This window comes from Pseudomonas sp. 43mfcvi1.1 (assembly GCF_900115935.1).
GTDB lineage: Bacteria > Pseudomonadota > Gammaproteobacteria > Pseudomonadales > Pseudomonadaceae > Aquipseudomonas > Aquipseudomonas bijieensis.
Map to the genome: position 1 here is coordinate 226,032 of NZ_UETT01000006.1, position 57,671 is coordinate 283,702.

Sequence of the window (57,671 nt, forward strand, 5' to 3'; positions counted from 1 at the left end):
CGCGCTCTGTTCGACAGCCAGTGCCGAAGGAAGCAGCCGCGTCTTTACCGGAACCTTGGGCAAGATGCCGATTGTGCTGGGACTCAACACCGTTCAAGAGGACGAAGTCATCGGTCGCTATTTCTATGAGAAATACCATCGTGACTTGGGGTTGAGCGGTTCGCTGCAAGAAAAGACCCTGACGCTGGTCGAGGGCGGTACCCGTTACGACGACGGCCAATCACTGCCAACCCTGACGTTGCAAAAAACGGCCAACGGCTGGCAGGGTGAATGGAAAAGCCCCAAGGGCAAAGTTCTGCCCGTGCAGGTGACCGAAGCCAGGCTCCCGGCTCCTGGGGCCGATCTTCCCCCCGTTATCGCCGAGCTGCAAAAAAGTGACCCTTATGAGTATCTCCGTCTGCAAGGTTTGAAACTCAAACCGGGCAAGAAAGAATCTTTCATGGGCCATGACTTGCAATGGTGGACGGAGCCACAATCCGGTATTTCCATGTTCAGCGTCGAGTCCGGCTACTCGAAAGATGAGCTGCAGCGGGTCAATCGGCAATTGTTGGGGCGCCTCTGGACCGAAGTCATCAGCTACTACGGTTGTTTGTTGCAGGGGGCCGATAATGCCGAGTTCGACCAAGGCGTCGCGCCCAAATACCTATCGCCCGATGTGATCAGCCTGAACATTTCCACCAGCTATTACTGCGGCGGCGTCCACCCGGATTTTGGCAATTCGCCGCTCACGCTCGACGCGCACACCGGCCACACTCTGTCGCTGGAAGACGTGCTCTGGGTTGGCACAGACAAGCCACCGCTGCACGCCGGCCACGACGACGCGGGTGATGCCCCTTTGACCGATGAAGAGAGCAGGGCGCGATACACTTACCAACGCGAAGTATTCGCGCCATGGCTGATCAGGCAATTCACCACGCTGTACCCCGACGAGATGCTGAAACCAACGGATGAGGACAGCTGCGACTACACCGATGAGGGCGTCTGGGGCTATTCCAATTGGTACTTCACCGAAAAAGGTTTGTACCTGGGACCGTTCTTCGCCCGCGCGCAACGCGTCTGTGATGACCCAGGCTGGTCGGTGCTGCCGTACGCCGTCGTAAAACAACACCCCGGTGCGGTCAAACTTCAATTACCCCAGGATGAGTGACTAGCCCTCAGCCAACCCCGGCGCCTCCCGAATAATGAAGTGGTCCAGGTTCTCGATATTGGCACTGAACACCCCGAATGTCTGTTCGGGGTTTTTCTTGCTCGGCACCTGCTTCAACTCCGGCGTCACGCCATAAAAGAAGCAATACAAATCCCGCTCACTGTCGACGGCATGCTTGATCTCTTCCAGAAACGCTTTGCGCTTGCGGTAGTTGTCGATCAGCTTCTTGCTCAGGTAAACGTTGACTGAGTAAGGCTTTTTCTTCGCTTCATCCGGTTGCTTGAACCAGACCTTGGCTTCGAAGTCGATGCGAAAGCTCTGGGTGTAATCCTTGATCTCCTTGATCTTGCCCCAGTAAATCAACCCCTTGTTGTCCAGCAGGTAATCGATCTTCTTGAAGAACGAGGCATAGGGCGCCGTGTGCTCGCCAATCTTCAGCGGCATGCGCTTGAGCAGGTCCTTGTTATCGAAGTTCGAGACGAAACACTCCACTGGATGGGCGAAGACGCTGGTCTTGTCGGGTGTCGAATCATGGGCGGAACGAGTGTCATCACCGTGGGACGATAGATTGGGCGACGTAGGCTGATTCGCTTCGACGTCCTTCAACTGATTGAGCGGTTTACGCACGTACTGACGCCGAGTCAGCAACAGCTCCGACGGAAAATGTTCCTCACGGTCGTCATCCGATTCCGCTTCGCCACTCTCCGCACCCAACCCCGGCGTTTTCGGACTGACATAAGGGCAGCCCTCGATATGCTGGGTCGTTGGCTGATTCTTGAAATGCGGCGTGCGGATGTAATTGACGTTCTTGGCGTTGAATGTCGTTAGCCGATTGTCCTCATCAAACGCCGCCCGGCAGGCATCGTTGGGGCACTGAAAGCGCTCCTTGGCTGAATCGAAGGCCATGGTCTCGTCGAAATTCAGATCCCGAACGTCATAGATCGAAAGCTTGGCATCGAGGCTGAGGCAGTAGGCGGTGTCGAATTTCATCGGGGCTCGGGTCCGTGAGAGGAAGTGTATTAATACCGAAGGGCGCGGCGGGCTGCACCCCTTGTTTGAATCCACCACAAACCCTGTGGGAGCGAGCCTGCTCGCGATTCCCAATGACACAACACAACCATCAGCCTGGCCCCGACTGGTGGCGAGGGAGCTTGCTCCCGCTGGGCCCTGAGATAACCCACAAGTCACCCATATCGAATAATCTCGACCCAATAAAAAGCCCCGATCGGATCGGGGCTTTTATTTACGTTTCGACGCAGGTAACCATCGTCAAATCGTTATGAGCTCAGGTATCAATCCCAGCTCAAAGCCCCACCCGTCTGATACTCAATCACCCGAGTCTCAAAGAAGTTCTTCTCTTTCTTCAAGTCCATGATCTCGCTCATCCAAGGGAACGGGTTAGTCGTCCCTGGGTACTCTTCCTTCAGACCAATCTGCGACAGGCGACGGTTAGCGATGAACTTCAGATAGTCTTCCATCATCGCCGCGTTCATGCCCAGCACGCCGCGAGGCATGGTGTCGCGGGCGTATTCGATCTCCAGTTGAGTCCCTTGCAGGATCATCTGGGTCGCTTCTTCCTTCATCTCGGCATCCCACAAGTGCGGGTTTTCGATTTTGATCTGGTTGATCACGTCGATGCCGAAGTTCAGGTGCATGGATTCGTCGCGCAGGATGTATTGGAACTGCTCGGCGACGCCGGTCATTTTGTTGCGGCGGCCCATGGACAGGATCTGGGTGAAGCCGCAGTAGAAGAAGATGCCTTCCAGGACGCAGTAGTAGGCGATCAGGTTGCGCAGCAGTTCTTTGTCGGTTTCCGGGGTGCCGGTTTCGAACTTCGGATCGGAGATCGAACGGGTGTATTTCAGGCCCCAGGCGGCTTTTTTCGCGACCGATGGGATCTCGTGGTACATGTTGAAGATCTCGCCTTCATCCATGGCCAGCGATTCGATGCAGTACTGGTAGGCGTGGGTGTGGATCGCCTCTTCGAAAGCCTGGCGCAGGATGTACTGGCGGCATTCCGGGTTGGTGATCAGGCGGTACACGGCCAGGACCAGGTTGTTGGCAACCAGGGAGTCGGCGGTGGAGAAGAAGCCCAGGTTGCGCATCACGATGCGGCGCTCGTCGTCGGTCAGGCCTTCCGGGTTTTTCCAGAGGGCGATGTCGGCGGTCATGTTGACTTCTTGCGGCATCCAGTGGTTTGCGCAGCCGTCCAGGTACTTCTGCCAGGCCCAGTCGTATTTGAACGGCACGAGCTGGTTGAGGTCGGCGCGGCAGTTGATCATGCGTTTTTCATCGACGGCGACACGGGCGGAGGCGCCTTCGAGTTCAGCGAGGCCTTCGGCGACGTCGAGTTTGTCGAGGGCGGCCTTGGCGCGAATGATCGCGGCCGAGTCGCTGGCCGTCACGGCCCGGGCTTCGAGGGCGGCGGCACCGCCGGCGCTGTCGAGGCGGTCCATGTTGGCTTCAGAAGCGTGGCCGGCGTTGGCGCCTTTGACAGCGACTTCGCCGTCTTCTTTGTCGAATTCGTCCCAGCTCAGCATGACGTGTCGTCTCCTGCGTGAGGGCCAGATGCCCGATGAAGGCCTACTGGCCGCGGTGGATCTTGAAAAATCGTTTGTTGCAGCAGCTGACGCAGGCAATAAACAGAAAAATGTACGGGTCATTCTGAAGCGGCGGTGAACGCAAGGAGGTGAATTGGTCCTGGCGTGGGCTTCAGGCTGGCTTGATTCCCTGTAAGGGAATATTGCAGGCCCGTTTGAGGCGGCATTATAAGGACTTTTTTGCCTACGTGCTGCGGCGAAATGGCTCACAGAAGGGACAGCGAAGGGCATACCCGCTTGGGAGCGAGTGTTTACAAGGCTTTGGCCGCCGAAGATTTTTTTTGCATGGATCGGATGGCGGTTTTTTTTGATCAAAAAACGAGCGTTTTTTGCGGTTTTACACTACATGTTGTGTTTGTGGAGGGTTTTCGGCGGTTGCAGACACAACCAGGCCCGATCGAAATCGGGCCATGGAAAATGCCAGTAATGATCAATCGGTATGGGCGGAACCGGTGTGATCGCTGCCATCTGAGGCGACAGTGGTTGGTGTCGTGGTGGTGTAGTCGTCAGTCGCGATGATGGCGGAATCCGCCACGTCGTACCGACTGATCGCGGCGGCTGAACCGGTGCGATCGAACCCGTCGGCAGCGAAGGTGTTGGTGGCCAGTACGGATAGGGTCAAGGCGAGGATCAGTGGGGCTTTCATGGTGGTTGCTCCTGATTCGTTCAAAGATTGATCAGCCGTTGGAGCAACCGTTGCCCATGACGCTGTAGCGCAGGATGTGGCGCTGGCCCTTGGAGTCGTCGTATTCCATTTTCGCCGGGACCACTTCGCAGACATTGGGGATTTCGCTCATGGAGATGACTTTGGCGATGTCCAGGTGGGTGGAGTAGGTGTACTCCTCAATGGCCGGTTTTTGCTGTGCGACGTCGGTCGGGGCCTCGTCTGCCATCGCGGTGGCGCAAAGGCTGCCGAGGACCAGAACCCATAAAGCTTTCATCTAATTCACCTTTCTTGAGGTCGAGTGGGGTCACGCAACCTTTTTGGGGTTGCGTGTGGAGCAAGTTTTGGAAGTTGGATTAACGGCCTTCGTGGGGGCTGTGTTGCGTTAATCGTGTTTGCCGGTTGGCGAGATGGATTTTAGGGGGAGGGGGTGATCGCAAAAAGACCGGGTTTTGATAAACACTGTTGGTTGATCTGGTAATAATCGCTGCAGGTGGCGGGTGTTGTCTGTTGCATCTATGTTGGATTTGCCGCCGCCATCGCGAGCAGGCTCGCTCCCACACAGGAAAACCCCCGCAGGCAGAGCCTTGCACGTTAGTACCGACATTTTGTAGGGACTTGTTACTACCATCGTCGAATGGTTCTATAGGCCCGCCCCGGGCTACAACGGGACCGTACAAAAACAACTATGTCTCCGAGGTAAGAAAGATGAGTGCGGCTTCTGTGTATCCCGTTCGCCCCGAGGTTGCGGCTAATACGCTGACTGACGAGGCGACCTACAAGGCTATGTACCAGCAGTCGGTCGTCAACCCGGACGGCTTCTGGCGTGAGCAGGCCAAGCGCCTCGATTGGATCAAGCCTTTCACCACGGTGAAGCAGACGTCCTTCGATGATCACCATGTCGACATCAAGTGGTTCGCCGACGGCACCTTGAACGTTTCCTACAACTGCCTCGACCGTCATCTGGCCGAGCGCGGTGATCAGGTTGCGATTATCTGGGAGGGCGATGACCCGTCCGAGAGCCGCAACATTACCTATCGCGAGCTGCATGAAGAAGTCTGCAAGTTCGCCAACGCTTTGCGTGGCCAGGACGTGCATCGCGGCGACGTGGTGACGATCTACATGCCGATGATCCCTGAAGCCGTGGTCGCCATGCTGGCCTGTGCCCGGATTGGTGCGATCCACTCGGTGGTGTTCGGCGGTTTCTCGCCTGAAGCGCTGGCCGGCCGGATCATCGACTGCAAATCCAAAGTAGTCATCACTGCCGACGAAGGTATTCGCGCCGGCAAGAAGATTCCACTCAAGGCCAACGTCGATGACGCATTGACCAACCCGGAAACCAGCAGCATCCAGAAAGTCATTGTGTGCAAGCGCACCGCTGGCAACATCAAGTGGAACCAGCACCGCGACATCTGGTACGAAGACCTGATGAAAGTGGCCGGCACCGTTTGCGCGCCGAAGGAAATGGGCGCTGAAGAAGCGCTGTTCATCCTCTACACCTCCGGTTCCACCGGCAAGCCCAAGGGGGTGCAGCACACCACGGCCGGCTATTTGCTGTACGCGGCGCTGACCCATGAGCGAGTGTTCGACTACAAGCCGGGCGAAGTCTACTGGTGCACCGCCGACGTCGGTTGGGTCACCGGCCACAGCTATATCGTCTACGGCCCGCTGGCCAATGGCGCGACCACGCTGCTGTTCGAAGGCGTGCCGAACTACCCGGATATCACTCGGGTGGCCAAGGTCGTCGACAAGCATAAGGTCAGCATCCTCTACACCGCGCCGACCGCCATCCGCGCGATGATGGCCTCGGGCACCGCCGCTGTCGAAGGCGCCGATGGCAGCAGCCTGCGCCTGTTGGGCTCAGTGGGCGAGCCGATCAATCCGGAAGCCTGGGACTGGTACTACAAGAATGTCGGCAAGGAACGTTGCCCGATCGTCGACACCTGGTGGCAGACCGAAACCGGTGGCGTGCTGATCAGCCCACTGCCGGGCGCCACGGCGTTGAAACCAGGCTCGGCCACGCGTCCGTTCTTCGGTGTGGTGCCGGCGCTGGTGGACAACCTCGGCAACCTGATCGAAGGCCCTGCCGAAGGCAACCTGGTCATCCTCGATTCGTGGCCAGGCCAGGCACGTACGCTGTACGGCGACCACGACCGTTTTGTCGACACCTACTTCAAGACCTTCAGCGGCATGTACTTTACCGGTGACGGTGCGCGTCGCGACGAGGACGGCTACTACTGGATCACCGGGCGGGTGGATGACGTGCTCAACGTGTCCGGTCACCGCATGGGTACCGCCGAGATCGAAAGCGCCATGGTCGCCCACCCGAAAGTCGCCGAAGCGGCGGTGGTGGGTGTGCCGCACGACATCAAGGGGCAGGGGATCTATGTCTACGTGACCCTCAATGCTGGCGAGGAAACCAGCGAAGCCCTGCGCCTGGAACTGAAGAACTGGGTGCGCAAGGAGATCGGTCCGATTGCTTCGCCGGACGTTATCCAGTGGGCCCCGGGGCTGCCGAAAACCCGTTCCGGCAAGATCATGCGCCGCATCCTGCGCAAGATCGCCACGGCGGAGTACGACGGCTTGGGTGATATTTCCACCCTGGCCGATCCGGGCGTGGTGGCGCATCTGATCGAGACGCACAAGACCATGAACGTGGCCTGACGGTCGCCAGTAACACCGAAAAGCCCCGCCCGGTATTTGCCGGGTGGGGCTTTTTTATGGTCGCTAGCGCTAGGAGGGCTTGAAGTGTGGTGCCTTTGTGGCGAGGGAGCTTGCTCCCGCTCGGCTGCGCAGCAGTCGTAAACCGGCCAACGCGGTATGACTGAACGACCGCGCTGCCTGGCTTTGGGGCTGCTTCGAAGCCCAGCGGGAGCAAGCTCCCTCGCCACGGGGTCGGAGGATGAATAAATATCGGCGTTTAAAGTAAGAGCTGTCTGAACGTTACCGGTGTTTCGAAATGTGTAACCAAAGGCGCCACAACGGGGCGATGTGAAACGTGAAGCCCCGTTACAGGGCGGTTCCAGGTGCCTCGGAAAATAAGCCGACACGCTGTGCTTGCCGGATTAGAAGGGTTTGCGAATAATGGGCCCGCTATTTGCAGCATAGATCGGTTTCCCTTCTTTTGCTCTTGCATGAATTTGCGAGGCTGTCAATGAGCTTGAACCGCTTTCTCGGTGCTTCTGTAATTTGTTGTCGCATTGAAGAAATATCGGCTTCGGGCCTGTCGTTAGAATGCCGATCACTCGCTCGTCGTGGCTCGCGTTGAATAAAACGTGAGCTTCCTAGGACGCAGCACCAAAGTTCGTTCCACCATTCGCATATTGGGCTGTTGCTCACTCTGCCGTTTTCGCCCTTTACCGATGGAGTTCCAAGATGAAGAAACTTGTGCTGCTTGGCGCCCTGGCACTGTCCGTGCTGTCCCTGCCTACCTTCGCTGATGAGAAGCCCCTGAAGATTGGTATCGAAGCGGCTTACCCTCCGTTCGCCTCGAAAGCTCCGGATGGCAGTATCGTCGGTTTCGACTACGACATCGGCAACGCGCTGTGCGAAGAGATGAAGGTCAAGTGCGTGTGGGTCGAGCAAGAGTTCGACGGTCTGATCCCGGCGCTCAAGGTGCGCAAGATCGATGCGATCCTGTCGTCCATGTCGATTACTGAAGACCGCAAGAAGTCCGTTGATTTCACCAACAAGTACTACAACACCCCGGCCCGTCTGGTGATGAAGGCTGGCACCCAGGTCGGCGACAACCTGGCCGAGCTCAAGGGCAAGAACATTGGCGTACAGCGCGGTTCGATCCACGAGCGTTTCGCCCGTGAAGTCCTGGCCCCGCTGGGTGCCGAGATCAAGCCGTACGGTTCGCAGAACGAGATCTACCTGGATGTGGCTGCCGGCCGTCTCGACGGTACCGTGGCAGATGCCACGCTGTTGGATGACGGTTTCCTGAAAACCGACGCCGGCAAAGGCTTTGCGTTCGTCGGCCCGGCCTTCACCGATGAGAAATACTTCGGCGACGGTATTGGAATCGCGGTTCGCAAGGGCGATGCGCTGAAAGACAAGATCAATGGCGCGATCACCGCCATCCGCGAGAACGGCAAATACAAGCAAATCCAGGACAAGTACTTCGCTTTCGACATCTACGGCAAGTAACGACGTCCCGCCACTCGTGCGAAATGGCGCAAGCAACAGGATTTCTGCGGTTTGCGCCATTTTTTCATCCCACTTTCGAGGACCTGAATCATGTTGAAAGGCTACGGGGCTGTCATCCTCGATGGCGCATGGTTGACGCTTCAGCTCGCCTTGTCGTCCATGGCCCTGGCCATTGTCCTGGGGCTGATCGGGGTCGCATTGCGCCTCTCTCCGGTGCGCTGGCTGGCGTGGCTGGGCGACCTGTATGCCACGGTCATTCGCGGTATTCCTGACCTGGTGCTGATCCTGCTGATTTTCTACGGTGGTCAGGACTTGCTCAATCGCTTGGCGCCGATGCTCGGCTATGACGACTACATCGACCTGAACCCGCTGGCGGCCGGTATCGGCACCCTGGGCTTCATCTTCGGTGCCTACCTGTCGGAAACCTTTCGCGGTGCATTCATGGCGATCCCCAAGGGCCAGGCCGAGGCGGGCATGGCGTACGGCATGAACGGGTTCCAGGTGTTCTTCCGGGTGCTGGTGCCGCAGATGATTCGCCTGGCGATCCCGGGCTTCACCAACAACTGGTTGGTATTGACCAAGGCCACCGCGCTGATTTCCGTGGTGGGCCTGCAAGACATGATGTTCAAGGCCAAGCAGGCGGCGGATGCCACTCGCGAGCCTTTCACCTTCTTCCTCGCAGTGGCGGCGATGTACCTGGTGATTACCAGTGTCTCGTTGCTGGCATTGCGTCACCTCGAGAAGCGCTACTCGGTAGGCGTAAGGGCGGCTGATCTATGATCTTCGACTACAACGTCATCTATGAAGCCTTGCCGCTGTACTTCAGTGGCCTGCTGACCACCTTGAAGCTGTTGGCGCTGTCGCTGTTCTTCGGTCTGTTGGCGGCGCTGCCCCTGGGGCTGATGCGCGTCTCGAAGCAGCCGCTCGTCAACATGACGGCGTGGCTCTACACCTACGTGATTCGCGGCACGCCGATGCTGGTGCAGCTGTTCCTGATCTATTACGGGTTGGCGCAGTTCGCGATCGTGCGTGAAAGCTTCCTCTGGCCGTGGCTGTCCAGCGCGACCTTCTGTGCGTGCCTGGCCTTTGCCATCAACACCAGCGCCTACACCGCCGAAATCATCGCCGGCAGCCTGCGGGCCACGCCTAACGGTGAGATCGAAGCGGCCAAGGCCATGGGCATGTCGCGCTACAAGCTGTATCGCCGGATCCTGCTGCCGTCGGCCTTGCGTCGGGCGCTGCCGCAATACAGCAACGAAGTGATCATGATGTTGCAGACCACCAGCCTGGCGTCCATCGTGACCCTGATCGACATCACCGGTGCCGCGCGCACGGTGAATGCGCAGTACTACTTGCCGTTCGAGGCTTACATCACGGCCGGCGTTTTCTACCTGTGCCTGACCTTCATCCTGGTGCGCCTGTTCAAACTGGCCGAACGCCGCTGGCTGGGTTACCTGGCCCCGCGCAAGCACTGATAACGCATCGATCCGATCGACTGCTCAACGACTGACGTTTTGTGAGAACCGACCGCATGTACAAGCTTGAAGTCCAAGACCTGCATAAACGCTATGGCAGTCACGAAGTGCTCAAGGGCGTGTCCCTGAAAGCCGCCGCCGGCGATGTGATCAGCATCATCGGTTCCAGTGGTTCCGGCAAAAGTACCTTCCTGCGCTGTATCAACCTGCTTGAGCAACCCCACGCCGGCAAGATTCTGCTCAACAACGAAGAGCTGAAGCTGGTGGCCGGCAAGGACGGCGCCTTGAAGGCTGCGGACGCCAAGCAGTTGCAGCGCATGCGTTCGCGACTATCGATGGTGTTCCAGCATTTCAACCTGTGGTCCCACATGACCGCGCTGGAAAACATCATGGAAGCGCCGGTGCATGTGTTGGGCGTGGCCAAGGCCGAGGCTCGCGAAAAAGCTGAGTATTACCTGAACAAGGTTGGCGTGGCGCATCGCAAGGACGCTTATCCGGGCCATATGTCCGGCGGCGAACAGCAGCGCGTGGCGATTGCCCGTGCGCTGGCGGTGGAGCCAGAGGTGATGCTGTTCGACGAGCCGACCTCGGCCCTCGACCCGGAACTGGTGGGCGACGTGCTCAAAGTGATGCAGGCCCTGGCCCTGGAAGGCCGGACCATGGTGGTGGTGACCCACGAAATGGGTTTTGCCCGTGAAGTGTCGAACCAGTTGGTATTCCTGCACAAAGGTCTCGTCGAAGAAAGCGGCAACCCGCGCGAAGTGCTGGTCAATCCGCAATCGGAGCGCTTGCAACAATTTCTTTCGGGCAGCCTCAAGTAATCGCTCCCGTTACGCACCTGATTTGGGTCATGCTGCGCACCGCGCGCCAGATGGTCTAATTTGGTTGCAGCCGCTTTTGGCTTTAACACTGTTTTCGCTTCGGATTGCCCGCCATGACTGCCCATCGAATAGGTTTCCTGATTTGGCCCAGCACTAAAGCCTTGACGCTGGCGCTGGCCGAGGAGGCCTTGCGTGTCGCGCAGCGGGTGCATCCGGACGTGGTCTACGAATTGTCGTTCTTGCAGGCCGAGCCGCCGGTCGACGGCGCCTGGCAACTGCCGGGCGAGCCCTGGGCCGGCAAGCTCGAGGGTTTCCAGAAGCTGTTCCTGCTGGCCGATGAGCCGCCGACCGCGCTGGCCTCGCCCCTGAGCAGTGCCCTCAAGCAACTGGTGCGCGCCGGTTGTGTGATCGGTGGTTTGTCCGCGGGTGTCTATCCCTTGGCTCAGTTGGGTTTGCTCGACGGTTACCGTGCCGCCGTGCACTGGCGCTGGCAGGATGACTTCTCCGAGCGCTTCCCCAAGGTCATTGCCACCAGTCATCTGTTCGACTGGGACCGCGATCGTCTGAGCGCTTGCGGCGGCATGTCGGTGCTGGACCTGTTGCTGGCGGTGTTGGCTCGCGATCATGGCGCGGAACTGGCCGGCGCGGTGTCCGAAGAGTTGGTGGTCGAGCGCATCCGCGAGGGCGGCGAGCGCCAGCGCATCCCGCTACAGAATCGTCTCGGCTCCAGCCATCCGAAGCTCACCCAGGCCGTGTTGCTGATGGAAGCCAACATCGAAGAGCCGCTGACCACCGACGAAATCGCCCAGCATGTGTGCGTGTCCCGTCGACAACTGGAGCGGATCTTCAAGCAATACCTCAACCGCGTGCCAAGCCAGTACTACCTGGAGCTGCGCCTGAACAAGGCCCGGCAGATGCTGATGCAGACCAGCAAGTCCATCATCCAGATCGGCCTGTCCTGCGGGTTCTCTTCAGGGCCGCATTTCTCCAGCGCCTACCGCAACTTCTTCGGCGCCACGCCCCGGGAAGATCGGAACCAGCGGCGCAGCAGCAGCCCGTTCGAACTGTCGTCGGTGCCGTCCGAGCGGGGCTAGGGTTGACACAGCCGCCTTGTGGTGAGTGGGTCTGTGGGAGCAAGGCTTGCCCGCGATGCAGGCGCCACGTTTGTGCAGGCTAACCGAGTTATCGTTCATCGCGAGCAAGCTTTGCTCCCACAGATAAATCCCCTCGCCACAAGTGTTGTGCCTGGCAAGGGGGAAGCGTCTGAATCAAATCTCGAGGCGGGCGCCTCAAATCCGCTGCCAACGTTTAAACTGCGCCTTTGCGACGCTATTTGTCGCATTGCCGTAAACCCGCGAAAAACGTGGGTTGGCGCTATAAGAAGTTGTCGCTTGGCGGCAAGGCCGGGCTGAAAACTGTCCTTACAATCCTTACCAAGCCCGCCAGTTCCAGGCGGGTGTTCCTCATCAGGAGACTCCGATGTCCGTTGAGCAAGCCGCGGTACAACGCGCCGATTTCGACCAGGTTATGGTTCCCAACTATGCACCTGCTGCCTTCATACCTGTGCGTGGTGCCGGTTCCCGCGTATGGGATCAGTCCGGTCGCGAGTTGATCGACTTTGCTGGCGGTATCGCAGTCAACGTACTGGGCCATGCCCACCCGGCACTGGTCGGCGCACTGACCGAACAGGCCAACAAGCTGTGGCACGTGTCCAATGTCTTCACCAATGAGCCGGCCCTGCGCCTGGCCCATAAACTGGTCGACGCAACCTTTGCCGAGCGCGCGTTCTTCTGCAACTCCGGCGCCGAAGCCAACGAGGCCGCCTTCAAGCTGGCCCGTCGTGTCGCGTTCGATCGTTTCGGCAGCGAGAAGTACGAAATCATCGCCGCGCTCAACAGCTTCCACGGTCGGACCCTGTTTACCGTCAACGTCGGCGGACAGTCGAAGTACTCCGACGGTTTCGGTCCTAAAATTACTGGCATCACCCACGTTCCTTACAACGACCTGGCCGCTTTGAAAGCGGCTGTTTCGGACAAGACCTGCGCCGTGGTTCTGGAACCGATCCAGGGCGAGGGCGGTGTGCTGCCGGCTGAACTGGCTTATCTGCAAGGTGCTCGTGACCTGTGCGATGCGCACGACGCGCTGCTGGTCTTCGACGAAGTGCAGACCGGCATGGGCCGCACTGGCGAGCTGTTCGCCTACATGCACTACGGCGTGATCCCGGACATCCTCACCAGTGCCAAGAGCCTGGGCGGTGGTTTCCCGATCGCGGCGATGCTCACCACCGAAGCACTGGCCAAGCACTTGGTCGTCGGCACTCACGGCACGACGTATGGCGGCAACCCGCTGGCCTGCGCGGTAGCCGAAGCGGTGATCGATGTGGTCAATACCCCTGAAGTGCTCGCCGGCGTCAAGGCCAAGCACGACAAGTTCAAGACGCGCCTGGAGCAGATCGGCGCGAAATACGGCCTGTTCACCCAAGTGCGTGGCCTGGGCCTGTTGATCGGCTGCGTGTTGAACGATGCCTGGAAGGGCAAGGCCAAGGACATTTTCAACGCCGCCGAACAGGAAGGCCTGATGATCCTGCAAGCCGGCCCGGACGTGATTCGCTTCGCCCCGAGCCTGGTGGTGGAAGACGCCGATATCGATGCTGGTCTGGACCGTTTCGAGCGGGCTGCGGCGAAGCTGACGCAAGCCTGATTGTTTACAGACTGTACCGGCTCCAATGTGGAGCCGGGCTTTTGTGAGAGCAAAGCTTGCTCGCGACGGATCGCCTCGGCCTTGCAGGTAGAACTCATTGCCTGCATCGCGAGCAAGCTTTGCTCCCACAAACCTGCTCCCACTTTTGAGTCAATAGGGAGGCAGGTCCGGTATTTTTTCTCTTTGTCGACCCAACGGTCGAACCCTTTATTTCAAGTTAAGGAGTGACACCATGCTGGTGATGCGCCCCGCGCAAATGGCTGATCTGGGCGAGGTACAGCGTCTGGCTGCGGACAGTCCGATCGGTGTCACTTCCTTGCCGGATGACGTGGAACGCCTGAGCGACAAGATCGCCGCAAGCGAAGCCTCGTTTGCCGCCGAAGTCAGCTTCAACGGCGAAGAGAGCTATTTCTTTGTGCTTGAAGACACCGCGACCGGCAAGCTGGCGGGCTGTTCGGCTATCGTTGCTTCGGCCGGTTATTCCGAACCGTTCTACAGCTTTCGCAACGAGACCTTCGTCCACGCCTCCCGTGAGCTGAAGATCCACAACAAGATCCACGTGCTCTCCCAGTGCCACGACCTGACCGGTAACAGCCTGCTGACCAGCTTCTATGTGGTGCCGGAGTTGGTCGGTTCGCCATGGTCGGAACTCAACTCCCGCGGGCGCCTGCTGTTCGTCGCCAGTCATCCGGAACGGTTTGCCGATTCGGTGGTGACCGAGATCGTCGGCTACAGCGATGAGAATGGCGACTCGCCGTTCTGGGACGCCATCGGTCGCAACTTCTTCGACCTGAACTATGCCGCCGCCGAGCGTTTGTGCGGGCTGAAAAGCCGCACCTTCCTTGCCGAGCTGATGCCCCATTACCCGATCTACGTGCCGCTGTTGCCGGACGCGGCCCAGGAAGCCATGGGCCAGGTCCATCCGCGGGCGCAGATCACCTTCGACATCCTGATGCGCGAGGGTTTCGAAACCGATCACTACATCGACATCTTCGACGGTGGCCCGACCCTGCATGCCCGTGTCTCGGGGATCCGCTCGATTGCCCAGAGCCGCGTGGTGCCGGTCAAGCTCGGTGAGCCGGTCAAGGGGGCGGGCCGGCAATACCTGGTGGCCAACGCCCAGTTGCAGGATTACCGCGCCGTATTACTGGAGCTCGACTACGCGCCGGGCAAGCCGGTGACCCTGGACATGGAAGCGGCCGAAGCCCTGGGCGTTGGCGAGGGTGCCAGCGTGCGCCTGGTAGCGGTTTAACGCCTTACGGCTGAGTTTCGCGGGTGGCGTGAGCGACCCGTTTGAGGAGATAGCATGATCGTTCGTCCCGTACGCAGCAGCGATTTACCCGCTCTGATCGCCCTGGCCCGCAGCACTGGCACCGGCCTGACCACCTTGCCGGCCAATGAAGAACGCCTGGCCCATCGGGTCGGCTGGGCCGAGAAGACCTTTCGCGGCGAAGCCGGGCGCGGTGACGCGGACTACCTGTTCGTGCTCGAAGACGATGACGGTCGCGTGGTCGGTATTTCCGCCATCGCCGGTGCCGTGGGGCTGCGTGAGCCCTGGTACAACTTCAGGGTAGGCCTGACGGTCAGCGCGTCCCAGGAATTGAACATCTATCGGGAAATCCCGACCCTGTTCCTGGCCAACGACCTGACTGGCAATTCCGAGCTGTGCTCGTTGTTCCTCCATGCCGATTTCCGCAGTGGCCTCAATGGTCGGATGCTGGCCAAGGCGCGGCTGCTGTTCATTGCTGAGTTCCCACAACTGTTCGGCAACAAGATCATCGCCGAGATGCGTGGCATGTCCGACGACAACGGTCGTTCGCCGTTCTGGGAAAGCCTGGGCCGGCACTTCTTCAAGATGGAATTCAGCCAGGCCGATTACCTGACCGGTGTGGGCAACAAGGCGTTCATCGCCGAGCTGATGCCCAAGTTCCCGCTGTACACCTGTTTCTTGTCCGAAGATGCCCGGGCCGTGATCGGCCAGGTTCACCCTGACACCGAGCCTGCGCTGTCGATGCTCAAGAGCGAAGGTTTCAGTTACCAGGGGTACGTCGACATCTTCGACGCCGGCCCAGCGGTGGAGTGTGAAACCGGCAAGATCCGCGCGATTCGCGACAGCCAGGCGCTGGTCCTGGCCATCGGCACGCCGGGCGATGACGCCACGCCGTTCCTCATCCATAACCGCAAGCGCGAAGACTGCCGCATCACCGCCGCACCGGCGCGCTTGGCCGCTGGTACGCTGGTGGTCGATCCGCTGACCGCCAAACGTCTTCAACTCAACGCCGGCGATCAGGTGCGTGCCGTCGCGTTGTCCGCTGCACGGGAGTCGAAATGATGAAGTCGCTGTATATCGCAGGAAGCTGGCTGGAAGGTCAGGGCGACCTCTTTGAGTCGTTGAACCCGGTGACTCAACAGGTGTTGTGGTCGGGCAACGGCGCCACGGCGGCGCAAGTGGAGTCGGCGGTGCAGGCCGCGCGCCAGGCGTTCCCGGACTGGGCACGACGTACTTTGGACGAGCGCATCCAGGTGCTGGAAGCCTTTGCCGCGAGCCTGAAAAAACACGCTGACGAACTGGCCCATTGCATCGGTGAAGAAACTGGCAAACCGTTGTGGGAAGCGGCGACCGAAGTGACCAGCATGGTCAACAAAGTCGCCATTTCGGTGCAAAGCTACCGTGAGCGGACTGGCGAGAAGAGCGGCCCGCTGGGCGACGCCACCGCCGTGTTGCGCCACAAGCCTCACGGCGTGGTAGCGGTGTTCGGCCCCTACAACTTCCCCGGCCATTTGCCCAACGGCCACATCGTGCCAGCCCTGCTGGCCGGCAACAGCGTATTGTTCAAGCCGAGCGAGCTGACGCCGAAAGTCGCCGAGCTGACGGTCAAGTGCTGGGTCGAGGCCGGGCTGCCGGCGGGCGTGCTGAACCTGCTGCAAGGCGCCCGGGAAACCGGCATCGCCCTGGCGGCCAATCCGGGCATCGATGGGCTGTTTTTCACCGGCTCCAGCCGTACCGGCAATCTGTTGCACCAACAGTTTTCCGGGCGCCCGGACAAGATCCTCGCGCTGGAAATGGGCGGTAACAATCCACTGGTGGTGGATGAGGTGGCGGACGTCGATGCGGCGGTCTACACCATTATCCAGTCCGCTTTCATTTCCGCCGGGCAGCGTTGCACCTGTGCGCGCCGCCTGCTGGTGCCGGAAGGCGCCTGGGGCGATGCCTTGCTGGCGCGCCTGGTGGCGGTCAGCTCGACCATCGAAGTGGGGGCCTTTGACCAGCAGCCAGCGCCGTTCATGGGCTCGGTGATTTCCCTGGGCGCGGCGAAGGCGCTGATGGATGCGCAAAACCATTTGCTGGGCAAGGGCGCCGTGCCCCTGTTGAGCATGACCCAGCCGCAGGCCCAGGCTGCATTGCTGACGCCGGGTATCCTGGACGTGACGGCAGTGGCCGAGCGACCTGATGAAGAACTGTTCGGGCCGTTGTTGCAAGTGATCCGCTACAAGGATTTCGCCGCGGCAATCACCGAGGCCAACAATACGCAATATGGCTTGGCCGCCGGCTTGCTGTCCGATTCCCAGGAGCGTTACCAGCAGTTCTGGCTGCAAAGCCGTGCCGGTATCGTCAACTGGAACAAACAGCTGACGGGTGCGGCCAGTAGCGCACCGTTCGGCGGTGTCGGCGCTTCGGGCAACCATCGCGCCAGCGCTTACTACGCAGCCGATTATTGCGCCTACCCGGTGGCGTCCCTGGAAACCCCGAGCCTTGCCATGCCGGCTGCCCTGACCCCCGGCGTGCGCATGTCTTGAGACCGCCATCGCGGGCAAGCCTTGCTCCCACAGGAGTTATGAAAACCAGTGGGAGTAGAGCTTGCTCCCACAGGAGCTATGCAAAACCTGTGGGAGCAAGGCTTGCCCGCGATAGCCGCGACTCGGTTGTTATTGATGCCTATAAAAAACAGATTCTCGTGGAGCCTCGCTGATGAAATCCTATGAAGTCAACTTTGACGGTCTAGTGGGGCCGACCCATAACTACGGCGGGCTCTCGTACGGCAACGTCGCGTCCCAGAGCAACAGCCAGCAGTCCTCCAACCCCAAGGAAGCGGCGTTGCAGGGCCTGGCGAAAATGAAAGCGCTGATGGACATGGGTTTCCAGCAAGGTGTGCTGGCGCCGCAGGAGCGCCCGGACGTGGCGGCCTTGCGCCGCTTGGGCTTTGCCGGCAGCGATGCCCAGGTCATCCAGCAGGCCGCGAAAGAAGCGATGCCGCTGCTGGTTGCCAGTTGCTCGGCCTCCAGCATGTGGGTGGCCAACGCCGCCACGGTCAGCCCGAGCGCCGACACCGCTGACGGTCGTGTGCATTTCACCGCCGCCAACTTGAACTGCAAGTACCACCGCAGCATCGAACACCCGACCACCAGTCGCGTGCTGGGGGCGATGTTTGCCAATCAGCAGCACTTCGCCCATCACGCCGCGTTGCCGGCGGTGGCGCAGTTCGGTGACGAAGGCGCGGCCAACCACACCCGTTTCTGCCGCGCCTACGGCGAGGCCGGTGTCGAATTCTTCGTGTTCGGTCGCAGTGCCTTTGATACCCGCTATCCCGCGCCGCAGAAATACCCGGCGCGCCAGACCCTGGAAGCTTCCCAGGCCGTTGCCCGCCTGCACGGGCTGAGGGAGGAGGGCGTGGTGTACGCCCAACAGAATCCATCGGTGATCGACCAGGGTGTATTCCACAACGACGTGATCGCGGTGGGCAATGGCGAAGTTCTGTTCTATCACGAGGACGCGTTTCTCGAGACCGACAAGATGCTGGCCGAATTGAGCAGCAAACTCGCCAAGGTCGGTGGGAAATTTCAGTCGGTGTGTGTACCGCGTTCAGCGGTGACGGTCGATGACGCCGTGCGTTCCTACCTGTTCAATAGCCAGTTGCTGTCGCGTCCCGACGGTTCGATGCTGTTGATCGTGCCGGAAGAATGCCGCAGCAACGAACGCGTCTGGCAGTATCTGCAAGGCCTGACGGGCACTGGCGGGGTGATTCGCGAGGTGAAAGTCTTCGATCTCAAGCAAAGCATGCAGAACGGCGGCGGCCCAGCCTGCCTGCGGTTGCGCGTGGCCCTCAATGAAACCGAGCTGGCAGCCGTCAACCCAGGGGTTATCATGACCGCGCCGTTGTACGATTCGCTGACCCAATGGGTCGAGCGGCACTACCGCGACCGCATGACCGAAAACGACCTGGCAGACCCGCAGTTGCTGCTCGAATGCCGTGCGGCGCTGGATGAACTGACACAAATCCTTAAACTTGGCGCGGTTTATCCTTTCCAGATCAATTGAAAGCGCGCGTGACCTGACTACAGTCAAAGCAGGGCGCGTTGCCTTATCCCCAGACGAGAACGTAAAGACATGAGCGATACCCTGCAGCTGATCCTTGAAGACACCGACGGCACCCAACTGGAAACCTCCTGCACCCGCGTCGCGGTAATGTGGCAAGGCAAGGAGTTGTGGATCCAGCAGGACGGTCGCGGCCAGTTGCTGATCGGCGTGGACGTCGAGGAGGGGGACGAGGAATACGCCAACCTGTTGTTGCGTCCATTGGCGACCAACCTGGTCAGCCTGCAACTGGAAATGGAACCGGCGGACGTCGGCGACGATGACCATGTCCATGGCCCGGATTGCGGCCACGACCATTAAGGAAACCGCGCTATGCTCGCCCTCGGCAAACTGCTTGAACTGACCCTCGCCGGCCGTGAACCGGCGGAGAAGACTCAACTGACTGTCGAAGGCGTACGGATGCGCTGGTTGAGCGAGGGCGCGCTGGAGGTCAAGCCGCCCGAAGCCCGGGATAACGGCCTGGACCTGCTGCTGTCGGCCGGTATCCACGGCAACGAAACCGCGCCGATCGAATTGCTCGACCGCTTGCTGCATGACATTGCTCGTGGCGACCTGAAGCCACGGGCACGCATTCTGTTCCTGTTCGGCAACCCCGAGGCCATCCGGCGCGGTGAGCGCTTTGTCGAACAAGACGTCAACCGATTGTTCAATGGTCGCCATGAGCTGAGCGGTGGACCTGAAGCGCTACGGGCTTGTGAGCTGGAGCGGCTGGCTGCGAGTTTCTTCAGTCGGCCAGAACGCAGTCGCCTGCACTACGACCTGCATACGGCCATTCGCGGTTCGAAGATCGAGCAGTTCGCCTTGTACCCGTGGAAGGACGGTCGCCAGCACTCACGCCGTGAATTGGCTCGCCTGCGTGCCGCGGGCATGGAGGCGGTGTTGCTGCAGAACAAGCCGTCCATCGTGTTCAGTGCCTACACCTACGATCAGCTCGGCGCCGAGTCTTTTACCCTGGAACTGGGCAAGGCCCGGCCATTCGGGCAAAACGACGGCGTCAACGTCAGCCTGTTGGAAACCCGCCTGCAACAGATCATCGAGGGCAACGAGCCGGAGCTGGATGAAGGGCTCGATGGCTTGCAGCTGTTCAGCGTGGCCCGGGAAATCATCAAGCACAGCGACAGTTTCCGCCTGAACCTGCCGGCGGACATCGAGAACTTTTCGGAACTGGGCAAAGGCTATGTGCTAGCCGAGGACATCGCCCAGACGCGCTGGGTGATCGAAGAAGAGGGCGCGCGGATCATCTTCCCCAACCCCAAGGTCAAGAATGGCTTGCGGGCGGGAATCCTGATTGTGCCGGCGACAGATGAAAACCTGGCCTGACTCAGTTTCAAACTGACCCAAGACCCCTGTGGGAGCGAGCCTGCTCGCGATAGCGGTATATCAGCCGACATCTATAGCGACTGACACTCCGTCATCGCGAGCAGGCCCGCTCCCACATTTGGATCTGCGTCCAGCCTTAGACCGCTACCGCCCGCTGTTCACTGCGCCGCAACACCCGGGTCTTGTGCAACGTATCGGCACAGGTCTTTGCTGCTTCCTGGCCCTTGTGCACGAAATGCTCGAAGAAGAATTTCTGATGCTCTTCCCCAGCATGGAAGTGATGCGGCGTAAGCACGACCGAGAATACCGGCACTTCGGTTTCCAGCTGGACCTGCATCAGGCCGCTGATCACCGATTGGGCGACGAACTCGTGGCGGTAGATGCCGCCATCCACCACCAGGCCGGCGGCGACGATGCCTGCGTAACGGCCTGACTTGGCCAGCAGCTTGGCGTGCAGCGGGATCTCGAAGGCGCCGCCGACTTCGAAGAAGTCGATATCGCTTTCCTGATAACCCTGGTTGATCATTTCAGCGACGAAGCCTTTACGGCTCTGGTCGACGATTTCCTTGTGCCAGCAGGCCTGGATGAACGCGACGCGCTCACCTGGATGACTTTTGCTTTTGCTATCGATTGCAGTGGGTTGCATGTTCTGGTTCCTGTTTGTGTGAAAAACAGGGCGTCATGAATCGAAGGGGATTCGAGGGTACGCCGCGTACAAGACAGTCGCAGTCGGCCCTTGGGTGCCAATCCCGTTCTCTCTTCATCCGGACTATGACCGTCGGCCCCGGAATCACACCGGGTCTGCTGACCTTGTCGCTACACCGTAAAACCGTGTATCGCCAAGCGCTCGCGGGCTATGCACGTTGCGTGCAATTACCGCCGGTGGGGAATTGCACCCCGCCCTGAGAACGTTTTGCCGCCATGGTTTGTGGCAGCGGAGGATTTTTAACACATAACCCCTTGTGGGAGCGAGCCGTGGGAGCAAAGCTTGCTCGCGATGGCGTCGGGTCAGGCAGTATTGATATCGACTGACCCACCGCTATCGCGAGCAAGCTTTGCTCCCACGGCTCGCACACAAGGAGGTTGTTGCCCTTTCCGTCGACCAGACTTGATTATTCCTCGCCATGCCCGCAGTAATTGCCCTTCGAAAGGGAATTCCCCCACCAGCAACCGAGGCCAGATTCATGAGTGTTATTGATCTTCGCAGCGACACGGTCACCCAACCTACCGCCGGCATGCTCGATGCCATGGCCAGTGCGCCGACCGGCGACGATGTGTATGGCGAAGACCCGACCGTCAATCGCCTCGAAGCCGAACTGGCCGCGCGCCTGGGGTTCGCCGCCGCGCTGTTCGTGCCTACGGGCACCATGAGCAACCTGTTGGGGTTGATGGCCCACTGCGAACGAGGCGATGAATACATCGTCGGCCAGCAGGCCCACACCTACAAATATGAAGGCGGCGGGGCGGCGGTGCTTGGTTCGATCCAGCCCCAGCCCCTCGAGGTGCAGGCAGACGGTTCCCTGGACCTGGCGCAGGTCGCGGCGGCGATCAAGCCTGATGACTTCCACTTTGCCCGCACCCGTCTGTTGGCCCTGGAAAACACCATGCAGGGCAAGGTCCTGCCGCTGGAATACCTGGCCCGGGCCCGGCAGTTCACCCGGGAGCATGGCCTGGCCCTGCACCTGGACGGCGCGCGGCTGTACAACGCGGCGGTCAAGTTGAATGTCGATGCCCGGCAGATCACGCAGTACTTCGATTCAGTATCGGTGTGCCTGTCCAAAGGCCTCGGCGCGCCAGTGGGCTCGGTCCTGTGCGGCAGCGTCGAGTTGATCGGCAAGGCGCGCCGTCTGCGCAAAATGGTGGGCGGCGGTATGCGCCAGGCCGGGATTCTCGCGGCGGCGGGGCTGTATGCCCTGGAGCATCAGGTCCAGCGTCTGGCCGATGACCACGCCAGTGCCCAGCGGCTCGCCGAGGGCTTGCGGGCGGCGGGTTACCAGGTCGAGCCGGTGCAGACCAACATGGTCTACGTGCAAATGGGCGAGCGGGCCGAGGCGATCAAGGCATTTGCCGATGAACGGGGCGTCAAGCTCAGTGCCGCACCACGCTTGCGAATGGTGACGCACATGGACGTGAGCGCGGCGCAAATCGACCAGGTGGTCGCCACTTTCGTCGAATTTTCCCGCCACTGACCCGTCAACCGGGCCAATTGACAGTTTCTATCGCATAAACACGCTGTACCCCACGCGCAGGGCCGATATAATGCGGCCCTTTGCCGTTGCTTCGTCTGTTGACGTTTTGCACAGGCCTTTGGCCGCAGCCTCCGTGGAAGAACCTAATGAAAAGCGCAGAAATCCGTGAAGCCTTCCTTCGCTTCTTCGAAGAGCAAGGCCACACCCGAGTAGCCTCCAGCTCTTTGATCCCGGGCAACGACCCGACCCTGCTGTTCACCAACGCGGGGATGAACCAGTTCAAGGACTGCTTCCTGGGCCAGGAAAAACGTGCCTATACCCGTGCGGTAAGCAGCCAGAAATGCGTGCGTGCCGGCGGCAAGCACAACGACCTGGAAAACGTCGGCTATACCGCACGTCACCACACTTTCTTCGAAATGCTGGGTAACTTCAGCTTCGGTGACTATTTCAAGCGCGACGCCATCACCTTCGCCTGGACCTTCCTGACCTCCGACAAATGGCTGAACCTGCCCAAGGAGAAGCTCTGGGTAACGGTCTACGCCACCGACGACGAAGCTTATGACATCTGGACCAAAGAGGTCGGTGTCCCGGCTGAGCGCATGGTGCGCATTGGCGATAACAAGGGCGCGCCGTACGCCTCCGACAACTTCTGGACCATGGGCGACACTGGCCCATGCGGCCCTTGCACGGAGATTTTCTACGATCACGGTGCCGGCATCTGGGGCGGCCCGCCCGGCTCGCCGGAAGAAGATGGCGACCGCTACATCGAGATCTGGAACAACGTGTTCATGCAGTTCAACCGCACCGCCGATGGCGTGTTGCATCCGCTGCCAGCGCCGTCGGTCGACACCGGCATGGGCCTGGAGCGGATCAGTGCGGTGTTGCAGCACGTTCATTCCAACTATGAAATCGACCTGTTCCAGAGCCTGCTGAGCGCGTCGGCCAAGGCCATCGGTTGCACCAACGACAACCAGGCTTCGCTGAAAGTGGTGGCCGACCACATCCGTTCCTGCGGTTTCCTGATTGCCGACGGTGTTCTGCCGTCCAACGAAGGTCGCGGCTATGTGCTGCGCCGGATCATCCGTCGCGCCTGCCGTCACGGCAACAAACTGGGCGCCAAGGGCAGCTTCTTCTATCAGATCGTTGCGGCACTGGCGGCCGAGATGGGCGACGCCTTCCCCGAGCTCAAGTCCCAGCAGGCGCACATCGAGCGCGTACTCAAGGCTGAAGAAGAACAATTCGCCAAGACCCTGGAGCAAGGCCTGAAGATCCTCGAGCAGGACCTGGCCGAACTCAAGGGCAACGTGGTTCCGGGCGATGTGGTGTTCAAGCTGTACGACACCTACGGTTTCCCGATGGACCTGACCGGTGACATCGCCCGCGAACGCAACCTGACCCTCGACGAGGAAGGCTTCGAACGCGAGATGGAAGCCCAGCGGGTCCGCGCGCGTTCCGCCAGCTCTTTCGGCATGGACTACAACAGCCTGGTCAAGGTTGACGTGGCCACCGAGTTCACCGGTTATGCCGGTACCACCGGCTCGGCCAAGATCGTTGCCATCTATAAGGACGGGCAGTCGGTCGATATCCTGAGCGAAGGCCAGGAAGGCGTGATCGTGCTGGACAAGACCCCGTTCTACGCCGAGTCCGGCGGCCAGATCGGCGACAGCGGTTACTTGCAGGCCGGCAGCTCGCGTTTCGACGTGCGTGATACCACCAAGACCGGCGGCGCCTTCCTGCACCACGGCGTGCTGGCTTCCGGCAGCCTGATGATCGCGGCCCCGGTGGCCGCTCATGTCGATGCCGAAGTTCGTCACGCCACGTCGCTGAACCACTCCGCCACGCACTTGCTGCACGCAGCGTTGCGCCAGGTGCTGGGCGAGCATGTCCAGCAGAAGGGTTCGTTGGTGGACAGTCAGCGCCTGCGCTTTGACTTCAGCCATTTCGAAGCCATCAAGCCTGAGCAACTCAAGGCGCTGGAAGACATCGTCAACGCCGAGATTCGCAAGAACTCTCCGGTGGAAACCGAAGAAACCGACATCGAGACCGCCAAGCGCAAGGGCGCCATGGCATTGTTCGGCGAGAAGTACGGCGACAGCGTGCGTGTGCTGAGCATGGGCGACTTCTCGGTCGAGCTGTGCGGCGGCATCCACGCCAACCGGACCGGCGACATCGGCCTGATGAAAATCATCAGCGAAGGTGGCGTGGCCTCCGGCGTGCGCCGGATCGAGGCGGTTACCGGCGCTGCGGCCCTGGCGTACCTCAACGCGGCCGAAGAACAACTCAAGGAAGCGGCAACCCTGATCAAGGGCAGTCGTGACAACCTGATCGACAAGCTGTCGGCCGTGCTGGAGCGCAACCGCTTGCTGGAAAAGCAACTCGAGCAGTTGCAGGCCAAGGCTGCCAGCGCCGCGGGCGACGATCTGTCGGCCCAGGCCGTGGACGTCAAGGGCGTGAAAGTACTGGCCGTGCGTCTGGATGGCCAGGATGGCAAGGCGCTGTTGGCGCTGGTCGATCAGCTGAAAAACAAACTCGGCCGCGCAGTGATCCTGCTCGGCAGTGTCCATGAGGAAAAGGTCGTTCTCGTCGCAGGCGTGACCAAAGACCTGACTGGCCAACTCAAAGCCGGTGATTTGATGAAGCAAGCCGCTGCGGCAGTGGGCGGTAAGGGCGGCGGTCGCCCGGACATGGCGCAAGGCGGTGGTACCGACGTCGGCGCACTGGACGCGGCACTGGCCCAGACCGTTGCATTCGTAGAGCAGGGTATTTAAGGCAGCGCCGCGGGCTCGTGGTCTAGTCACGAGCCCGATCGCTGTTGAGTGATTATTGGGCGCCCTTCATGGGCAGAGGCGGCTTTGAAATGGCTTTGATCGTACAGAAATTTGGAGGCACCTCGGTCGGCAGTGTCGAGAGAATCGAACAGGTCGCCGACAAGGTTAAGAAATTCCGTGATGCGGGCGATGACCTGGTGGTTGTGCTGTCGGCAATGAGCGGCGAGACCAACCGTCTGATCGATCTGGCCAAGCAAATCAGCGGCGACCAGCAACCGGTCCCGCGTGAGCTGGACGTGATCGTTTCCACCGGCGAGCAGGTGACCATCGCCTTGCTGGCCATGGCGCTGATCAAGCGTGGCGTGCCGGCGGTGTCCTACACCGGCAACCAGGTGCGTATCCTGACGGACAGCGCGCACAACAAAGCGCGTATTCTGCAGATCGACGACCAGAAGATTCGCAGCGACCTGAAGGCTGGCCGTGTAGTGGTCGTCGCCGGTTTCCAGGGCGTGGACGAGCACGGCAACATCACCACCCTTGGCCGTGGCGGTTCCGATACCACTGGCGTGGCACTGGCGGCGGCCCTCAAGGCCGACGAATGCCAGATCTACACCGATGTGGATGGTGTCTACACCACTGACCCGCGGGTAGTGCCTGTGGCTCAGCGCCTGGACAAGATCACCTTCGAAGAGATGCTGGAAATGGCCAGTCTCGGTTCCAAGGTGCTGCAGATCCGGGCGGTCGAATTCGCTGGCAAGTACAACGTTCCGCTGCGCGTTCTGCACAGCTTCAAAGAGGGGCCGGGCACCCTCATTACTATCGATGAAGAGGAATCCATGGAACAGCCGATCATTTCCGGCATCGCTTTCAACCGCGATGAAGCCAAGCTGACCATCCGTGGCGTGCCAGACACCCCCGGCGTGGCGTTCAAGATTCTCGGCCCGATCAGTGCCGCGAACATCGAAGTCGACATGATCGTGCAGAACGTCGCGCACGATAACACCACTGACTTTACCTTCACCGTGCACCGCAACGACTACCAGTCTGCCGAAGCGATCCTGAAAAAAACCGCTGGCGAGATCGGTGCCCGGGAAGTGGTGGGCGATACCAAGATCGCCAAGGTTTCGATCGTTGGTGTCGGCATGCGCTCCCACGCAGGCGTGGCCAGCCGTATGTTCGAATCCCTGGCCAAGGAAAGCATCAACATCCAGATGATCTCTACCTCGGAAATCAAGGTTTCCGTGGTGATCGAAGAGAAGTACCTGGAACTGGCCGTGCGCGCCCTGCACACGGCTTTCGAACTCGACGCAGCCGCCCGACAGGGCGAGTAAAGCGTTGTCTTGAGGGCGCGGCTGGACCGCGCCCTTTGTTTTTCTGAATAGCGCGTCCCAAAACTGTTCTTTTGCCCGCGCTGGTCAATACTAGGCCTGTAGGCTTCGACCGTTTCGGTTGTAGGTCCAATGCCTCTTTTTTTGCAGACTGTTGTCCCTTAAGTGAATTGCGTGAGGAGAAAAGTATGCTGATTCTGACCCGTCGGTGTGCAGAAAGCCTGATTATTGGCGATGGCGAAATCACCGTGACCGTGCTCGGCGTCAAAGGAAACCAAGTGCGTATCGGCGTCAACGCCCCGAAAGAGGTTGCTGTACACCGCGAGGAAATTTACCTGCGTATCAAGAAAGAGAAGGACGACGAACCAAGCCATTAATTTTTATCGATTTTTATGTTTGCAAACGGGGATGAAGGTGGTTAATATACGCCCCGTGTTGCGGAGAGCTGGCCGAGTGGCCGAAGGCGCTCCCCTGCTAAGGGAGTACACCTCAAAAGGGTGTCGGGGGTTCGAATCCCCCGTTCTCCGCCATTATTCGTTTAGTGCGTCAAAACCTGGCTTGATCGGTAAGTGATTGAAATTACTGAAAAAAGCGCTTTACAAAAGGAATTGACGACCTATAATGCGCGGCAACAAATGCACTCGTAGCTCAGCTGGATAGAGTACTCGGCTACGAACCGAGCGGTCACAGGTTCGAATCCTGTCGAGTGCACCATTTAAGAGTTTTTTGCAGCAATGCAAATAACTTGGCTTCAACCAGTTGTGATCTGGTATAAAACCACAACTTGCACTCGTAGCTCAGCTGGATAGAGTACTCGGCTACGAACCGAGCGGTCACAGGTTCGAATCCTGTCGAGTGCACCATATACCAAAAAGCCCGCGTTTAACGCGGGCTTTTTGCTGTCTACGATTTACCTTTCACACATCCTCTCTCATCGAACACGACCTCTGCGCTGCGACCTTTCTTCGCCTTGTAGGTATACCGTGTACTCGAATTGCGAATCTTGATTGAGTCTGGCTTGCCCAGGGCGCTCTCTACGTCCTGTTGGCTCATGCCGGCGATGATTCGTCGGTCGAGGATGGCATCGCGGCGTTGCCTGGCGTCGATGAGGTTCCCGCAGTGGTCCTGGAACTGGCCAACGACGGTCGGTTCCCTGCGGGTGGTTTTGTTGCTGGATGTTTGCCCACGCTCCGCTTCGGGCAGCATCGCCTCGGTCGTCGGTTCGGTCGAACCTGGGCGATACGGATGGATCTGTTGTAGTGACAGGGCTTCCCCCGGGCCGCAGCTCAGGGTCGTGAATGTAACGTGCCCTGCGATATTTTCGCAGCGATGCACGGTCTGCCCGACAGCCCACAACGGCAGGCAGGGCAGGCAGGCGAGCAGGAACAGGTAGTGGTTGAGGTGCATCCGGTCGTCCTCCTTGACGGTGCAGAAGAGAAGGGTAGTCGCTGCATTTGTGCCGGAGCGTGTGTTTTCTTTTCCGGATAAGTCGTCGTAAAGGGACAGGTTCAGCCTATGTTCAGGTTTGTCTCGCAAGCGCTTGTTCTTGCCATGATTTTTTAACGTTTTACAGCGTCAAGACAGCATCAAGCGGTGTATGATTGCGCCCGTCAGCCCCGCCGGGGCTTTGGAATATCTCCATGGACTTACCCAGTAGTTACTCAATATCTAGTTTTGCCAATCATGAATTAACTGATTGATCCTTCCGGCGTGCTCCACTGCTGGGAGTGGAGTTCGCCTATGACCCAAGTAGAAGTAAAAAAAACGCAGGAAAGCCTTCAGGATCGTCTCGCTCAAGTCGTTGAGCTGCTGCAGCGCCAGCGGGTCGTCGAAGACCTGACGCATCGCCAGGAAGGTCCGCATCATGATCGGGTCGAGAACCTGGTCCACCGGCAGAATCTCGTCGAGTTGCAACGCAAGCTCGATGATCTTCACTCCGCCGACGTTGCCTACATTCTTGAAGCCTTGCCACTGGAAGAGCGTCTGACGGTCTGGCAGTTGGTCAAGGCCGATCGCGACGGTGACATCCTGCTCGAAGTGTCGGACTCGGTTCGGGAAACCCTGATCGCCGACATGGATGATCACGAGTTGCTGGCGGCGGCCAAGGAAATGGACGCCGACGAGCTCGCCGACCTTGCGCCCGAACTGCCACGGGACGTTGTCCACGAACTGATGGAAGCCCTCGACGGCCAGCAACGTGAGCGTGTGCGCTCGGCGTTGTCCTATGACGAGGAGCAGGTCGGTGCGCTGATGGACTTCGAGATGGTGACGATCCGCGAGGATGTCAGCCTTGAAGTGGTCTTGCGCTACCTGCGGCGCCTCAAGGAGCTGCCCGGCCATACCGACAAGCTTTTCGTGGTCGACTACGACGGCGTGCTCAAGGGTGTGCTGCCTATCAAGCGTCTGCTCGTCAATGACCCGGAAAAGCAGGTGGCTGAGGTCATGGCCAGTGATCCGGTGAGTTTTCACCCGGACGAAGACGCCTACGATGCGGCCCAGGCGTTCGAACGTTATGACTTGATTTCGGCACCGGTGGTCGACAAGAACGGCAAGCTGATCGGCCGTCTGACCATCGATGAAATGGTCGACTTGATTCGTGAGGAAAGTGAAAGCGAAGTCCTCAACATGGCCGGTCTGCGCGAAGAAGAAGATATCTTCGCCTCGGTCTGGAAATCCCTGCGTAACCGCTGGGCCTGGTTGGCGATCAACCTGATTACAGCCTTTGTTGCCTCTCGGGTCATTGGCCTGTTCGAGGGCTCCATCGAGAAACTGGTGGCGCTGGCGGCGCTGATGCCCATCGTCGCCGGTATTGGCGGCAACTCCGGCAACCAGACCATCACCATGATCGTCCGCGCTATGGCGCTGGACCAGGTCAGCACCGGCAATACGTCGCGATTGATGCGCAAGGAACTGGTGGTCGCCCTGATCAATGGTGTGATCTGGGGGGGCGTGATCGGTGTAGTGGCTTACCTGCTTTATGGTAGCTGGTCGCTGGGCGTGGTCATGACCGCCGCAATGACGCTCAACCTGTTGTTGGCGGCATTGATGGGGGTGTTGATTCCCATGACCCTGGCCCGCATGGGGCGTGACCCTGCCATGGGCGCCAGTGTAATGATCACCGCCATGACGGACAGTGGTGGGTTCTTCATTTTCCTGGGGTTGGCGACGATTTTCCTGCTCTGAGTCGTTCATTCAGAAACCCGCCTGTTTGGCGGGTTTTTTATTGCGCGGAATTTTCTGCGTCTCAATGCATCAATGCCAGTCGTGCAGCCAGCAACACAAAGGCTGACGAGAAGATGCGGCGCATCCACTGCAACACGGATGGACGCTCCAGAACATGGTGGCGCATCGATGCGCAGAACACGCCATAGATGACGAAGATGGCAAAGGTGATTGCCATGAAAATGAAGCCCAGTTGCAGCATGCGCCACGTGGCATTCGTCTCTCCTGGCGTGAGGAATTGCGATAGAAAAGCGAGGAAGAAAATCGACAGCTTTGGATTCAGCAGATTGAGCAGGATGCCCGAACAAATCACCGCGCCATTCGAGGGCGGCGTTTTGTTTGGGTCAATGTGCAAGGCTCCATGGCTCTGGAGCGTGCTCCATGCCATCCACAGCAGATAAGTGACGCCAAGATACTTGATGATCTCGAAGGCCAATGGGCTGGCGTGCAGCAGTGCGGCGAGGCCCGTGATGGCTGCCAGCATGTGGGGCACGACCCCCAGGGTGCAACTGAATGCGGCTACCACGCTCGCGCGCCAGCCTCGGGCCAGGCCGGCCGCTACCGTATAGACTACGCCAGTGCCAGGCGAAGCGGCCATGATCAGGGATGTGGCAAAAAATTCGAGGTCCATGCGACGCTGCTCTTGGAGTCATGAAGTCTCCAGCCTGTCTGCGATGGCGAGGGGTGTCTTGAACGAAATTGCTAGTGGCTTTGCCGGGCGTACATACCTGGTGAAAATCCAAAGCTGCGCACGAAGCATCGAGTCATATGGCTCTGATCTGCGAAACCGCTGGCAAGGGACGCATCGGCCAGCGACATGCCCGCAGCGATCAACTGCCGTGCGCGCTGGATACGTCGTTGCAGTAGATAGGCGTGAGGGGGGAGTCCGGTCAGGCGGGTGAAGGCGCGCACGAGTTGAAAGCGGCTTAGGTCTGCTTCCTTGGCCAGCAACGCAAGCGACATAGGCGACTGCGGGTCGTCGTCGATCATGGTTTTCGCACGGTTTGCCGCGATACCTGGCGTCGGCGATATCGGCACGGGTTGATCCAGTAAATGTTCGAGCAGAAGCGAAAGCGTTTCATCTATCTTCATTTGGTCGCCAAACTCTTCGGCTTGGGCGATTGTTCGGTACAAGGTGCGGAATAATTCGGCCGCACGCCGGCTTTTCAGTACCGGATAAGCGAACTCGTGGGCGCATATACCCCCATCGTCCGTCATATCCTTGAATGCTTGGGTAATGAGCCGCGGGTCGAAATACAGCATCTGCCAGCGGCGCGTTCCTTCTCCAATGGGGGCTCCGTCGTGCACTTCGGCCGGATTGACCGATATAAGCTCGCCAGCAATCGCTTGCACGGGGCCTCGGCCGCTGGCAGAGCGTTGCGCCCCACGCAAAAGCAAGCCAATGCCGAAATGTTCGTGCATGTGCCGGACAAATGTTCGATCCGAATCGGCCTCGACGATTTCCACGCCCAGCCCTGCAATTCTTCTTACCTTGAATGCGTGACCTGCCATACAGGCCTCCCAGCCCGTGCTTTTAGCGGATCAATTTAGCACCGCTGCCATCTATCGGCAGCAGTGTGGGTGGGGAGTGACTCTGATGAGCGCTAGAAATGCAGGTATGGGCCAAACCCCAGGCAAAAAAAAGCCAGCACAAGGCTGGCTTGAGTGTTTTCTGTGTGATCAGGTCGCGTCTGCGGCCATTTCCACGTCATGGGCTATCAGCGAAACAAGGGCGTTCTGCTGGCGATGGGAGAGTTGTCGGAAGCGTTGAAGCAGCTCACGCTCATGCAACGACAGCTCCGGGCTGTCCAGGCGCATGCTCAACTCTTCACCCAACGCGCCTTCCTGAATAAGGCTTTGCTCAAGGCGCGCGATGATTTCAGAGTTCATGCTGCGGTGATGATTGCGAGCCACTTCGGCAATGCGTTCCCGCATTCCGTCTGGCAGACGTACGACGAATTTGTCAGCCGTACGGCTGGAATAAATTGCCTGTTTCAATGGGCGCATATATTTAACCGGTTAGTTCAGGGGAGCGGTTCTCGGGATTGGCCGCAGGATGTCGATAGGACAAGCTCCATTGCCAAATGTTCAACCTGAATTGTTAAGAGGCCCGCATCATGCCTCAAAATTGCCAGATCATTGGCGCCAATTCTGTGACAAATTCTGATCTGGGTAAAGGCGTTATGCCAGTACCCTTCATCAAAAAATGCGGACTGGTTGGTAAAAATCAACAGGTCCGCATCTGTGACCGTCGGATTGTGTCTATGTGCCATACCGTCTGGCGGATAACGGAAATGGACAAAAACGCGTGCCGTCCCTGTCTTGTACAGGATAGTGGCAAATGGCCGATTTACTAGGATAAGTGAGCCAGGACAGATGAATGGCGGCCAAACTTGGCGTTCACGGACGGTCAGCCTTACAGGGAGTACCATTTGCCTACACTTAAAAAGCCATGGGCGACATGACAAACGCAGGGTAGGTCGTTAACATGCACGCCGTCCTACGCACCGCGTCTCTTGTGGTCAATTCGTGTCTCAGTAGCTCAATTGGATAGAGCATCCCCCTCCTAAGGGGAAGGTTGGCAGTTCGAACCTGCCCTGGGACACCATTATAAACAGTGGGTTAGCGAAATCATCGCTGACTTTTCCGGTTTGCATCCCTATCTACCGCACGATCAACCTAGGCCTGAGCGCGATGTTCAGTCCAGGCACCGCCATTTCTCCCCCTTAGCTGTGACCGATTGCCCATTTCTAGCCATTTGTATCGAGGATATTTCGGTAATGCGAAACTTTCTCCCCCCTTTGCTATCTGACCGTCTCGGTACGTTGTAGGACTTTTCCTTCGTTTTCGACGGAATCCGTACCTCTTTTTTATCTGTGTCAGCGCCAATGCCGCGTCCGGCGGGCCTGACTCATCGTGTCTTTGATTCAGGCCACAAGGATGTGACATGCGCCCAGCCGCACCCTGCCGATCGCGTAAACCGAGCAGCGCCTCTCGCCGCGTTGACAGAACCCGTTCATCTGCCCAAAACGCCAAGCGCCTCGCGCTGCTGTTGATGGCGGCATGGATGACGGGCGCGTGGAGTGCGGCACAGGCGGCCGGGCCTGAAGAAGAACTGCTGCGCCAGCAAGAGCGAGAACGGGTTTTGCGCGATCAGTTGGAGTCCCGGCCCGACGTGCGCCTGCAGGCAGCACCCGTGGATGAGGGCGCCGATCGCTTGCCCGCCAAGGAAAGTCCCTGCTTTGCCATCAATGACATCCGCCTGATCGGCGAGGCGTCGGAAAAATTCCAGTGGGCGTTGCGCGCCGCCAATCCCAAGGATGATCCCGCCATCGGTCGTTGTCTCGGTGGCGAAGGGATCAACCTGACGATGAAACGCATGCAGAACGCGATCATCGAGGCCGGCTACGTCACCACTCGCGTGCTCGCCGAAGCCCAGGACTTGAACAGCGGGGTCTTGGTCTTGACCTTGGTGCCCGGGCGCATTCGCGAGATTCGTTTCGAGGAGGGCACCAGTTCCCGCGCCAATGCCTGGAACGCGATGCCGGCCAATCCTGGCGATCTGCTCAACTTGCGCGACATCGAGCAGGCGCTGGAAAACTTCAAGCGTGTGCCCACCGCCGAGGCCGATATCAAGATCGCCCCGGCCCGTGCCGCCGACGCCAAGCCCGGTGAGAGCGACGTGGTGATCGCCTGGAGCCAGCGGTTCCCCGCCCGTGTGAGCCTGTCGGTGGACAACTCGGGCAGCAAGACCACGGGGAAATACCAGGGCAACGTGTCGCTCTCCTTGGACAACCTGCTGTCGCTCAACGATTTGTTCTACGCCAGCGTCAACCATGACTTGGGCGGTGGCGAGTCGGGGCACCGCGGCTCCGATGGCAGCACCCTGCATTATTCGTTGCCGTTCGGCTACTGGCAGTTGGGGTTCACCAGCAGCGAATACAACTATGAACAATCTGTCGCTGGCGCCAACCAGACCTATCAATACCGAGGCGAGAGTCGCAACAACGAGTTGCGTCTGTCCCGTCTGCTTTACCGCGACGCCGTACGCAAGACCACCGCCTGGGGCAGCCTGTGGACGCGCTCGTCGGAGAATTTCATCGACGACACCGAAATCGGCAACCAGAAACGGCGCATGGCCGGCTGGCAATTGGGGCTGGACCATCGGGAGTTCATAGGCGCTTCGATTCTTGACCTGGGCGTCGCCTATCGTCGTGGCACCGGTGCCCATGACTCGCTCAAGGCCCCCGAGGAAGATTTTGATGCCGGCACGTCACGCTCGCAGATCATCACCGCCGACGCCCAGTTACAGGTGCCGTTCCAGGTCGGCGATCAGCGATTGCGCTACATCGGCGGCTGGCGCGCGCAATGGAACCGTACGCCGCTGGTGCCTCAGGATCGTTTCTCCATTGGCGGGCGCTACAGCGTGCGGGGCTTCGATGGTGAAAACATTCTTTCCGCCGACCGTGGCTGGACCCTGCGCAACGAAATCGGCCTGTCCCTGGGGCAAACCGGCCAGGAGCTCTACACCGGTATCGACTATGGCGAAGTCAGCGGCCAGGCCAGTGAGTTCCTGATCGGCCAGCGCCTGGCAGGAGCCGTGGTGGGTATACGCGGCGGTTACAAGGGCCTGTCCTATGACTGGTCGGTGGGTACGCCGTTGAAGAAACCCGATGGTTTCGAGACGGCCAACGTGACCAGCGCCTTCACCGTCATCTGGTCATTCTGAGGTGATCCCATGCAATTCGAGACGCTAGACATTATCGCCCCTGGCCTGATCGATGAACCCTGGAGCGAGGCCGCGGTATTCGGTTCCGCCACCTGGTTGTGGATGCACTCCAAGGCCCATCGCGATGCGCCGTTGCACACCTTGCCGACGCTGCTGTTGCCGGCCCTCAAGCATCGCCAGTTCGTGCTCGGCTCCGAGCACGGCAAGCCGGTGTTCTACCTGTCCTGGCTCAACCTCGACGAGGCGGCAGAGCAGCGTTACTTGCGTCAGTCGCCGCTGGCGCTGACGCAGGATGACTGGAACAGCGGCGAGCGTCTCTGGCTCAACGACTGGGTTGCCCCTTTTGGCCACACAGCGGTATTGAGTCGTTTGTTGCAACGTCATCTTTTCATCGATCGCTGCGCCCGTGCCCTCTACCACCGAGGCGATGAGCGCGGCCTGCGGGTCAAGACATTCCAAGGGATCGGGGTCATTCCCGAGCAGGCCCAGGCCTGGTTTGCCGCCCACCCACTGGCAATCGAAGCGTAACTCCAACCACTGCTCGTGCGGGCTGGCTCCGCAAATGGAATTGCTATGAACAAGCATCTGTACAGAATCGTTTTCAACAAGGCCCGTGGACTGCTGATGGTCGTGGCCGAGAACGTCACCAGCCAGGTCAAGGCGCCGGGGACCCGCTCCGGTCCGTCGACGGGCGCATCGGCTTGTACGGCGACGCTCGGGGCGTTGCGCTTTGCCTTGATGACGGCGATTGGTCTGGTGTCCTTGAGCGTGGCACCGGCCTGGGCTGGCACCATCGTCGCCGACCCGGGGGCTCCAGCCGGCCAGCGACCCACCGTGATACAAAGCGCCAACGGTACGCCGCAGGTCAATATCCAGGCCCCCAGCGCCGGCGGTGTCTCGCGCAACACCTACAACCAGTTCGATGTCGATAGCCGTGGCGTGATCCTCAACAACGGCACCGGCAATAGCCAGACGAAACTGGGCGGCTGGATCGAAGGCAACCCGATGTTGGGCAATGGCAGTGCGCGGGTCATCCTTAACGAAGTCAACGCCAGCAATCCCAGTCAATTGCGCGGTTACGTCGAAGTGGCCGGCCAGCGCGCCGAAGTGGTGATCGCCAACCCGTCCGGCATCACGTGCAACGGTTGCGGCTTCATCAACGCCGACCGGGCCACCCTCAGTACTGGCCGGGCGCAGTTGGAGAACGGTCGCATCACCGGCTACACCGTGCAGGGCGGCACTATCAACATCGAAGGCAAAGGCCTGGATGCCCGTGAGAGCGACTACACGGATCTGATCGCCCGCTCGGTGCAGGTCAACGCCGGGGTGTGGGCCAACGACTTGAAGGTCACCGCCGGACGCAATCAGGTCAATGCCGACAACACCCAGGCCACGCCGCTGCCAGCCGCCGATGGGGAAAAACCCACCGTTGCCATCGACGTTGCCAAATTGGGCGGCATGTATGCAGGCAAGATCATGCTGGTGGGCACCGAATCCGGCGTCGGTGTGCGCAACGCCGGGCAGATCGGCGCCATGGCCGGTGAGGTGGTAATCAGTGCTGACGGCAAACTGCAAAACCAGGGCGCTATCAGCAGCGCAACAGCGACCCGAATCAATGCCACCAGCGTTGACAACAGCGGCACGCTCTACGCCAAGGGCGACCTGAGGCTCGACAGCGCCGGTGACATCGACAACAGCGGCACCGTTGCCAGCCAGAACAATACGACGCTGACCGCCAAGACCATTCGCAGCACCAAGACCTCGAGCCTGGCGGCCGGCGTCGGGGTGGACGGCAAACTGGGTAGCAGCGGCAACCTTGCGCTGCGGGCCACCACGGTCAAGGCGCAAGGTCAGAATCTTGCTGGCGGCGATGTCGGTATCGGTGCCGCTGACCTGGATCTGAGCGACAGCCAGACCCAGGGCCGCAACGTCACTCTGACGGCCAGCGTCGGCGATGCCAATCTCAGTGGTAGCCAAGTCGATGCGACCCAGGTGCTGACCGCAAAAGCGGCCAAGACCCTGCGCACCGATGCAGCCAAAGTCAGCGCCGGCAACCTGCAATTGAGCGCGCGGGATGTTTCCAATACCGGTGGTGAGCTGGTGCAGACGGGCACCGCCGATACGTCGATCACAGCCGTCGCCACGCTCGACAACAGCAGTGGGCGGATTGCCTCCAACGCCAGCAACCTGAAGCTTGGCGCCAATCGTCTCGACAACGGCGGGGGCAAGGTCGAGCACGCTGGCAAAGGCACCCTGGACATCCAGGCCAACCAGTTGGCCGGCAGCAAAGGCACCTTGGCGAGCAATGGCAAGTTGAGCGTCAAGGCCGGTGAGGTAGTGGTTGATGATGGCTTGACCCAAGGTCAACAGATCACGCTCGACACCACGACCTTGTCCAACCAGCGCGGACGCATTCTCCAGACTGGCGCGCAGCCAATGCAGGTCACCGCCCGTGAACGTTTTGACAACCAGGCCGGGCAAGTCAGTAGCCCCGGGGCGGTGGTCCTGAAGGTTGGTACGTTGAACAACCAGGGCGGTAAAGTCCTCGCCACCGATAACGGGGCGTTGACCGTCACTGCCGACAACGAAGTCAACAACGGCGGCGGGACGTTGGCCGCCAGCGGTACGACAAGGGTCAGCGGCGAGCTGCTGGATAACACTCAAGGCACCGTGAGTGCTGGCGGTGAGCTGCACGCAGAGTTCGACCGCTTGAACAATATCGGCGGCACGCTCGCCGCCACCCAGCGCATGGAGATCATCGCCGGCCAATTGAACAACACCAACGGCGTGCTGGGTTCGGTGAAGTCCGGGTTGCTGGTCAACGTCTCGGCCGATGCATTGAACAATAGCGGCGGGCGCCTTGAAGCGCTGGGCGATATCGATCTATCGGCCCAGGGCCTGAATAACCAGAGCGGGGTGATCAGTGGCCAGGCCCTGGACCTGGACAGCCACGGCATGCTGGTGGACAACAGCCAGGGCACGCTGAATGCCGGTGCGACCCTCGACCTGCGCAGCGGTGAATTGCGCAACGCGGCGGGCCTGATCCAGGCCAAGGGCAAGCTGTTCATAGACACTGGCAGCCAGGCGCTGAACAACCTCCAGTCGGGCACCACCCAAGGCATCAGCGGTCAGGACGCCGTCGAAATCCACAGTGCCAACTTCAACAACAGTACGGGGTTCCTCGGCGCCAAGGGTGCCCTGGTGCTCAAGACCACCGACCTTGGTAACGGCAGCGGTGGCCAGATCATTGGCGAGAAGACCGTGTGGGTCGAAGGCGCCCGAGTGGATAACCGCAGCGGTCAGTTGCAAGGCCTTGGCGATGTCCAATTGGTGCTGGGTGAGACGCTCAACAACCAGGGTGGACTGGTGCGCAGCGCGGGGACGCTGGGCGTGAATGCCGGCGTGCTCGACAACAGCGCCACCCAAGGTACCAACCAAGGCCTCGAAGGCCGCGCCATGAGCCTGGCGCTCAACACCTTCGGCAACCAGGCTGGTGCCGTGCGTGCCGACGAAGGCTTGTCCATCGGTGTCAGCCAGGTGCTGGATAACCAGGGCGGCCTGATCTCCGCAGGGAAAGGCCTGACCATCACCGACCGCGATCCGACGCAACGTCGCCAGGCCGTGCACAACCTCGACGGGACCCTGCTCGCCGGCAGCCTGTTGTCCCTCAATGCCGCTTATTACGCGGGCACCGGTCGGGCCCTGAGCCTGGGCGACCTGACGTTCAGCCTGCAAAGTGGCCTGGACCTGAGTGGACAGATCCAGGCCAATAACAAGGTTGACCTGAGCACCGACGGGGCTTTCAACAACAGCGGAAAACTGCTGGCGGGCGGCCTGTTGCAAGTTCACTCGCAAACGCTGGACAACGCCGCCAATGGCGAGATCAGCGCCGGCCAGGTGCGCCTGACCGTCAACGACAGCTTGACCAACCGTGGCCTGATCGATGGCCAGCTGGTGCGTGTGCAAGCGTCGTCGCTCAACAACCTGGGCACTGGGCGTCTGTACGGTGATCGATTGGCGATCGCCACCTCGGCACTGAGCAACCGCGATGAGAACGGTGTCGCCGCGACCATCGCCGCCCGCGAATCGCTGGACATTGGCACCGGCACCCTGGACAACCGCGAACAGGCGCTGATCTTCAGTGCCGGCGACCTCGCCATCGGCGGTGCGCTGAGCGCCACTGACAAGGCCCAGGACCGTGCTCAACTGCTGACCAACGCCAGCGCGACCATCGAGGCCCTCGGCAACCTGTCGCTCGATGTGCAAAGCGTGCGCAACACCAACGAACACTTCAGCACCCAACAGGTGGAAGTCAGCCGCACGGCCTTGCAGGAATTCCAGCTCAGCGGTTCGCCGAACCGCTACCAGGGCGACCAGATTTCCCTGCGCCACGATGAGGTCTATTACCTCAACACTCCAGAGGGCCGGAAAGACAACTGGAATCGCTACGACTACACCCGCGTAGTGCAGGAAACCCAGATCGCCACCTCGGCACCGGCGCAGATCCTTTCTGGCGGGACCATGCAGATCAATGCAGGCGATGTGCTCAATGACAAGAGCCGCATCATTGCCGGTGGGTTGTTGCAGGCCAACATTGCCAGCCTGACCAACACGGAATTGACCGGCCAGCGCACCACCACCGACAGTGGCACCGCTACGAATTTCTATCGCATCCAGCGCAAGGGCCGGGACCGTCAGGGAACGGCCGTCACCGCCTACACGCCCGCACCCTTGATCCAGGACATTACCCTGCAACCGACCGTGTTCGCCCAGAACGCCGCCGGCAATGGGACGGGCACGCAGATCGGCGCCCGCGCCACACAGGGTGTCAGCGAGCAGATAGCCGCCACAGGCACGGTCAGCGCCCCGGTCGACAGGACCTATCAAGTGGCACCCATCGTCCAGGTCGCGGCCCAGACCACCCTCAACAACAAAGGCGTAGCCGAGCAGATCCGCAGCGGCGGGCCATCCCTGGCACTGCCGAACAACAGCCTGTTCACCACCAGTCCCCAGACCACCAGCCGCTACCTGATCGAAACCGACCCGCGCTTTGCCAGCTATCGCACCTGGCTGTCTTCGGACTACATGTTGCAGCGCCTGCAAGTCGATCCGGCACTGACGCAACAACGTTTGGGCGACGGCTTCTACGAACAGAAATTGATTCGCGAACAGATCGCGCAACTCACCGGCAGACGTTTCCTCGATGGCTATGCCAATGACGAAGTGCAGTACCGCGCCCTGATCGACAACGCCGTGACCGTCGCCAGCCAATGGCAACTGGTCCCCGGCGTGGCCCTGACCTCTGCGCAGATGGCCCAGTTGACCAGTGACATCGTCTGGCTGGTCCAGAAGCAGGTCACCCTGGCCAACGGTGACACCCGCAACGTACTGGTGCCGCAAGTGTACGTGCGGGTCCAGGAAGGCGATCTCAATGGCTCCGGCGCCTTGATTGCCGGGCAACAGTTGAACCTGAACATCGCCGGCGACCTGGTCAACAGTGGCAGTCTGGCTGGGCGCAGCGTCATGGCGATCACCGCGCAGAACATCGAAAACCTTGGTGGGCGCATCCAGGCCGACAAGGCATCGCTCACCGCGCGGGAAAACCTCAACAACCTCGGCGGCCTGATCGGTGCCGTGGACAGCTTGTCGGTCAAGGCCGGGCAGGACATCAACGTCATCTCCAGCAGCCGGGACAGCAGCAGCGCCCAAGGCACCCGCACCAACCTGTCGCGGGTGGCCGGGCTGTTCGTCAGCGGTGCCCAGGGCACGATGGGGGTCAGTGCCGGCAACGACCTCAACCTCACCGGTGCCCAGGTGGTCAACGCTGGCAAAGGTGGCAGCACGTTGCTGGAGGCGGGCAACAACATCAACCTGGCCACCGTCGGCGAAGCGCACCAGCAAGCGCTGACCTGGAACAGCAGCAACTGGCGCAAGGACGCCAGCCAGACCGAAGTCGGCTCCCTGATCCAAGGACAGGGCGACGTGCGCTTGAGCGCGGGCCAGGACCTCAACGCCCGCGCCGGCCGTGTCACCAGCGAGCAAGGCGCGGTGTTTGCCGAGGCCAAGCGCGACGTCAACCTGACCGCCGGCCAGAACTACCAGTTCGCCGATGAAGCGCACAAGGTCAAAGGCAGCAACGGGATGTTCTCCAGCAAGACCACCACCACCCGTGACACGATCAGCCAGACCTCGGCCGAAGGCTCCACCCTGAGCGGCGAGCAGACCTATGTGCAGGCCGGTCGTGACATCAACCTCAAGGGCAGCAACGTGGTGTCCACGACCCAGACTGTCCTGGTGGCGGACAACAACGTCAACATCGAAGCGGACACTGACAGCAGCAGCGAACGCCACGACAAGTCCGTGAAGAAAAGCGGCCTGTTCAGCGGCGGTGGCATTGCCGTCACCCTGGGCACCCAGCAACAGAGCGTCAAGGACCTCACCACCGAGCATACGGCCGTGGCCAGCACCGTCGGTTCGACCGCTGGCGATGTGCTGATCGAAGCCGGCAAGGGCTATCGCCAGGTGGGCAGCCAGGTGTCGGCGCCCCAAGGCAACATCGACGTCACGGCGCAGACCATCGACGTCGTCGAGGCGCGCAACACCCGCGAGCGCGAGCGTGAAACCCTGTTCAAGCAGACCGGGTTCACCCTCACCGTGACCAACCCGGTGATCAGCGCGATCCAGACATCCCAGCAAATGAAACGGGCGTCGGAGAAAACCGACGACGGGCGCATGAAGGCTCTGGCCGCCGCCACTGCGGTGATGGCCGCCAATAATGCCGCCACCGCCGTGGCGATGGACCCGGGCGCGGCGGGCGGGATCAACATCAGCCTGTCCCTGGGCACCAAGAAGAACGAAAGCACCACCACCTACACCAGCGACAGCGCGGCCGGCTCGACCATGACCGCCGGCAACGACGTCCGCCTGCGTGCCACGGGCGCTGGAGCCGCCAGCAACATCACCGTACAAGGCAGCGATATCAAGGCCGGACGCAACGCCAGCCTGCTGGCGGACGGTGACATCAACCTGCTCGCCGCCCGCAATATCGACAAGCAGGAGACCGACAGCAAAGGCAGCAGCGCGAGCATCGGCATCGGCTTCTCCCTCGGTGCCCGCAACGGCTTCACCCTGGACCTGGGTGCATCCGGCAGTCGTGGCCAGGCGGATGGCGATGGACTCACCCATACCAATACCCATGTCCAGGCGGGCAACCAATTGCTGCTGTCCTCGGGCGGTGACACCAACCTCAGAGGCGCGGTGGCGAGCGGCAAGCAGGTACTGGCCGATATCGGCGGTGACCTGAACATTGAAAGCCTGCAAGACACCAACACCTACGTGGTCGATGAGAAGAACCTGGGCGTTGGCATCAGCCTGTGCATTCCGCCGTTCTGCTACGGCATGAGTTCAGTCAACGGCGTCAGCGGCAGCTTCGGCGCCACGGACATCGATTCCAACTACGCCAGCGTGATCGAGCAATCGGGCATCAAGGCCGGCGACGATGGGTTCGACATCCGCGTGGGGGGCAACACCGACCTGGTCGGCGCTGTCATCGCCAGCAGCGACAAGGCCGTGCAGGATGGCAAAAATCGTCTGGTCACAGCCAGCCTCACCAGCCGCGACATCAAGAACAAGGCCGAGTACGACGCCAGCACCGTCAGCGTCGGTGGCGGTTATCGCGAAGTCGGCAAGGACCAGCAGGGCAACGCCACCAGCGGCGGCACGCAGACTCCTGGCACCGACTTGCCGAAGAACGACAACGACCTCAGCGCCACGATGCCGATCGCCATCAGTGCCAGCGACGATGCCAGCAGCGTCACCCGCAGCGGCATCAGTGGCGGCACCATCGTCATCAGCAACGACGCCGAACAACAGAAACGCACCGGCAAGAATGGCGAGCAAACCGTCGCCAGCCTCAATCGCGATGTCTCCAGCGACCGCGATACCAGCAACACCCTCAAGCCGATCTTCGACGAAGACGAAATCCGTGCCGGTTTCGAGATCGTCGGGGCGTTCTCCAACGAAGCCAGCACCTTGCTCGCCAACAAGGCCAAGGAAGTCGACCTCAAGCGCAAACAGGCCGAGGCTGACCGTGCCAAGGCACTTGACCCGAACGCCGACCTGACCGACGTCCAGCGTCTGGCCTTGCTCAACAATTCCCAGCGGCTGAATGCAGAAGCCCGCGGCATCGCCGACAAGTGGGGCGCGGGCGGCACCTACCGGCAGATCACCACCGCCCTGGTCGGCGCGGCCAGCGGCAATATCAGTGGCGGCAACAGTGCCTTCGTCCAGGGGCTGGTGGTCAATTACGTGCAACAGCAGGGCGCCGGCTACATCGGCGACCTGGTGGCGAACGGCAAACTCACCGAAGGCTCACCGCTGCACGCCGCGCTGCACGGCATCGTCGCCTGCGCGGGCGCCGCCGCCAGCAGCCAGAGCTGTGGCAGCGGCGCGGCAGGCGCGGCGGCGTCGAGCCTGCTCACCGGCCTGTTCTCCGAAGCCAGCCCCGATGAAAGCGAATCCCAGCGCGAAGCCAAGCGTAACCTGATCGTCAGCATCGTCACCGGGCTGGCCGCCACCAGCTCCTCACTCGACCCGGCCACCGCCAACAGCGCCGCCGGTGCCGCGGTGGACAACAACTGGCTGGCGACCCAGCAGTTGGTCCAGGCCGAGAAGGAGTACAGCGAGGCCGACGGTCTCGGGGCCAAGGCGAAAGTGATCGCCAAATGGGCGTACATCAACCAGAAACAAGATGTACTGACCCGCTTCGGCCTGGGCAAAGGCCTGGTGCAGGCGGGGTGGGGCGACGTCGAAGGACTGGCGCAATTCCTCCTCCATCCGGTGGACGGGATCAACGGCCTGAAAGCACTGATCAACGATCCCGAGGCCCGCAAGCAATTCGGCGACGGCGTGGTCAACGAACTCAACGCCAAACTCGACCGTGTTAAAGATGCCCTGGAAAACGGCGGGGATGATCGCGCCGTGCAATTGGGGCAGGACATTGGCGAACTGGTTTGGCAGGTTGGCAGTATTGCCACGGGGGTTGGTGGGGCGGCCAAGGGCGGCGTGGCGTTGGCGAAAGCCGGGATCAAGGTGGGCACGGAAGGGCTTGAGGCGATGGCCGGCTTGGCCAAGTTCGATAAGCTGGTCGCCCGTGGTGGGCAGTTCAACCCCAACGGCACCCCGCTGATGGATTTCCGGGCGCTCACCAACGCACAGAAGAGCATCATCGGCGATGTCATGGGCGGTGAGCGGATCAAGTCACTGGTGCCGAGCGCCGAGAAAATTGGCCGGGCACCGGATATTGGCCAAACCGGTATTGATGACTTGTACAAGGTCGACAAACCGGGTGTTGATTACCTGATTGTGGAGTACAAGTTCGGTTCGTCTGCGTTGAAGCCGACCAAGGATGGTTTGCAGATGAGTGATAACTGGCTACAGGGGACTGCCACAAATTATGATCGCATTCGGGAGTCGGTCAACGGCAACCGGAAAGTGGCTGACAGCATCAACGATGCATTACGGACCGGCCGGGTTGAAAAGTGGTTGGTTCATACGGATCCCTTCGGAAACGTCACCGTAGGTGTTCTGGATAAAGGTGGGAAGTTTATGGCCGATCCGGTTGCAGCATCCAAGTTGTTGGGGGGGATTAAATGATTCGGGCGCCACTGGGAGACTCCCGCTATTGGTCGGAATGGGTGGAGTATGGTGATGAACGTATCGTAGAAGCGTTCGAGACTGCGCGTACACCTGCGGGCGATCCCGATTACGCACCACAGTACGTCTTTATCATTGCCCAGAACCACTGGCACCAGATGCTAAGTCGCTACTCTGCCGGATGTCCTATTGCCGACCTGTCGCGTTATTTCCCTGGATTACTCGATGCCTGGGAGGAGGCTGAGCGTCTCGGCGCGTCAGTCTGGACTCCGGAGCAGCAACTCACCCGTCATAGCTGGCGCGTCAATTACGATCATTACATTGTCTGCTTCTGGTTGGTCGGCTTGGGGTTGGCCATGGAAATACCAGATGATCAATGGCAAAGGCTGCTAGTCCTTATCGGCAACGAAGGGGAGGATGTGCTGCTCGACCGGATCATCGCGAGTCGCAGTCCAGCGCGCACAGTAGGGTCCGTTCTCCTTTACCCTAAACCCTATGGACGATTGCTGGCGGCAGTCGATGCGCCGGTGGATGCGCAAGCCTCAAAGCTGGAGGCTTTCGTCAGTCACTGGTATCAGGAAATACGTACGGGAGCGAAAACCGGTTCTGATCCACAGGCGGTCAATTATAAACATCCCTACTGGTACACCTACGGCGATGAAAACTTCGACGGCGGCGCCTATTTCGGTCGTTGGTGCGTAGAGGCCGTGGCGGCGGTCAAGGCTTTCGATATGGACGACTCACAGTGCTTGGGGCTTGAGCATTACCCAGGGGACTTATTGAGGCCCAATGGTCCGAGTACGCATTCGGCGAGGCAGGAAGTTGAACCGCCTGCTGCGGTGGCTGTGGAGAATAAGGTGGGTTTTTGGTCGAAATTGTTGGGGCGTCGCAAGTGAGCCATCTGCGCTGATTGGTGGAGGAAGCCTCATATCACCTTTCGTGGCGAGGGAGCTTGCTCCCGCTCGGTTGCGTAGCAGCCGCTAAAAAAACAGGTCCGCTGCGCGGCCCAGCGGGAGCAAGCTCCCTCGCCACGGGGGGCAGCCAGGTCTCTGCACTCGGTTTCTCCCCACCTTCCCCTTAACGGAACGCCACCTCCTGCCGATAACCCGATGAGCCCGGTTTTCTCCAGCGTTTCGGCTCGCAATGTGCGTCACGGCACAGCCAGGCCAAGCGGTTGCTGAAATCCCTTGAACGTTGCTGGCTGGTGGCTATCATCTGCGCGCCTCGGGGCTGTGACACGGCGTTCGTTGTTATGCCATTGGGTTATTTTCTTACTTGCCTGGACATCCTCGATGCTGGCGTACCACCAAAAAAGTTTTCTGATCGTCGATGATTTCTCGGATTTTCGCAGTTCGATCCGCTCCATGCTGCGTGAGCTGGGCGTCAAGGACGTGGACACCGCCGACACCGGTGAAGTGGCGCTGCGCATGTGTTCGCAGAAGCGTTATGACTTCATCTTGCAGGACTATCACCTGGGCGATGGGCGCAAGAATGGCCAGCAGGTGCTCGAAGACCTGATGGTCGAGAAGTTGATCAGCCATGAAAGCGTCTTCCTCATGGTGACCGCCGAGACGAGCCAGGCGATGGTGCTCAGTGCCCTGGAGCATGAGCCCGATGCGTACCTGACCAAACCGTTCAACCGCTCTGGCCTGGCCCAGCGGCTGGAGCGGCTCGAGCAGCGCAAGACCCTGCTCAAGCCGATCCTGCAGGCCCTGGATCGTGGCAAGCCGATGGAAGTGCTCAATGCCTGCATCGCCCTGTGCAAGCAGGACCCGCGCTACGGGCCGTTGTGCCTGCGTTATCGCGCCGATGCGTTGCGCGACCTGAATCAGAACGAAGCCCTGGAGCGACTGTACAACTCCATCCTCGCGGATCGCCCGTTGCCGTGGGCCTACGCAGGGCTGGGCAAGTTGATGTTCAAGCGCGGCCAGGTGGGGCAGGCCAAGGCCGTTTATGAAAAGGCCCTGAAAGTCTTCCCGATGATGCCGGCGTTGTACGACGGCATGGCCGAGGTGTTGGTGGCCGAAGGTGACACCAAGCAGGCGCAGCAGGTGCTGGAAGAGGCGGTGCGCCTGTCGCCGCTGGCGGTGCGTCGTCAATCGTTGCTGGGCAAGCTGGCGATGACCAACGAAGACTACGACACGGCGTCCAAGGCCTATCGCCAGGCGGTCGGGCAGGGCGCGCAGTCGCGCTTCAAGGACCCGGAAAGCAACCTGGGCCTGGCTCATGCACTGATCAGCAAGGGCAGCGAAAAAGGTCTCGATACCCGGACCCGACTGGAGATCAACACCACCCTCAGCGCCGTGGCGAAGGAGAACCTCAACGACCCCGGGCTGCAGGTGCGGGCGCGGCTGATGAAAGCCACCAGCCTGTTGCTCAACGATGCCGAGACCGCCGAGAAACTCACCGAACAGGCTTTGCAGCGTCTCGATGGCATGGAGCAGTTCATGAGTGCCGAGGCCGCGTTGCTGGTGGCCAAGCAGTTGCAAATGCTCGGACAGACCAGCGCCGGCGAATCGATGCTCAAGAACTGCGCGGAAATCTACGGTGATGACCCGACGGTAATGCAAGGCATCGCCAAGCTGACCGACGACCCGAACATCCTCAATCAGGGCAATGCCGCCGCCGAGCTCAACCGCGAAGGCGTGCGGGTCTACAAGACCGGCGCGTTGCCGGAGGCACGGGAGCTGTTCCGCCGGGCCCTGAAGATGCAACCGAAGAACATCAGTATTGCCCTGAACATGGCGCAATCGCTGCTGCATGGCACCGACACCAATGTGGAGTCGGAGCTGCTGCTGGAGTGCCGCGCCTGCCTGAAACTGGTGGGCATGATGCCCGACACCGATGCGCGTTTTGCGCGTTATCAAAAACTGCGAAGCAAGGCATTTGGCGATGAATGACAGCGAACAGGCACTCGATTTTTCCACGGTGATCGCGTCTACCGTGCACGACATGAAAAACTCCCTGACCTTGCTCATGCAGGCGCATACGCAATGGCTCGAGCGCTTGCCCGATGTCGAGCGACAGACCTCGGAGCAGGGCGTCATCGAGTTCGAGTTCGCTCATCTCAATGGCCTTATGGTGCAGTTGCTGGGGCTGTACAAGCTCGGCGTCAACCAGTTGCCGCTACACCCGGCCTATCATGAGCTGGACGATTTCATCGAGGCGCAACTGGCCGGCCATCAGGATGTATTCCGCAGCCGGGGGATCATGGTCACCTACGAGGTCGACCCGCTCAGCCCCCTGGGCTTTTTCGACCGCGAGCTGGTGGCTTCGGTGCTCGACAACTGCATCAACAACGCCATTCGCCATGCGCGCCAGACGCTGCTGATCAGCGTGAGTGATGAGGCCGGGCAACTGGTGCTGACCATCAATGACGACGGCGAAGGTTACCCACCAGAGATGATCGAGCGTCAGGCCGAGTATGTGCAGGGCATCAACCACAGCAGCGGCAGCACCGGGTTGGGCTTGTACTTTGCCGCGCGGATCGCCGGGCTGCATCAGCGTGGCGGCGTGAGTGGGCGCACCGAGATTGCCAATGGCGGGGTGTTGGGCGGTGGGGTGTTCCGGCTTTACTTGCCCTGAGCGTGCCCTGCATAAATAGCGCTGCCACCACATAAAACCTGTGGGAGCGGGCTTGCTCGCGAAGACGGTGTGTCAGCTTGCAAATGTTTTACTGACCCACCGCTTTCGCGAGCAAGCCCGCTCCCGCAATGTATTCCAAGGTTCGGTGTTTATTCTTACCGGGTGCTTGATATTCCGAACAGCTGAAGCCTATTTTGTACGGGTTGCCGTTTGCGGCTCGCACATAACAAGGATTGCGTCATGACGACCGATGGCCAGCGTTCACTCGCGCAGCGACTGACGGGCATTGATGAGATTGAATGCGTTACGCCGGATTTGAATGGCGTGCCGCGGGGCAAGGTGATGACCGCCGAAGGTTTCCTCGAAGGCCGACGGTTGCAACTGGCGCGGGGGGTATTGCTGCAATGCATCATGGGCGGTTACCCACCGTCGCGTTTCTACGGCAGCGATGACGGTGACCTGGCGCTGGTGGCGGACCCGAAACAGATCCACCGCCTGCCTTGGAGCCAGCTGCCTCGTGCGCTGGCGATTTGCGATGCCGACGAACTGACCGGTGAAAGCTCCCGACTCTCCACGCGCGGCCAGCTCAAGGCCGTTGTCGCTCGTTATGCAGCCCTGGGCCTGGCACCGGTGGTGGCGACCGAGCTGGAGTTCTTCGTGTTCGCCCCCAATCCTGACCCGACCCAGCCGTTCCAGCCGCCGCTGGGCCTGGATGGGCGTCGCGAGGACGGCCAGTCGGCGTTCAGCATCAGCTCCAACAATGGCCTGCGCCCGTTCTTCAGTGAAGTCTATGAATGCATGGCGGCGCTGGGCTTGCCTCGCGACACCTTCATGCATGAAATGGGCGTGAGCCAGTTCGAGATCAATCTGCTGCACGGCGACCCTTTGTTGCTGGCCGACCAGACGTTCCTGTTCAAGCACCTGCTCAAGGAAGTGGCCCTCAAGCACGGCCTGACCGTGGTTTGCATGGCCAAGCCGCTGGCTCACACGCCGGGCAGTTCGATGCATATCCACCAAAGCGTTGTCGAGGCAGGCAGCGGCCGTAACGTCTTCAGCGACGAGGCGGGCGAACCGACGGCCACTTTCCGGCATTTCATTGGTGGGCAACAGGCGTGCCTGGCGGATTTCACCGCCTTGTTCGCGCCGAACGTGAATTCCTATCAGCGCCTGTGCCACCCGTTCGCGTCACCGAACAATGCCTGTTGGTCCCATGACAATCGTTCGGCCGGCTTGCGGATTCCGGCCAGTTCGCCGGTGGCCCGGCGGGTCGAGAACCGCTTGCCGGGGGCCGATGCCAACCCCTACCTGGCGATTGCCGCCAGCCTGGCTGCCGGGTTATACGGGATTGAACATCGCCTGGAGCCGAGCGCGGCGATCCAGGGTGAATTCGAAGTGCCGGATAATCTGTCGCTGCCATGTACCTTGCATGCTGCCTTGGAGCGTCTGAAGCGTAGTCATCTGGCGAAGGAACTGTTCGGCACGGAGTTCATCGAAGGCTACATCGCTTCCAAGACCCTGGAGCTGACCAGCTTCTTCGATGAAATCACGCCCTGGGAGCGACGTGTCCTAGCGGCCCAGGCATAAAGAACCGCCGCATTCGGGCTATCTTCAATAGATAGCCCTTACTCACCTCAAGGAGCCGCTCGGAACGCCGATGCGCCAAATCTGGAAACCTTTTCGAGCGCTTTATTTCGCCTCGCTGATGATGTTGATCGGCTCGGGCCTCTTGAGTACTTACCTGGCCTTGCGCCTGGCCGCCGACCATGTGGACAGCCTCTGGGTCGGTGCGCTGATGGCCGCCAACTATTTCGGCCTGGTGCTGGGTGGCAAGATCGGCCATCGGCTGATCGCCCGCGTCGGGCACATTCGCGCTTATTCGGCCTGCGCCGGGATCGTCGGCGCGGCAGTGCTGGGCCATGGCCTGGTGAACTGGCTGCCGGCCTGGATCGTGCTGCGGATGATCGTCGGCCTCGGGATGATGTGCCAATACATGGTCATCGAGAGCTGGCTCAACGAACAGGCCGATGCCAAGCAACGGGGAGTGGTGTTCAGCGGCTACATGATCGCCTCGTACCTGGGCTTGGTGCTGGGTCAGTTGATCCTGGTCATGCACCCGGCCCTGGGCCTGGAGCTGCTGATGCTGGTGGCGCTGTGTTTTGCCCTGTGCCTGGTGCCGGTGGCGCTGACCCGGCGGATTCACCCGGCCCCGCTGCGTCCGGCGCCGATGGAGCCGCGTTTCTTCATCAAGCGTGTCCCCCAGTCGTTGAGCACGGTACTGGGGTCGGGGCTGATCGTTGGCTCGTTCTATGGCCTGGCGCCGCTGTACGCGTCCCAGCAGGGCCTGTCCACCGAGCAGGTCGGCCTGTTCATGGGTAGCTGCATCTTCGCCGGGCTGCTGGTGCAGTGGCCGCTGGGGTGGCTGTCCGACCGTTATGACCGGGCGATGCTGATTCGCTGTTTTGCGCTGTTCCTGGCGATCTGCGCACTGCCGCTGGCGATCCTGCCGAAGGTGCCGCTGGAAGTGTTGTTTGTGGCGGGCTTCTGCTGTTCGCTGGTTCAGTTTTGCCTGTACCCGTTGGCAGTGGCCTTTTCCAACGACCACGTCGAAGGGGATCGCCGGGTGTCGCTGACGGCCATGTTGCTGGTGACCTATGGCATTGGTGCCAGCATCGGGCCGCTGGTGGCCGGCGTGCTGATGAAGATGTTCGGCAGCCAGATGCTGTACGGTTTTTTCGCTTTCTTCGCCTTGGTACTGGTATGGCGGATCCGGCCGAAAGCGGTGACCAACCTGCATCAGGTCGATGACGCGCCGCTGCATCACGTGGCGATGCCGGACAGTATGTCGAGTTCGCCTTTGGTGGCGTGCCTCGATCCCCGGGTGGATGAGCAGGTGGTGCAGGAGCAGATGCAGACGCCGGCCAATCCGGACGTGGAGCCTGAGCCGGTCGCAGAGCCGGCTACTGAAGCCGAAGCGGCGTCTGACGAACCGGAGACACCCAGCTTTACCCAGGCCAGGCCTTGAAGCAGGCATAAAAAAAACGGGCAGTCACCGCAAGGGACTGCCCGTTTTTTATGGCTCGACGATCAGAGGTCGTCTTTATCGAAGCGCCGCGCTTCACGCTGGAGCTGGTAGACGAACCGCTCGACCTGCCGTTGCACCAGGCCACTGATGTTGTGGAAGCGTACGCCGGCGAACGTGGTGTTGATCCTTTCTTCGAAATGCAGGTAACGCAGCTCGACTGGCGCGGTCATGTTGCCAAACGGCAGGGCTGCGATGAAGCGCTCATACACCTGGCCCAATTGCAGCCGTTCGGTGATGTCGCCGTCGAAACGCAATTTGCAACCGGTGGCGGAGATGTCCAGCAGCTTGCCGTCCACGGGTGACTTGAGCTTGTCGCCGCCCAGTTCAACGCTCACCAGTTGCGCCAGTTTCAGGGCGGCGCGGAAGGCGTTGCGGCGTTGGTGATAGACCACTTCGTCGGGCAGGGCACCGCGATAGCAGCGACCGTCGCTGGATTCGTCAATGGTCAGTGGACCCTTGCCATCCCATGCGATGCGCACGCCATCATGAAAACCCTCGACACGAAACGGCTCGCCGGCCAGCAGGAAACGCTCGCCATCCCGGGGGATCATTTCATCCAGGGCGATGGAGTTGGTCTCGCGATCGACGTTGACCAGATAGCTCTGGAAGCGCTGGGTGCGTTCATGGAACGTAATGATCAGCGGGTCGTGGCTATCTTGCAGCATCCGCAGGTTGCCGGAGATTTCCAGGGGCGTGGTGAGGACCTTGGGTGGCTGCGGAGCATCATCCGCGTTTGAGGCATTGAACACGGTGGGTCAATCTCCAGGCAAAATACGACTACGAATAGCCAGCATTTTGCCAGCATGTATCGCGCGTTGATAGAGCGAAGGCATTGTTCGTTTCATGCCTGGCTGAGCGGGCGGTGCTTGACCATTCTGGCCGTCGAGCCGCTAGCGTCATACAGCGTCGGGATCTCGCCACCGTTCAGGATGCGCAATTGGTTGGCGGTGGCGGCCTGCTGCATCTGGATCGACTGGCCGTTGCGGGCGTTGGTCGCCTGGCATTGGGCGAGCAGGTCGTTGAGCACTTTACTCTGGGACAGCAACTGGTCGCCGATCGTCGACTGGCTGGCCAATTGCTCAAGGCCGTCATGACTGGCGGGCAAGTTGAGGCTGGCGAGGATCTCGCTGCGTTTGCGGCCATGCTGGTCAAGCAAGATGATCAATGCCTGTTTCTGCGCCAGGATGTTCTCCAGCAGAGGCATGTCGCGACCGTGCAGTGCCACGGATTCGGCCTGCAACAATTCCAGCAATTGTTGCGCTGGAACAAAGTCGTCGATGATCAGTTGCAATAAATTAGTATCGTGCATGGCTGGCCTTGGGTCTTAAGCGTCCAAAAGCCTGGCGCAGGCGGGGCGGCCTAGCGCTGGGCTTCGAAGTTGAGCAGTTTGCTGGCTACGCGGTTGCTGTCGACTTTGTAGCTGCCATCAGCGATGGCTGCTTTCAACTCGGCCACGCGGGCCTTGTCGACGACAGGTTGATCGCGCAGCTTGTCAGTGACCTTCTGCAACTGCTGAGCCTCATTGCTGAGGTGTACCGACTCCCCGTTGCTGACCTGTTCGGCTGCTGTAGGCAGCGGCGCGGATTTACCGGCTTCGGCGGTTTCCTTGGTCGCGCTGGTACGCGTAGTGCCTGTCAACGGTGAAGAGCTGTTTAAACGATTGAAATCGATGACCATGGTAAAAAACCTCTGGGTATTTGGACGCTTGCCATGTTTTCGGCCATCCCCAAAAAAACTTTAGGCTCATTTATTCAATGAGCATGCGCACGTCTGCGCTTGCCTTTGCGTAAGGCACAGTCTAGGGAACACCGGGATCAAGCGCCAGCTTTCTACCTCCTTTACCGGATCACTACATCGCCACTTCCACTTGGCCTGGGGCCATCACTTGCGCCTTGATCACGCGTTGGGAGTTGAGGTTTTTTACCCGTATCTGCTCACGCATGCCGCCGTTGGACAGGGCCTCGCCGGGCATCCGCACGGCCAGGGAGCCACTGCGGGCGGTGATGACCACTTGGTCGCCCTTGCGGACCACTTCGGCCTGCTCCAGGTGCACCAGCGTCACGACCTGATCGGCGACCATTGGTCGGACAAGTTTCTGCCCGATGGCCTGGTCAACGGAGGTCAGGAAACCTTGGGTGATCTGGCTGATGTCCCGTTCGCGCAACATCACGTCCTGGGGCTCGACAATCCCGGCCCGCTTGAGCGGACGAGTGGTCGTGACAATTTCTCGAAACAGGCGCACTTGAGCCGGCACGAACACCGTCCAGGGCGCGGCGCTGTCGCAACGAACCTTCACCGTGACGCGGCCCAGAGGCCTGGCCGGACTCTCCAGCGAAGCAGTCAATTCCTTGTCGCACATCGGCATGCGCAGGCGCGGGTCGAGCTGGTTGACTTCGATTTCGTAGCGCCCTTCGGTTTGACTGGTAGCCAGATAGTCTTCTACGGTGAATTCAAGAAAGCCCTGAGTGACGCCGATAAGGAGATCAGGCAAGGTAACCGGAACAGCAGCAAGGGCAGGACCGCCCGAAGTGAACAGGCAGACAGCCAGCAGTGCACCGAGCCAATGGCGGCAGTGAGTGGTCAGGCGTCGAGAAAATGTCGTTTGTGCGTTCATGCCGGTTCAATAGCAAGCCCCGTGCCGTTTAGTGATGAATGCGCGTCGGACACATTAGCGTTATGTAGGAGTCAGGGCATGGCGGGAGTAATGGATTCGGTAAACCAGCGCACTCAGCTGGTCGGTCAAAATCGCCTGGAGCTGTTGTTGTTCCGTCTCGACGGCCAACAAATGTATGGGATCAACGTCTTCAAGGTCCGCGAGGTGCTGCAATGCCCCAAGCTGACGTTGATGCCCAAGTCCAGTCCCGTTGTGTGCGGGGTGGCCAATATCCGGGGAGCGACCATCCCGATCCTCGACCTGGCGATGGCGACCGGTTCCGGTCGGTTGCTGGACCAGAGCAATCCGTTTGTGATCATCACCGAGTACAACACCAAGACCCAGGGTTTCCTGGTGCGCTCGGTGGAACGCATCGTTAACATGAACTGGGAGGAGATCCATCCACCGCCCAAGGGTACTGGTCGCGATCACTACCTGACGGCAGTGACCCGGGTCGATAACCAGTTGGTGGAAATCATCGACGTGGAGAAGATCCTCGCTGAAGTGGCTCCCACTCCGGAGGCTATTTCCGCGGGTGTGGTGGACGCCGAGACCCAGCACAAGGCGATTTCGCTGCGGGTATTGACCGTCGATGATTCTTCGGTGGCACGTAAGCAGGTGACCCGCTGTCTACAAACGGTCGGTGTCGAGGTAGTGGCGTTGAACGATGGGCGTCAGGCGCTGGATTATCTGCGCGCGCTGGTCGACGAGGGCAAGAAGCCCGAGGAAGAATTCCTGATGATGATCTCCGACATCGAGATGCCGGAGATGGACGGGTATACCCTGACGTCGGAAATCCGCAGCGACCCACGTATGCAAAAGCTGCATATCATCTTGCATACTTCGTTGTCCGGTGTTTTCAACCAGGCGATGGTCAAGAAGGTCGGCGCCGACGATTTCCTGGCGAAATTCCGGCCCGATGACCTGGCTTCCCGGGTAGTCGATCGGATCAAGGCAGCAGAGTAAGCAAAGGTCGGGCGCGTTGTGCGCCCGGCAAGTCAACGCGATGAAAGAGGCGGTATCTTGTCTACGGGTAATTTGGATTTCGAACAGTTCCGGGTCTTCCTGGAAAAAGCCTGTGGCATCTTGCTTGGTGAAAACAAGCAATACCTGGTGTCGAGCCGTCTCAATAAATTGATGGAACAACAGGGCCTCAAGTCATTGGGCGAACTGGTGCAGCGTATCCAGAGCCAGCCGCGCAGTGGCTTGCGCGAGATGGTGGTGGACGCGATGACCACCAACGAAACCTTGTGGTTTCGTGACACCTATCCGTTCGAGGTGTTGAAGAATAAGGTGCTGCCGGCGGCCATCAAGGCCAGTCCGGGCCAACGCCTGCGAATCTGGTCGGCAGCCTGCTCGTCGGGGCAGGAACCCTATTCGTTGTCGATGACCATCGATGAGTTCGAACGGTCCAACCTCGGCCAGTTGAAAGGCGGCGTGCAGATCGTCGCCACTGACCTGTCCGGGACCATGCTCAATAACTGCAAGACCGGCGAGTACGACAGCCTGGCCATCGGCCGGGGCCTGTCGCCGGATCGCCTGCAACGCTACTTCGACCCGAAAGGGCCGGGCAAATGGGTGGTCAAGGCGCCGATCAAGAGCCGGGTGGAATTCCGCTCGTTCAACCTGCTGGACAGCTACGCCAGCCTGGGCAAGTTCGACATCGTGTTTTGCCGCAACGTGTTGATCTATTTCTCCGCCGAAGTGAAGAAGGACATCCTGCTGCGCATCCACGGCACGCTCAAGCCAGGCGGCTACCTGTTCCTTGGCGCCTCCGAAGCGTTGAACGGTTTGCCGGATCATTACCAGATGGTCCAGTGCAGCCCGGGGATCATCTACCAGGCGAAGTGATTCGTTCAGGTTGTCAAAAAAACGGGAGTCCCTTGGGGCTCCCGTTTTTTTTGTGCCAGTTTTTTCCAATTCACTACAGCTTCCTGTGGGAGCGAGCCTGGTCGCGATGCGGTATTCCAGGCGACATTGATGTGGACTGACACACCGCTATCGCGAGCAGGCTCGCTCCCACAATGGAACGCATCCATCCTGCAGAAGCGGCAGAAAAGCGGCAGCCAGCGGAAACCAGTTGCCGCTTTTCTGGCATTGCCGCCTTGCCGGTGTCCGCAAAGCCCCGGTTTATGGGGTTTTTGGAAATGGCACGGCGCTTGCTTTAGCCGTCGTACGTACATTCTGGTCACCCAAAGGTTTCCGACATGAGCATCAGCTTCGATAAAGCGCTCGGTATCCACGAACAGGCCCTGAGCTTCCGCGCCCAGCGTGCCGAAGTCCTGGCCAATAACATCGCCAACGCCGATACCCCGAACTACAAGGCTCGGGACCTGGACTTCTCCAAAGTGCTCGCCGAGCAGAACGAGAAGACCAAGAACGGCCATTTCGCCCTGAACATGACCAACAGCCGTCATATCGAGGCCGAAGGCCTGGGCAATGGCGACGAGTCGCTGATGTATCGCACGCCGATGCAGCCTTCGATCGACCAGAACACCGTGGACGCTCAACTGGAACAGTCCAACTACGCGGAAAACTCCGTGAACTTCCAGGCCAGCTTCACCCTGCTCAACAGCAAGTTCAAAGGGCTGGTATCGGCCCTGCGCGGAGAGTAAGCCATGTCGATTGCTAGCGTATTCAACATTGCCGGCAGTGCCATGAGTGCCCAGACCACTCGCCTGAACACCGTCGCCAGTAACATCGCCAACGCCGAGACCGTTTCGTCGAGCATCGACCAGACCTACCGCGCCCGCCACCCGGTATTCGCCACCATGTTCCAGGGCGGCCAGTCCGGCGGCAGCGACTCGCTGTTCCAGGAACAGGACGCGGCCGGTCAGGGCGTACAGGTGCTTGGCGTGGTCGAAGACCAGAGCAACCTCGAAGCTCGTTATGAGCCCAACCATCCGGCTGCGGACGCCAAGGGTTACGTCTACTACCCGAACGTCAACGTCGTCGAAGAAATGGCCGACATGATTTCCGCCAGTCGTTCGTTCCAGACCAACGCCGAAATGATGAACACCGCCAAAACCATGATGCAGAAGGTCCTGACCCTCGGTCAGTGATAAGGGGCGAGTCACATGAGCGTTACCAGTACAACAAGTGGTTTGAGCCTCAACGAGATTCTGGCCAACTCCTCGGTCAAGACCAACACCACCACCGATGGCCTGGGGAGTGCGACAAAGGCAGCGAGCGGCAACCAGGAGCTGGGCAAGGATGCGTTCTTGCAGTTGCTGGTTACCCAGCTGAAAAACCAGAACCCGCTGGAGCCACAGGATAACGGCGAGTTCGTTGCCCAACTGGCACAGTTCAGCAGCCTGGAGGGCATCACCACCCTCAACGAGACCGTGAGCGGCATCGCCGGCAACTACAACTCGTCCCAGGCCTTGCAGGCTTCGTCCCTGGTCGGACGCTCGGTCATCGCCCCCGGCGACAAGGCCGTGGTCGATACCTCCAAGAGCCTCAACGGCACTGTAGTAGTCCCGACATCGGTGTCCTCCGTTGCCGTCAAGATCGTGGACAAGGACGGCAAGACCGTTCGCACCATTGACCTGGGTAGCCAGAAGGCCGGCAACTCCGCCTTCATCTGGGATGGCAAGAACGACGCGGGCACGACGGTCGAATCGGGCACCTACACCTTCGCGGCCTCGACCACCATCGACGGCAAGGCCACGTCGCTGATCACCAACCTGCCGGCCACGGTCAGCAGCGTGACGATCAGCCAGACGGGCGGTGAGCTGATGCTCAACCTGGCCGGGCTGGGCAGCATTGCCCTGTCCAAAGTCCAAACTATTGGTATGTAGAGCCGACTAACCCGGCAAAAGGAGTGGAAAATGTCTTTCAACATCGGCCTTAGCGGTCTCTATGCAGCCAACAAACAGCTGGACGTGACCGGTAACAACATCGCCAACGTGGCGACCACCGGTTTCAAATCGTCCCGCGCGGAATTCGAAGATGTCTATTCGGCCACCAAGCTGGGCTCGGGCAGCAAGACTGTCGGCAACGGCGTGCGCCTGGCCAACGTCTCCCAGCAGTTCGGCCAGGGTGACGTGAACAACACCGGCAACGTGCTGGACATGGGTATCCAGGGCCAGGGCTTCTTTGTCCTGAGCAACGACGGCTCCCTGAGCTACACCCGTGCCGGTACCTTCAAGACCGACAAGGAAGGCTACATCACCAATAGCGATGGTACTGCGCGCCTGCAGGGCTATGGC

General features: G+C 60.2%; 46 protein-coding genes, 4 tRNA genes and 1 riboswitch (2 of these 51 cut by a window edge). Of the genes, 37 read left to right on the forward strand and 13 right to left on the reverse strand.

Going from position 1 to position 57,671, the window contains the following annotated elements; genetic code table 11:
• Window positions 1-1,147, forward strand: partial view of a DUF3298 domain-containing protein gene (locus tag DTP52_RS14070; RefSeq protein WP_109753901.1) — the 3' portion only. 47 nt of this gene lie to the left of the window's left edge; 1,147 of the gene's 1,194 nt are visible here — the last part of the coding sequence; its start codon lies off the left edge, out of view; it ends in the stop codon at window positions 1,145-1,147.
• Here the strand turns inward: DTP52_RS14070 and DTP52_RS14075 are convergent, their stop codons facing one another.
• The 4 genes from DTP52_RS14075 to DTP52_RS14090 form a co-directional block, all read right to left on the reverse strand.
• On the reverse strand, window positions 1,148-2,137 hold the full coding sequence (locus DTP52_RS14075; RefSeq protein ID WP_109753902.1) for a hypothetical protein: 990 nt from the start codon (window positions 2,135-2,137) through the stop codon (window positions 1,148-1,150).
• Window positions 2,138-2,439: 302 nt separating this feature from the next.
• Entirely contained in the window at window positions 2,440-3,687 is a 1,248-nt protein-coding gene (locus DTP52_RS14080; protein WP_024776511.1) for a ribonucleotide-diphosphate reductase subunit beta, read from the reverse strand.
• 490 nt (window positions 3,688-4,177) lie between these two features.
• Window positions 4,178-4,393, reverse strand: coding sequence for a hypothetical protein (locus DTP52_RS14085; RefSeq protein WP_109753903.1), 216 nt, complete (start codon window positions 4,391-4,393; stop codon window positions 4,178-4,180).
• Between the two features lie 31 nt (window positions 4,394-4,424).
• Complete coding sequence (locus DTP52_RS14090; protein ID WP_053147209.1) at window positions 4,425-4,688, reverse strand: DUF2790 domain-containing protein; 264 nt, start codon at window positions 4,686-4,688, stop codon at window positions 4,425-4,427.
• Window positions 4,689-5,119: 431 nt separating this feature from the next.
• On the opposite strand from DTP52_RS14090, the gene acs reads away from it, so the two are divergent.
• The 13 genes from acs (at window position 5,120) to astE (ending at window position 20,250) form a co-directional block, all read left to right on the forward strand.
• Window positions 5,120-7,075, forward strand: coding sequence for an acetate--CoA ligase (gene acs, locus DTP52_RS14095; protein WP_109753904.1), 1,956 nt, complete (start codon window positions 5,120-5,122; stop codon window positions 7,073-7,075).
• A 711-nt stretch (window positions 7,076-7,786) separates the two neighbouring features.
• Window positions 7,787-8,560: an ABC transporter substrate-binding protein gene (locus DTP52_RS14105; RefSeq protein WP_109753905.1), complete on the forward strand. Its 774-nt coding sequence runs from the start codon at window positions 7,787-7,789 to the stop codon at window positions 8,558-8,560.
• A gap of 90 nt (window positions 8,561-8,650) precedes the next feature.
• On the forward strand, window positions 8,651-9,340 hold the full coding sequence (locus tag DTP52_RS14110) for an ABC transporter permease (protein ID WP_109753906.1): 690 nt from the start codon (window positions 8,651-8,653) through the stop codon (window positions 9,338-9,340).
• Window positions 9,337-10,035: an ABC transporter permease gene (locus DTP52_RS14115; protein ID WP_109753907.1), complete on the forward strand. Its 699-nt coding sequence runs from the start codon at window positions 9,337-9,339 to the stop codon at window positions 10,033-10,035. The genes DTP52_RS14110 and DTP52_RS14115 overlap by 4 nt, the downstream gene beginning before the upstream one ends.
• A gap of 56 nt (window positions 10,036-10,091) precedes the next feature.
• Window positions 10,092-10,856, forward strand: coding sequence for an ABC transporter ATP-binding protein (locus tag DTP52_RS14120; RefSeq protein WP_109753908.1), 765 nt, complete (start codon window positions 10,092-10,094; stop codon window positions 10,854-10,856).
• 113 nt (window positions 10,857-10,969) lie between these two features.
• Window positions 10,970-11,950: a GlxA family transcriptional regulator gene (locus DTP52_RS14125; protein ID WP_109753909.1), complete on the forward strand. Its 981-nt coding sequence runs from the start codon at window positions 10,970-10,972 to the stop codon at window positions 11,948-11,950.
• A 385-nt stretch (window positions 11,951-12,335) separates the two neighbouring features.
• Complete coding sequence (locus tag DTP52_RS14130) at window positions 12,336-13,556, forward strand: aspartate aminotransferase family protein (protein WP_109753910.1); 1,221 nt, start codon at window positions 12,336-12,338, stop codon at window positions 13,554-13,556.
• A gap of 232 nt (window positions 13,557-13,788) precedes the next feature.
• Entirely contained in the window at window positions 13,789-14,808 is a 1,020-nt protein-coding gene (gene aruF, locus DTP52_RS14135) for an arginine/ornithine succinyltransferase subunit alpha (RefSeq protein WP_047228784.1), read from the forward strand.
• Between the two features lie 54 nt (window positions 14,809-14,862).
• Complete coding sequence (gene astA / locus DTP52_RS14140) at window positions 14,863-15,888, forward strand: arginine N-succinyltransferase (RefSeq protein WP_058543460.1); 1,026 nt, start codon at window positions 14,863-14,865, stop codon at window positions 15,886-15,888.
• Window positions 15,885-17,354 (forward strand): succinylglutamate-semialdehyde dehydrogenase, encoded by a 1,470-nt coding sequence (gene astD / locus DTP52_RS14145; protein WP_162893861.1) that lies wholly within the window; start codon window positions 15,885-15,887, stop codon window positions 17,352-17,354. The genes astA and astD overlap by 4 nt, the downstream gene beginning before the upstream one ends.
• Before the next feature lie 172 nt (window positions 17,355-17,526).
• Window positions 17,527-18,873 carry an N-succinylarginine dihydrolase gene (gene astB, locus DTP52_RS14150; RefSeq protein WP_109753912.1) on the forward strand — a complete coding sequence of 449 codons (1,347 nt, stop codon included), beginning with the start codon at window positions 17,527-17,529 and terminating at the stop codon, window positions 18,871-18,873.
• A gap of 69 nt (window positions 18,874-18,942) precedes the next feature.
• Window positions 18,943-19,230, forward strand: a complete 288-nt coding sequence (locus DTP52_RS14155) for a hypothetical protein (protein WP_003178862.1) — start codon at window positions 18,943-18,945, stop codon at window positions 19,228-19,230.
• 12 nt (window positions 19,231-19,242) lie between these two features.
• A complete protein-coding gene (gene astE / locus DTP52_RS14160; RefSeq protein ID WP_109753913.1) occupies window positions 19,243-20,250 on the forward strand; it encodes a succinylglutamate desuccinylase in 1,008 nt (335 codons plus the stop codon).
• A 136-nt stretch (window positions 20,251-20,386) separates the two neighbouring features.
• On the opposite strand, the gene DTP52_RS14165 is transcribed toward astE, so the two are convergent.
• Window positions 20,387-20,896: a 6,7-dimethyl-8-ribityllumazine synthase gene (locus tag DTP52_RS14165; RefSeq protein ID WP_109753914.1), complete on the reverse strand. Its 510-nt coding sequence runs from the start codon at window positions 20,894-20,896 to the stop codon at window positions 20,387-20,389.
• 101 nt (window positions 20,897-20,997) lie between these two features.
• A riboswitch (FMN riboswitch) is annotated at window positions 20,998-21,164 on the reverse strand.
• 270 nt (window positions 21,165-21,434) lie between these two features.
• On the opposite strand from DTP52_RS14165, the gene ltaE reads away from it, so the two are divergent.
• From ltaE to DTP52_RS14200, 7 genes are all read left to right on the forward strand, one after another.
• Window positions 21,435-22,439 (forward strand): low-specificity L-threonine aldolase, encoded by a 1,005-nt coding sequence (gene ltaE, locus DTP52_RS14170; RefSeq protein WP_109753915.1) that lies wholly within the window; start codon window positions 21,435-21,437, stop codon window positions 22,437-22,439.
• Between the two features lie 146 nt (window positions 22,440-22,585).
• Window positions 22,586-25,207, forward strand: coding sequence for an alanine--tRNA ligase (gene alaS, locus DTP52_RS14175; RefSeq protein ID WP_109753916.1), 2,622 nt, complete (start codon window positions 22,586-22,588; stop codon window positions 25,205-25,207).
• 89 nt (window positions 25,208-25,296) lie between these two features.
• The gene (locus DTP52_RS14180) at window positions 25,297-26,538 is read left to right on the forward strand and encodes an aspartate kinase (protein ID WP_109753917.1); all 1,242 of its coding nucleotides are present in this window, start codon (window positions 25,297-25,299) and stop codon (window positions 26,536-26,538) included.
• Window positions 26,539-26,723: 185 nt separating this feature from the next.
• Entirely contained in the window at window positions 26,724-26,912 is a 189-nt protein-coding gene (gene csrA, locus DTP52_RS14185) for a carbon storage regulator CsrA (protein WP_003178872.1), read from the forward strand.
• A gap of 62 nt (window positions 26,913-26,974) precedes the next feature.
• Window positions 26,975-27,065 (forward strand) — tRNA-Ser (locus DTP52_RS14190).
• Between the two features lie 107 nt (window positions 27,066-27,172).
• Window positions 27,173-27,249 (forward strand) — tRNA-Arg (locus DTP52_RS14195).
• A 72-nt stretch (window positions 27,250-27,321) separates the two neighbouring features.
• Window positions 27,322-27,398 (forward strand) — tRNA-Arg (locus DTP52_RS14200).
• Between the two features lie 40 nt (window positions 27,399-27,438).
• Here the strand turns inward: DTP52_RS14200 and DTP52_RS14205 are convergent.
• Window positions 27,439-27,942 carry a cell envelope protein SmpA gene (locus DTP52_RS14205; RefSeq protein WP_109753918.1) on the reverse strand — a complete coding sequence of 168 codons (504 nt, stop codon included), beginning with the start codon at window positions 27,940-27,942 and terminating at the stop codon, window positions 27,439-27,441.
• 333 nt (window positions 27,943-28,275) lie between these two features.
• Between DTP52_RS14205 and mgtE the strand changes: the two genes are divergently transcribed.
• Window positions 28,276-29,718, forward strand: coding sequence for a magnesium transporter (mgtE, locus tag DTP52_RS14210; protein ID WP_109753919.1), 1,443 nt, complete (start codon window positions 28,276-28,278; stop codon window positions 29,716-29,718).
• Between the two features lie 61 nt (window positions 29,719-29,779).
• Here mgtE and DTP52_RS14215 read toward each other — a convergent pair whose 3' ends face one another.
• From DTP52_RS14215 to DTP52_RS14225, 3 genes are all read right to left on the reverse strand, one after another.
• Window positions 29,780-30,388, reverse strand: a complete 609-nt coding sequence (locus DTP52_RS14215; protein WP_109753920.1) for a LysE family translocator — start codon at window positions 30,386-30,388, stop codon at window positions 29,780-29,782.
• A gap of 71 nt (window positions 30,389-30,459) precedes the next feature.
• On the reverse strand, window positions 30,460-31,269 hold the full coding sequence (locus tag DTP52_RS14220) for an AraC family transcriptional regulator (RefSeq protein WP_109753921.1): 810 nt from the start codon (window positions 31,267-31,269) through the stop codon (window positions 30,460-30,462).
• Window positions 31,270-31,437: 168 nt separating this feature from the next.
• Entirely contained in the window at window positions 31,438-31,764 is a 327-nt protein-coding gene (locus DTP52_RS14225; protein ID WP_109753922.1) for an Arc family DNA-binding protein, read from the reverse strand.
• Window positions 31,765-32,288: 524 nt separating this feature from the next.
• On the opposite strand from DTP52_RS14225, the gene DTP52_RS14235 reads away from it, so the two are divergent.
• The 9 genes from DTP52_RS14235 (at window position 32,289) to DTP52_RS14275 (ending at window position 50,747) form a co-directional block, all read left to right on the forward strand.
• Window positions 32,289-32,365: transfer RNA gene (locus DTP52_RS14235), tRNA-Arg, on the forward strand.
• A gap of 459 nt (window positions 32,366-32,824) precedes the next feature.
• Window positions 32,825-34,486, forward strand: a complete 1,662-nt coding sequence (locus DTP52_RS14240) for a ShlB/FhaC/HecB family hemolysin secretion/activation protein (protein WP_109753924.1) — start codon at window positions 32,825-32,827, stop codon at window positions 34,484-34,486.
• Window positions 34,487-34,495: 9 nt separating this feature from the next.
• Window positions 34,496-35,014: a toxin-activating lysine-acyltransferase gene (locus DTP52_RS14245; protein WP_109753925.1), complete on the forward strand. Its 519-nt coding sequence runs from the start codon at window positions 34,496-34,498 to the stop codon at window positions 35,012-35,014.
• 45 nt (window positions 35,015-35,059) lie between these two features.
• Window positions 35,060-44,140 carry a hemagglutinin repeat-containing protein gene (locus DTP52_RS14250; protein ID WP_109753926.1) on the forward strand — a complete coding sequence of 3,027 codons (9,081 nt, stop codon included), beginning with the start codon at window positions 35,060-35,062 and terminating at the stop codon, window positions 44,138-44,140.
• Window positions 44,137-45,036 carry a PoNi-like cognate immunity protein gene (locus tag DTP52_RS14255; protein WP_109753927.1) on the forward strand — a complete coding sequence of 300 codons (900 nt, stop codon included), beginning with the start codon at window positions 44,137-44,139 and terminating at the stop codon, window positions 45,034-45,036. Before DTP52_RS14250 ends, DTP52_RS14255 begins: the two co-directional genes overlap by 4 nt.
• A gap of 396 nt (window positions 45,037-45,432) precedes the next feature.
• A complete protein-coding gene (locus DTP52_RS14260; protein WP_109753928.1) occupies window positions 45,433-47,040 on the forward strand; it encodes a tetratricopeptide repeat-containing response regulator in 1,608 nt (535 codons plus the stop codon).
• A complete protein-coding gene (locus tag DTP52_RS14265; protein ID WP_109753929.1) occupies window positions 47,033-47,725 on the forward strand; it encodes a sensor histidine kinase KdpD in 693 nt (230 codons plus the stop codon). The genes DTP52_RS14260 and DTP52_RS14265 overlap by 8 nt, the downstream gene beginning before the upstream one ends.
• A 342-nt stretch (window positions 47,726-48,067) precedes the next feature.
• Window positions 48,068-49,309: a glutamine synthetase family protein gene (locus tag DTP52_RS14270; RefSeq protein WP_178082486.1), complete on the forward strand. Its 1,242-nt coding sequence runs from the start codon at window positions 48,068-48,070 to the stop codon at window positions 49,307-49,309.
• A gap of 70 nt (window positions 49,310-49,379) precedes the next feature.
• Window positions 49,380-50,747 (forward strand): MFS transporter, encoded by a 1,368-nt coding sequence (locus DTP52_RS14275; RefSeq protein ID WP_109753931.1) that lies wholly within the window; start codon window positions 49,380-49,382, stop codon window positions 50,745-50,747.
• 62 nt (window positions 50,748-50,809) lie between these two features.
• Here DTP52_RS14275 and DTP52_RS14280 read toward each other — a convergent pair whose 3' ends face one another.
• The 4 genes from DTP52_RS14280 to flgA all read right to left on the reverse strand — a co-directional run bounded on the left by DTP52_RS14280 (window position 50,810) and on the right by flgA (window position 53,421).
• Window positions 50,810-51,556, reverse strand: a complete 747-nt coding sequence (locus DTP52_RS14280) for a flagellar brake protein (RefSeq protein ID WP_109753932.1) — start codon at window positions 51,554-51,556, stop codon at window positions 50,810-50,812.
• Window positions 51,557-51,648: 92 nt separating this feature from the next.
• Window positions 51,649-52,116, reverse strand: coding sequence for a flagella synthesis protein FlgN (locus DTP52_RS14285; RefSeq protein ID WP_109753933.1), 468 nt, complete (start codon window positions 52,114-52,116; stop codon window positions 51,649-51,651).
• Between the two features lie 50 nt (window positions 52,117-52,166).
• Complete coding sequence (flgM, locus tag DTP52_RS14290; protein WP_109753934.1) at window positions 52,167-52,484, reverse strand: flagellar biosynthesis anti-sigma factor FlgM; 318 nt, start codon at window positions 52,482-52,484, stop codon at window positions 52,167-52,169.
• A gap of 172 nt (window positions 52,485-52,656) precedes the next feature.
• Window positions 52,657-53,421, reverse strand: coding sequence for a flagellar basal body P-ring formation chaperone FlgA (gene flgA / locus DTP52_RS14295; RefSeq protein ID WP_063324729.1), 765 nt, complete (start codon window positions 53,419-53,421; stop codon window positions 52,657-52,659).
• Between the two features lie 78 nt (window positions 53,422-53,499).
• Here flgA and DTP52_RS14300 point away from each other — a divergent pair, with 78 nt between their 5' ends.
• From DTP52_RS14300 to flgE, 6 genes are all read left to right on the forward strand, one after another.
• Window positions 53,500-54,426, forward strand: a complete 927-nt coding sequence (locus DTP52_RS14300; RefSeq protein WP_060741036.1) for a chemotaxis protein CheV — start codon at window positions 53,500-53,502, stop codon at window positions 54,424-54,426.
• 57 nt (window positions 54,427-54,483) lie between these two features.
• Window positions 54,484-55,311, forward strand: a complete 828-nt coding sequence (gene cheR / locus DTP52_RS14305; RefSeq protein ID WP_109753935.1) for a protein-glutamate O-methyltransferase CheR — start codon at window positions 54,484-54,486, stop codon at window positions 55,309-55,311.
• Between the two features lie 356 nt (window positions 55,312-55,667).
• On the forward strand, window positions 55,668-56,075 hold the full coding sequence (flgB, locus tag DTP52_RS14310) for a flagellar basal body rod protein FlgB (RefSeq protein WP_003204732.1): 408 nt from the start codon (window positions 55,668-55,670) through the stop codon (window positions 56,073-56,075).
• 3 nt (window positions 56,076-56,078) lie between these two features.
• On the forward strand, window positions 56,079-56,522 hold the full coding sequence (gene flgC / locus DTP52_RS14315) for a flagellar basal body rod protein FlgC (RefSeq protein ID WP_003204730.1): 444 nt from the start codon (window positions 56,079-56,081) through the stop codon (window positions 56,520-56,522).
• A 15-nt stretch (window positions 56,523-56,537) separates the two neighbouring features.
• Window positions 56,538-57,260, forward strand: coding sequence for a flagellar hook assembly protein FlgD (gene flgD, locus DTP52_RS14320; protein WP_109753936.1), 723 nt, complete (start codon window positions 56,538-56,540; stop codon window positions 57,258-57,260).
• Between the two features lie 30 nt (window positions 57,261-57,290).
• Window positions 57,291-57,671, forward strand: the start of a protein-coding gene (gene flgE / locus DTP52_RS14325) for a flagellar hook protein FlgE (RefSeq protein WP_109753937.1). 936 nt of this gene lie beyond the right edge of the window; only the first 381 of its 1,317 coding nucleotides appear in the window; its start codon is at window positions 57,291-57,293; its stop codon lies beyond the right edge, outside the window.

Coding starts and splice junctions, on each gene's coding strand:
- DTP52_RS14300 (WP_060741036.1), top strand. CDS start 53,500: ATGGCGGGAGTAATGGATTCGGTAAACCAGCGCACTCAGCTGGTCGGT.
- flgB (WP_003204732.1), top strand. CDS start 55,668: ATGAGCATCAGCTTCGATAAAGCGCTCGGTATCCACGAACAGGCCCTG.
- astB (WP_109753912.1), top strand. CDS start 17,527: ATGAAATCCTATGAAGTCAACTTTGACGGTCTAGTGGGGCCGACCCAT.
- DTP52_RS14085 (WP_109753903.1), bottom strand. CDS start 4,393: ATGAAAGCCCCACTGATCCTCGCCTTGACCCTATCCGTACTGGCCACC.
- DTP52_RS14215 (WP_109753920.1), bottom strand. CDS start 30,388: ATGGACCTCGAATTTTTTGCCACATCCCTGATCATGGCCGCTTCGCCT.
- DTP52_RS14205 (WP_109753918.1), bottom strand. CDS start 27,942: ATGCACCTCAACCACTACCTGTTCCTGCTCGCCTGCCTGCCCTGCCTG.
- DTP52_RS14110 (WP_109753906.1), top strand. CDS start 8,651: ATGTTGAAAGGCTACGGGGCTGTCATCCTCGATGGCGCATGGTTGACG.
- DTP52_RS14265 (WP_109753929.1), top strand. CDS start 47,033: ATGAATGACAGCGAACAGGCACTCGATTTTTCCACGGTGATCGCGTCT.
- DTP52_RS14165 (WP_109753914.1), bottom strand. CDS start 20,896: ATGCAACCCACTGCAATCGATAGCAAAAGCAAAAGTCATCCAGGTGAG.
- DTP52_RS14075 (WP_109753902.1), bottom strand. CDS start 2,137: ATGAAATTCGACACCGCCTACTGCCTCAGCCTCGATGCCAAGCTTTCG.
- flgD (WP_109753936.1), top strand. CDS start 56,538: ATGAGCGTTACCAGTACAACAAGTGGTTTGAGCCTCAACGAGATTCTG.
- DTP52_RS14260 (WP_109753928.1), top strand. CDS start 45,433: ATGCTGGCGTACCACCAAAAAAGTTTTCTGATCGTCGATGATTTCTCG.
- DTP52_RS14155 (WP_003178862.1), top strand. CDS start 18,943: ATGAGCGATACCCTGCAGCTGATCCTTGAAGACACCGACGGCACCCAA.
- flgC (WP_003204730.1), top strand. CDS start 56,079: ATGTCGATTGCTAGCGTATTCAACATTGCCGGCAGTGCCATGAGTGCC.
- astE (WP_109753913.1), top strand. CDS start 19,243: ATGCTCGCCCTCGGCAAACTGCTTGAACTGACCCTCGCCGGCCGTGAA.
- DTP52_RS14285 (WP_109753933.1), bottom strand. CDS start 52,116: ATGCACGATACTAATTTATTGCAACTGATCATCGACGACTTTGTTCCA.
- flgA (WP_063324729.1), bottom strand. CDS start 53,421: ATGAACGCACAAACGACATTTTCTCGACGCCTGACCACTCACTGCCGC.
- DTP52_RS14255 (WP_109753927.1), top strand. CDS start 44,137: ATGATTCGGGCGCCACTGGGAGACTCCCGCTATTGGTCGGAATGGGTG.
- DTP52_RS14080 (WP_024776511.1), bottom strand. CDS start 3,687: ATGCTGAGCTGGGACGAATTCGACAAAGAAGACGGCGAAGTCGCTGTC.
- DTP52_RS14090 (WP_053147209.1), bottom strand. CDS start 4,688: ATGAAAGCTTTATGGGTTCTGGTCCTCGGCAGCCTTTGCGCCACCGCG.
- acs (WP_109753904.1), top strand. CDS start 5,120: ATGAGTGCGGCTTCTGTGTATCCCGTTCGCCCCGAGGTTGCGGCTAAT.
- DTP52_RS14220 (WP_109753921.1), bottom strand. CDS start 31,269: ATGGCAGGTCACGCATTCAAGGTAAGAAGAATTGCAGGGCTGGGCGTG.
- ltaE (WP_109753915.1), top strand. CDS start 21,435: ATGAGTGTTATTGATCTTCGCAGCGACACGGTCACCCAACCTACCGCC.
- DTP52_RS14125 (WP_109753909.1), top strand. CDS start 10,970: ATGACTGCCCATCGAATAGGTTTCCTGATTTGGCCCAGCACTAAAGCC.
- aruF (WP_047228784.1), top strand. CDS start 13,789: ATGCTGGTGATGCGCCCCGCGCAAATGGCTGATCTGGGCGAGGTACAG.
- DTP52_RS14115 (WP_109753907.1), top strand. CDS start 9,337: ATGATCTTCGACTACAACGTCATCTATGAAGCCTTGCCGCTGTACTTC.
- DTP52_RS14120 (WP_109753908.1), top strand. CDS start 10,092: ATGTACAAGCTTGAAGTCCAAGACCTGCATAAACGCTATGGCAGTCAC.
- mgtE (WP_109753919.1), top strand. CDS start 28,276: ATGACCCAAGTAGAAGTAAAAAAAACGCAGGAAAGCCTTCAGGATCGT.
- DTP52_RS14245 (WP_109753925.1), top strand. CDS start 34,496: ATGCAATTCGAGACGCTAGACATTATCGCCCCTGGCCTGATCGATGAA.
- flgM (WP_109753934.1), bottom strand. CDS start 52,484: ATGGTCATCGATTTCAATCGTTTAAACAGCTCTTCACCGTTGACAGGC.
- DTP52_RS14250 (WP_109753926.1), top strand. CDS start 35,060: ATGAACAAGCATCTGTACAGAATCGTTTTCAACAAGGCCCGTGGACTG.
- DTP52_RS14275 (WP_109753931.1), top strand. CDS start 49,380: ATGCGCCAAATCTGGAAACCTTTTCGAGCGCTTTATTTCGCCTCGCTG.
- DTP52_RS14130 (WP_109753910.1), top strand. CDS start 12,336: ATGTCCGTTGAGCAAGCCGCGGTACAACGCGCCGATTTCGACCAGGTT.
- DTP52_RS14270 (WP_178082486.1), top strand. CDS start 48,068: ATGACCGCCGAAGGTTTCCTCGAAGGCCGACGGTTGCAACTGGCGCGG.
- DTP52_RS14180 (WP_109753917.1), top strand. CDS start 25,297: ATGGCTTTGATCGTACAGAAATTTGGAGGCACCTCGGTCGGCAGTGTC.
- astA (WP_058543460.1), top strand. CDS start 14,863: ATGATCGTTCGTCCCGTACGCAGCAGCGATTTACCCGCTCTGATCGCC.
- csrA (WP_003178872.1), top strand. CDS start 26,724: ATGCTGATTCTGACCCGTCGGTGTGCAGAAAGCCTGATTATTGGCGAT.
- DTP52_RS14105 (WP_109753905.1), top strand. CDS start 7,787: ATGAAGAAACTTGTGCTGCTTGGCGCCCTGGCACTGTCCGTGCTGTCC.
- alaS (WP_109753916.1), top strand. CDS start 22,586: ATGAAAAGCGCAGAAATCCGTGAAGCCTTCCTTCGCTTCTTCGAAGAG.
- astD (WP_162893861.1), top strand. CDS start 15,885: ATGATGAAGTCGCTGTATATCGCAGGAAGCTGGCTGGAAGGTCAGGGC.
- DTP52_RS14225 (WP_109753922.1), bottom strand. CDS start 31,764: ATGCGCCCATTGAAACAGGCAATTTATTCCAGCCGTACGGCTGACAAA.
- DTP52_RS14240 (WP_109753924.1), top strand. CDS start 32,825: ATGACGGGCGCGTGGAGTGCGGCACAGGCGGCCGGGCCTGAAGAAGAA.